The organism is Streptosporangium sp. NPDC002607, assembly GCF_053592655.1.
Genome location: NZ_JBSFWD010000020.1, coordinates 1 through 55,416, shown reverse-complemented (window position 1 = coordinate 55,416; position 55,416 = coordinate 1). Strand labels below are relative to the sequence as shown.

The following is a 55,416-nucleotide window of genomic DNA, read 5'->3' as shown; positions in this document are numbered from 1 at the left end:
GACAGTGGCCTCACCTCGTCATCCGTCGCGTCCGGGCCGCGCCGGTCGCCTGTCCCCCTGGAGCTCCGGCACGTGATCCGCCGTCTGTCCCAAGCCCGCGAACGCGGCATACCCGAGGCGACCGTCGCCCGGCTGCCGCTCTATCTGCGAGCGCTGAACGGCATGGCCGAGCGTGGCCTGGCGACCGTGAGCTCGGAGGACCTGGCCGTCGCGGCCGGCGTCAACTCCGCCAAGCTTCGCAAGGACCTCTCCCACCTCGGGTCGTACGGCACCCGAGGGGTCGGCTACGACGTCGAATATCTGATCTACCAGATCTCCCGTGAGCTGGGCCTCACCCAGGACTGGGCCGTTGCCATCGTCGGAGTGGGTAACCTCGGTCGTGCGCTCGCCAATTACGGCGGGTTCGTCTCCCGAGGATTCAGGGTCGCGGCGCTGCTCGACGCGGACCCCGAAGTGGTGGGCGACCACATCGCTGGATTGAATGTGGAGCACATCGACGAGCTGGAAGCCGTGATACGACGGCGGGGAGTGTCGATCGTGGTGCTTGCGACACCGGCCGTGGCGGCCCAGCAGGTGGCCGACCGGGTCGTTGCCGCGGGGGTCACCAGCATCCTGAACTTTGCCCCCGTTGTACTTTCTGTTCCAGAAGGTGTCGATATCCGTAAAGTCGACCTATCGATTGAACTACAGATCCTTGCGTTCCACGAGCAACGTAAGACGGATCGGACGAGTGGGGGGCCCGCGATGGCCGAGGAGTGGCCCGAGGCGGTGGACTTGTGAGGAAGCACCGCACACGAACTGACGGGCACACACTCTTCAGGCCTTCCCGGGCGACCACGATGAGCATGATCACTACGACGCGTACCACGAACATGGAGACGACGGGGGCGGACCGCGCCCTCTCGGGGAAGGCGGTGGAGGGTCGGTGAGCGTTCTCGTCGTCGGCCTGAGCCACCGCACGGCCCCGGTGGCCCTGCTGGAACGGGTCTCCGTCTCCGGTGACTCGCTGGTGAAGCTGCTCCAGGACGTCCACCGGGATGTCCACGTCGTCGAGGCCATGGTCGTCTCGACCTGCAACCGGGTCGAGGTCTACGTCGAGGTCGACCGGTTCCACGCCGCGGTGACGTCGATCTCCTGGCTGCTCAGCACCCATTCCGGCGTCCCCATGGACGAGCTGGCCGCCCACCTCTACGTGCACTACGAGGATCGCGCGATCGAGCACCTGTTCTCGGTCGGTTCGGGCCTCGACTCGATGGTCCTGGGCGAGGGGCAGATCCTCGGCCAGGTGCGTTCGGCGCTCAGGCTGGCCCAGGAGGAGGGCACGCTCGGCCCGACGCTCAACGAGCTCGTCCAGCAGGCACTGCGGGTGGGCAAGCGCTCGCACACCGAGACCGGCATCGACCGGGCCGGCGCCTCCCTCGTCGGGGTCGGGCTCACGCTCGCCGAGCGGGCCCTCGGTCCCCTTGAGGGGATGCGGGCCCTGGTGGTCGGCGCGGGCTCGATGAGCGCCCTGTCGGCCGCGACCCTGCAGCGGGCGGGCCTCACCGACATCGTGGTGGTCAACCGGACCCACGAGCGCGCGGTGCGGCTGGCGCAGACGGTCGGCGGCCGGGCCGCCGAGTTCGGCGACCTGGAGAGGGAGCTGGCCAGGGCCGACCTGGTCATCTCCTGCACCGGCGCCACCGACGTGGTCGTCACCGCCGACATGGTGACTCCGCACCGGATGTTCATACTGGACCTGGCCCTGCCGCACGACGTCGACCTCGCCGTACGGCGGTTGCCCGGCGTGACGCTGGTCGACCTGGAGTCCATGCAGGAGAGCGGGGCCGACGCCGGCACCGACGACGGTGGCCGGGCCGAGGCCGTGGCCTCCGTGCGCGGCATCGTCGCCGAGGAGGTCGCCGCCTACCTGTCGGCCGAGCGCGCCGCGCGCGTCACGCCGACCGTGGTGGCGCTGCGGAGCAAGGCGGCGCAGGTGGTCGAGACGGAGCTCGAACGGTTCGCCGCACGGCTTCCCGAACTCGACGGACGAGTCAGGGCCGAGGTCACCCAGACCGTCAGGCGGGTGGTCGACAAGCTACTCCACGAGCCCACAGTGCGTGTCAAGCAGCTGGCGGAGTCTCCGGCGGGCGATCATTATGCGGAAGCACTCCGCGAACTGTTCAATCTTGACCCGAAGGTGCCCGAAGCGGTGCGGCGTATCGAGACGATCGACGTCGAGCAGGGTAGGAACACCGAGCCGAGCAAGAAGGAGGCAGGCTTGTGAGCAGCATTTCTCCTCCGCTCCGGCTGGGAACGAGGCGGAGCGTCATGGCGACCACGCAGTCGGGCCTGGTCGCCGACCGCCTCACCGAGCTGACCGGAAGGGCCGTCGAGCTCGTCGGCGTCGTCACCTTCGGCGACGTGACCAAGGGCGACCTCACGCAGCTCGGCGGTACGGGCGTCTTCGTCAGCGCGCTCCGTGACGAGCTGATCGAGGGCTCGATCGACTTCGCGGTGCACTCGCTGAAGGACCTGCCCACCACGCCCGACCCGCGCGTGGTCATCGCGGCGATCCCGCCGCGCGACGACCCCAGGGACGCCCTGGTGAGCGCCGCCAAGCTGGCCGACCTGCCGTCCGGAGCGAAGATCGGCACGGGCTCCCCGCGCAGGATCGCCCAGCTTCGAATGATCCGTCCTGATCTCGACTATGTGCCCATCCGGGGCAACGCCGACACCCGGATCGGTAAGGTGACCTCGGGTGAGCTGCAGGGGGTCGTGCTCGCCGCCGCCGGGCTCGGCAGGCTGGGCCGCGAGGCCGAGATCTCCCAGATCTTCGAGGTCGAGGAGATACTCCCCGCCCCCGGTCAGGGAGCGCTGGCCGTGGAGTGCCGCTCCGACAGAGCCGACCTGATCGAGCTGCTGAGCGTGCTCGACGACGCGCGTACCCGCGCCGAGGTCACCGCCGAGCGCGCGGTGCTCAATGCCCTGGAGGCGGGGTGCGCCGCCCCGCTGGGCACGTACGCGGCCGAGCACGGGCACGATCTGTTTTTGACCGCCGCTGCCGTCGCCGTCGACGGCAGGCGGGCGGTGCGCAAGTCCGCCGCCGGGAGCTCTTCTGCGCCCATGGATCTCGGTCGCGACCTCGCGGCCGAGATGATCGCCGAAGGGGCCGGCACGTTGATAGGGGAGCAAGCACATTGAGCTCCGGAAGTACCACCTTCGAGCATCCGTCCGGGTTCGTCGCCTTTGTCGGCGCGGGGCCCGGCGATGAGGGGTTGCTCACGCTACGCGGTGCCGATCTGCTCTCCAGAGCGGACATCGTCATCCTCGACCAGGAGGCGTACGGCTCGTTGCTACGTCACTGCCGCGAGGGCGTCGAGATCGTCGGCACGGCAGAGGAGGGCGCCGTCTCGCTGAAGGCCGTCAAGGCAGCCAAGGGCGGCAGCTGCGTCGTGCGGCTGTGCGCGGGCGACCCGATGTTCTTCTCCTCGATCACCGAGGAGGTCGCGGCCTGCGCCAAGGCGGAGGTGGACTTCGAGATCGTGCCCGGTGTGCCCCCGGCCACGGCGGTGCTCACCTATGCCGGGATCCCGGCCGCGGTGTCGGTGCCCGAGTTCCGGGTGGTGGACGCGACCCAGATCAAAGACTGGTCCGCCTACGCCGCGGGAGCGGGCACTCTGGTGATCTACAACGGCGTCGCCGAGGCCGTTCCGATCGGCAAGGCGCTGATCGCGGCGGGCCGTCCCGACTCGACGCCGGTGGCGATCAGCAGCGCGGGTACCACGACCGAGCAGCACACCGTGGTGACCACGCTGGGCCGGATCGGGCCCGATCTCAAGCACGCCGGGATGGTCGAGCCCGCGCTGATCGTGGTCGGGGAGGCCGTCGGCATGCGCGACCGGCTGTCCTGGTTCGAGACCAAACCGCTGTTCGGCTGGCGGGTGCTGGTGCCCAGGACCAAGGAGCAGTCGGCCGGCCTGGTCGACCAGCTGCGTTCGTACGGCGCGGTGCCCGAGGAGGTCCCCACGATCTCCGTCGAGCCGCCGCGCACCCCGCAGCAGATGGATCGGGCGATCAAGGGCCTGGTCACCGGACGCTACGAGTGGGTGGCCTTCACCAGCGCGAACGCGGTCAAGGCGGTGCGCGAGAAGTTCGAGGAGTACGGCCTGGACGCCCGCGCGTTCGCCGGGCTCAAGGTCGCGGCCGTGGGCGAGAGCACCGCGCGGGCCCTGGTGGAGTTCGGCGTCAGGCCCGATCTGATGCCGTCCGGCGAGCAGTCGTCGGAGGGCCTGCTGGTCGAGTGGCCTCCGTACGACTCGATGCTCGACCCGATCAACCGGGTGCTGCTGCCGCGTGCCGACATCGCGACCGAGACGCTGGTGGCCGGGCTGATCGAGCTCGGCTGGGAATGCGACGACGTGACGGCCTACCGGACCGTCCGCGCCGCGCCGCCGCCCGCCCCCACCCGCGAGGCGATCAAGGGCGGTGGGTTCGACGCGGTGCTGTTCACCTCGTCGAGCACCGTCCGCAACCTGGTCGGCATCGCGGGCAAGCCGCACAACGTCACGGTCATCGCCGTGATCGGCCCGCAGACCGCCAAGACCGCGGAGGAATTCGGGCTCAGGGTCGACGTCATGGCCGACAAACCTTCGACTTCCGCCCTCGCGGCGGCGCTGGCGGAGTACGGTGCCAAGCAGCGGCAGGCCGCGGTCATGGCAGGGGACGTTCCCCGCAGGCCCTCACAGACCCGAAGAGGGGCCCGGCGCCGCGCCAAGTAACCTTGAACAAGGCGGCTGCCCGCGCGAAAAGGGCGGGCAGGCCGTGCTCGACGGTCCCGCGCGAGCGCGCCGGGCCGTGACCGGCGGCGCCCCGGCAGGCGGTGCGTCGCCACAGGTGGTGGGGCGTGGCGACCGGAGTGCCGCGGAACGCGGTGCGTGATGTGCGGTGCCGGGCGGCGCGCCATGAGACAGCGGCGCGTCGCGGCGAGCGGTGAGCCGGCACACACATCGAGCTTCTCCGGCCCGCAGTCCCCTACCGGCCGGGGGAAGGGGGAGACACCATGACGGCCCAGTTCCCTGTCGCACGCCCGCGAAGGCTCCGCCGCACGGCACCGATGCGCCGGATGGTGGCCGGCACCCGGCTGCACCCGGCGGAACTGGTGCTGCCGATGTTCGTGAAGGAGGACATCGACCAGCCGAACCCGATCGGCTCGATGCCCGGGGTGTTCCAGCACACCCGCGACTCGCTGCGCAAGGCCGCCCACGAGGCGGCCGAGGCAGGGGTGGGCGGGCTGATCCTGTTCGGCATCCCCGCGGTGAAGGACGGCAGGGGGTCGGCGGCCGACGACCCGGAGGGGATCGTCCAGCGAGCCGTCGCCGATCTGGTCTCCGACGTGGGTGACACGATGGTCGTGATGACCGACACCTGCCTGGACGAGTTCACCGACCACGGGCACTGCGGCATCCTGACCGCTGAGGGGGAGGTCGACAACGACGCCACCCTGGAGCGCTACGCGGCCGCGGCGGTGGCCCAGGCACGGGCCGGATCGCAGGTGATCGCACCGAGCGGCATGATGGACGGCCAGGTGGCGGCGATCAGGGCGGCCCTGGACGGTGACGGCTTCGAGCAGGTCCCGATCCTCGCGTACTCGGCCAAGTACGCCTCGGCGTTCTACGGCCCGTTCCGCGAGGCGGCCGAGTGCGCTCCGCAGTTCGGCGACCGCAACGCCTACCAGCAGGACGCGGCGGGACCGGTCGGGGAGGCGCTGCGCGAGGTGCGGCTGGACCTCGACGAGGGCGCCGACGCCGTCATGGTCAAGCCGGCCCTGGCCTACCTCGACATCCTGCGCCAGGTGCGCGACGCCGTGCACGTGCCGGTGGCGGCGTACCAGGTCAGCGGCGAGTACGCCATGGTCGAGGCCGCCGCCGCGAACGGCTGGATCGACCGGGATCGGGTGATCATGGAGTCGCTGGTCGCGATCCGCAGGGCGGGGGCCGACATGATCCTCACCTACTGGGCGACCGAGGTCGCCGCGAAGCTGAGATGAGATCGGCGGCACGTACCGAGAACTGGAGGTTCGTCGCTTGCTGGAGATACGTGTGCGTTAGAGTGCGATAACCGGTGCGGATGTGTCCCAGGTGGCGTAGACCCTGGGGGGTTTGACGTTCCCACTGACCAGAGTGTGGACAGGTCGTCGCATCCGGGTGGCACGCGGGATGCGCGGACGACGGAGGACACAATGGTCGGGGTACCGATGGTTCGTCGAAACAGACGACATGGCCATCCGAAGCAGATGATCAGTTCTGTGCTGGAGTACGCCGCGCTGGGCTGGGCGAGCTGTCTGGGCGCGCGGCCGCTGAGAGGCGGTTCGCGCTCCTGCTCCTGCGACCGCGTCGGCTGTCCCGACCCGGGATGCCACCCTCTCTCGGTGGCCTGGCAGATGCAGGCCACCACCGACCCCACCCTGCTGACCAACTGGTGGCGGTACGAACCCGAGGCGAATGTGATTCTCCCCACGGGGCGGGTGTTCGACGTGTTCGACGTACCGCTCGCCGCGGGGCGCACCGCCCTCGCGAACATGGACTCCGCCGGAGCAGCCCAGGGCCCGGTCGCCGTCAACGGCGACCGGGCCCTGTTCTATGTGGCCACCCGTAACGTCTCCGACGACGAGGACGAGTGGTGGTCCTGCGCCCTCGACTTCGGCCCGTCCACCATCGACGAGATGCCCGGCCTGCGCTGGCACTGCCGTGACAGCTACGTCCTCGCCCCGCCCTCGCTCCTGCCCGCTGGCCAGCACTGCTCGTGGCTGCGCCCGCCGGACGGCCGCCCGCTGCCCGATCCGCTCCGCGTCCTGGAGTTTCTCGCCGACGTCTGTGAGTGACTCTGGTACGGAGCAGCCGCCCGGTCAGGGAGAGCCACCCAGGCCAGCCTCGCGGGCGCGGACGATCGCCTGGGCGCGGTCGGCCACCTGGAGCTTCATGAAGATGTTGGAGACGTGGTTGCGCACGGTCTTGCCGGACAGGAAGAGGAGCCCGGCGATCTCGCTGTTGCCCTTGCCCTGGGCGACCAGCCCGAGCACCTCCCGCTCCCGCTCGGTGAGCTCGGGGAAGGCGGTACGTGACGGATCGGGCATGCCGGTGAAGTAGGTCAGGACGCGGCGGGCGATCTCGGGCCCGTAGATGGCCTCGCCGGCGGCGACGGCGTGTACAGCGCGGGCGATCTCCTCGGCGCCGGCCTCCTTGAGCAGGTAACCGCGCGCCCCGGCGCGCATCGCGGCGAACACCGAGTCGTCGTCGTGGAACATGGTCAGCACCAGCACCCCGATCCGCGGGCTGGTCCTGGTGATCGTCCTGGTCGCCTCGATGCCGTTGCCGCCGGGCATCTGCAGGTCCATCACGACCACGTCGGGCTGGAGCTCGGCGGCCAGTGCCACGGCCTCCTGGCCGCCGGAGGCCTCCCCGACGACCTCGATGTCCATGGCTCCGAGCAGGCCGCGGAGACCCTGCCGGAAGATCGGGTGGTCGTCCACGATCAGTACCGTGATCACTCGGCCTCCTCCACCGGCAACCTGGCGATCACCTCCGTGCCGCCGCCCGGCCCGCGGCCGATCACACATGAGCCTCCCACCTCTGCCGCCCGCTCGCGCATCGAGGTCAGCCCCACGCCCGCGACCGGGTTCTCGGGCAGGCCGATCCCGTCGTCGGCGACCTCCACGCGCAGCTCACCCGGCAGGCGGCGCAGCCGGATGAGGACGGTGGTCGCGCCGGCATGGCGGCGGGCGTTGGTGAGCGCCTCCTGAGCGATGCGGTAGGCGGCGACCTCGACGGCCGCGGGCAGGTCGTCCAGCGGGCCGGCCACGGTCACCGCGGTCTCTCCGGCCGCTGCCCGCAGCGCGCCCTCCAGACCCAGGTCGTCCAGCGCGGGCGGGCGCAGGCCGTACACCAGCTCGCGGACCGACGTGATCGTCGCGATCATCTCCTCGCGGACCCGGACCAGCAGCTTCTCGACGGCCCGAGGGTCGGTGTCGAGCCTTCTGCGCGCCTCGTCGAGGGCGAACGTGACGCTGGTCAGCGCCGGGCCGAGCCCGTCGTGCAGTTCCCTGCCCAGCCTGCGGCGCTCCTCGTCGCGGGTGGACCGGATGCGTTCCCGGGAGCGGTGCAGGTCGGCGGTGAGCCGTACGGCGTGCGCCAGCTCGGCGAGGTGCCTGGCGAGCACCTCCATCGGCTCGCGGCCCGGTCGGACCCCCGCCACCATCAGGGTTCCGACCCAGTCCGCGTGCCAGAACAGCGGCGTCTCCACTGCCCCCGGTCGAAGCTCCCCTTCGGTGAACACGCGCGTCGCGCCCCGCCCGGTGCGGACCTTGACGCCGACCCCGGTGGCTCCCAGCGCCCCGCGGACCAGGGCCACGGCCTCGCCGAGGGCCGCCGCCGGGTCCTGCGCCCCCTGCCCGGTACGGCCGAGCAGGCCGACGACCCGGTAGGGGTCGCGCTCGACGGCGAAGGCCCGGTCCACCAACCGCTGCAGGCGTAGCCGTGCCGGGTGGAAGAGACCGCCCACGGCCAGTGCGGAGATCAGCCCGGCGCCTTGGCCCAGGTCGCTGGCCAGGGCACCGGCCAGCCAGATCAGCCCGAAGTAGACGCCTCCGGTGACCGCGACGAGGGAGCCGTAGACCAGCGCCCGGTTGAGCACGACGTCGATGCCGTAGAGGCGGTAGCGCAGCACCGACGCGATGATCGACAGGGGCACTCCGGCCATGAAGAGGGTCTCCGTGGCCCTCAGCAACCAGGAGCCGGTCGCCACCCGGAGGATCCAGGAGACCAGGAGCACCACCAGCGCGCCGACGTACCAGGCGATCTGGCGCCGGAGCTCGGTGTCGCCCGCCCGGTAGCGGAAGACCAGCGAGAGCACGCCGAGCGCGGTGAGCGCCATCATCGGGGCGCCGATGTACGACTCCACGATCGGGGAGATCTCACGCAGCGCCTCGACGCCGAAGGGGTTCGCGATCGGGAGCTGGAGCTCGAACTCGGGATCCGGAGCCAGTCCCAGGAACAGCGAGTGCCCGGCCATGAGGAGCAGGTTGGCGTACAGGACCGGCCGCCAGCGCCGGGAGGGCAGCCGGCCGTCGGGGAAGAGCAGCGGCAGCAGCGAGATGAACACCGGAACGTGCCACAGCCACAGCCACATTGCCAGCCACCCGAGGTAGGGGGTGATTCCTCCGGGGTCGGTGAGGTAGAGCCAGTGGGCGGCGCTGTAGATCAGGTAGTAGAGGGCGCCGACCACCCCGCTGGCCCAGAGCAGCCAGGGGACGAGCAGCCGGGGCCGGCGGGTGATGAGGAACGCGCCGGCGACCGGGAACAGGAAGACCGTCGGATCCAGGGTGATGAAGTCCTCGCGCCAGGTCGAGGCGCTCAGCTCGACCAGCCAGATCGCCAGGAGGTTGCAGACCGGCGCCAGCACCGCGCCGGTCCAGACGAGAACGGCCAACGCCGTCCGCCGCCGGTTCCCCGTGGCGCCTCCGTCTGCCGGTGAGGTCATGGGGTTCTCGTCCCTGGGGACGGTCGCGGTGGCGGTGGTCGCGGGAGAGGGCGTTCTGTCTTCGTTCCTGGGGACGGTCACGGGGTCTGCGGGCGTGGGGGAGGTCATGCCGACTCCGTTGTCCGTGAATGAGGTCGTGAGGTCTTCGCCGGTGAAGGAGATCACGGTGCTTCCGTTTCGAGGGGTAGCCGGGCGACGACCTCGGTGCCGCCACCCGGACGCGGCCCGATCGTGCACGAGCCGCCCGTCTCCGCCGCCCGCTCGCGCATGGAGAGCAGGCCCACGCCACCGCGGACCTTTTCCGGCAGACCGATCCCGTCGTCGGCGATCGAGAGCCGTAACTCGCCACCCGCCGTCGCAGCGTCCGCCATGCCGCCGGATCCGCCTCCGGTGACCATGGGCCCGACACCCTCGACCTTGGCCCGTACCACCTCGGCCCGTACCAGGGCGGTGGTGGCCTGGGCATGCCGGCGGACGTTGGTGAGCGCCTCCTGGGCGATCCGGTAGGCCGCCACCTCCACCGCCGGGGGTACGTCCTCCATCCGACCGGCCAGCGCGACGTCCACCCGCGGCCCCGGCGCGTCGGCCAGCGAGCTCAGCGAGCCGGCCAGGCCGAGGTCCTTCAGAGTGGGCGGGCGCAGACCGTACACCAGGTCCCTGACGTCGACGATCGCGGCGCTCATCTGGTCGCGCACGCGGATCAGCAGTCCCTCCACGGCCTCGGGATCCCGCTCCAGCCGGAGCCTGGCCTCGTCCACGGTCATCGCCAGGCTGGCCAGCGTCGGCCCCAGCCCGTCGTGCAGGTCGCGGCGGAGTCTGCGCCGTTCCTCCTCCCGGGTGGTGAGGATGCGCTCCCTGGACCGCCGGAGGTCCGCGGTGAGCCGTACGGCGTGCGCCAGCTCGGCCAGGTGCCGGGCCAGCAGGTTCAGCAGGTCCGGTGAGGGGGCGGGACCGCTGCTGAGCAGCCGTCCGACCGGCTCCCCGTGCCAGACCAGCGGAGTCTCGACCGACCGTTCCCCCAACTCGCCGTCGGCGACGGTTCCACCGTGGACCTCGACGGCCACGCCGTCGGCGCGCAGCGCCTGGCGGACCAGTACCACGGCGGTGGCCAGCCCCTCGGCGGGGTCGACGGCCTCCTGCAGGGTGCGGCTCAGCCGGTCGGCCACCCGGTAGGGGTCGTGCTCGACGTGGAGCAGCCGGTTCACGGCACGCTGCAGGCGCAGCCGTACCGGGCGGAAGACCGCGCCCACGGTCAGCGCCGCGACGAGCCCGGCCACCGGATCCTCGCCGCCGGACAGCGTGCCGGTCAGCCAGGTCAGGCCGGAGTAGATCCCCCCGGCGATCAGCGCCAGCGTGCCGTAGACCAGGACGCCGTTGAGCACGGCGTGGACGCCGGATGGCCGGGCAGCGGGGGGCTGTGCGGGGGGCGTCGTGACTGCCATGAGGGCAGGATCTCTCAGGTGATGTCCCGCTGTCTCGGGGCAGATGTCCCGTTTTGGAATGAATTTTCTGGGTCGCAGTGATTCGGGGGCGTGGCTGCTCGGGCAGCCCGTCTCTCAGTGGGGGCGAACACGCGGTACGGAACCCGGGGCGGCCTTCCCTGGGGGGAACGCCGCAGGCGGAGGCTCGTCCCGCGGTGACTACCCTGGTGGGCGTGAGCCGTACTGAGAACTCCGAGGACCTGTTCGCCCGCGCACGTGAGATCGTCCCGGGAGGTGTCAACTCCCCGGTCCGCGCCTTCGGAGCCGTCGGCGGCACGCCGCGCTTCATGGCTTCGGGGCAGGGGCCCTACATCACCGACGTGGACGGCAACCGTTACGTCGACCTGGTCTGCTCGTGGGGGCCGATGATCCTCGGCCACCGGCATCCCGCCGTGATCGAGGCCCTTCAGGAGGCGCTGCGCGACGGCACCTCGTTCGGTACGGCGACGGCCGGCGAGGTCGAGCTCGCCGAGGAGATCGTCGCCCGGGTCGACCCGGTGGAGAAGATCCGCCTGGTCAGCTCCGGCACCGAGGCCACCATGTCCGCGGTGCGGCTGGCGCGTGGCTTCACCGGCCGATCCAAGATCATTAAGTTCGCCGGCTGCTACCACGGCCATGTCGACGCCCTGCTCGCCTCGGCCGGTTCCGGCCTGGTGACCTTCGGCCTGCCCGACACCCCCGGCGTGACCGGCGCCTCGGCCGCCGACACCGTGGTGCTGCCGTACAACTCGATCGAGGCGGTCACCGAGGCGTTCCAGGCGTTCGGCGCCGAGATCGCGTGCGTGATCACCGAGGCGTGCCCGGCCAACATGGGCGTCGTCCCGCCGCTGGACGGGTTCAACGCCAGGCTGCGGGAGCTGTGCACCGCGCACGGCGCCCTGCTGATCATCGACGAGGTGCTCACCGGCTTCCGGGTCTCGGAGGCGGGTTGGTACGGGCTCGATCCGGTCGACGCCGACCTGATGACCTTCGGCAAGGTCATGGGCGGTGGCCTGCCCGCCGCCGCGTTCGGCGGTCGCGCCGACGTGATGGCCCACCTCGCTCCCGAGGGGCCGGTCTACCAGGCGGGCACCCTGTCCGGAAACCCGCTGGCCTGTGCCGCCGGCCTGGCCACCCTGCGCGCCTGCGACGAGGGCGTCTACGACCGGGTGGACGCCGCGGCCCTGGTCATCGGCCGCGCCGCCGCCGACGCGCTGGCCGCCGCCGGGGTGCCGCACCGCCTGCAGCGTGCCGGGAGCCTGTTCTCCATCTTCTTCACCGACGAGCGGGTGGTCGACTTCGACGCCGCCCAGAAGCAGAACACCGCCGCCTATCGGGCGTTCTTCCACTCGATGCTCGACCAGGGCGTCTACCTGCCGCCGTCGGCGTACGAGGCCTGGTTCCTGTCCGCCGCCCACGACGACGAGGCGCTCTCCCGCATCGCCGACGCCCTTCCCGCCGCTGCCAAGGCCGCCGCTTCCGTTTCCGCTTAGCGGGCGGTCTGTTCGGGTTCTTCCTGCCGGGTGTGTTAGCGCTTTGGTGGGTGCTTTCGTGGGTGTGTGTTCGCGCTCCGGTGGGCGGGTGCTCCGGGCGGCCGTTGTTGGTGGCGGGTTTGGGGATTCAGGCCTTCGGCCTGGCGGGCGCGGTGGTCGCGGATTCTTATAAGCCGCCCGGAGCACCCAACGGACGATCGCTACCTCGTTCGCGACTCCAAAAACCCTGATGGCGCCACACTTGTCTTCTCGTCAGGTGGCTGGACTGCCTTCCTCGGTCGTATCAAGGCTGGAGAGTTCGACACGCGTCCCTGATCATGTGATGGGTCGGAGAAGGTTCCCTGGAGGTGAGGGGTGCAGGTTCCCCATGACTGATCTGGCGAGCGCCGTCTGGCACAAGAGCAGCCTGAGCGGCAGCGGCGACAACTGCGTCGAGGTGGCCCACGTAGACAACCAGTACCTTGTCTGCGACTCCAAGGATCCTCGCGGCGCCGCGCTTGTCTTCTCGGCGGGGGACTGGACGGCCTTCCTGGGCCGTGTTAAGGCTGGGGACTTCGATGCGCGTCCCTGATCACGTATGGGGCGGAGAAGGCTGCCTGGAGGGGGTTCCGGTAGCAATCGCGGAAAATCCCGCGGATACAGGTCTGACCTGCATGGATAGAGCTTGGTCCGCCATTTCGTGATCGTGTTTCCCAAGGAATCTTCGCAGGTCGGCAGCAACATCGTTGGATTCATGGCCATTACCCGGACGTCCCGCAGCCGATTTCCCAGTTGGTAACCCATTCGCCATGATGGCGGTAAATTGCAGCCTTTGCGCCGTTCCGCAGGCACGCTAAGGTCAAGCAGGAACGGGAGTCGGAAAGCAGGGGCGGGATGGCGTGGGCAGCCCGAGGGGTCGCCGTCGTTCTGGCCGTGGTGTCTCCGGTGCTCGTGGTCGCGGCCATGCTGATCTTCGCGGGACTTCCGGAGGAGTGGCTGCCGCCGGTGACGGTCACGCCGCTGACGGTGGCGGGGGTGACCTTTCCCGCGGTCAGCGCGTTCCTCATCGCGCATCGGCCTCGGCTCAAGCTGGCATGGCTGATGTGTGCGGGCGGGCTCGGCGGTGCCGTCTACGACTTCTGCCAGGCGATGATGCTGGCGTCCGCGGCACGCGGGGATCTCGCGCTGGCGGGGCTCCTGAGGTTCCCGGCGCAGGTGGGCTGGGCAGTGTGCGGGCTCGTGCTGGAGATGCTGCTGCCGCTGTACTCCCCGGACGGCAGGTTGCCCTCGCCGCGCTGGCGAGCGGTGGTGCTGCTGGGTGTGGTGTCCATCGGTGCCGAGACCGCGCGCCAGTTCGTGCGGCCGGATCCGCCGCTTGAGGGCTACCTGTTTCCCATCGTCATCCACAACCCACTGCAGATCCCCGCTCTGGCGCCGTACCACTCGGCGATAGGGGTGCTGACCTGGACGGGGATCGTGGTGACGCTGCCGCTGGCGGCGCTGTCCCTGCTGCTGCGTTTTCGCCGGGCAGACCCGGCGGGCAGGCGGCAGATCGGCTGGCCGCTGTTGGCGTTCGCCGGGTACATCGTGTTCATGCTCGTGGGCATCGTCGTGCCGGAGTTGTACTGGCTGTCGACCCTGTGGGCGATGCTCGTCCCCGTCGCGATGGTGTTCTCGGTGATGCGCTACCGGCTGTACGGCATCGACACCATCATCAGCCGGACCTTCGTCGCCGCGGGGCTGCTGGCCGTGGTCGGCGGGGTCTACTTCGGTGTGGCCGCGCTGTCGAGCCTGATGGTGTCCGGGTACGACCAGATTGCCGGGCTCGCCGCCGCCCTGTTCACGGGCGCGTTCTTCCAGCCGTTGCGCCGGATGCTGCAACGTGCCGTCGACCGCCTGCTCTACGGTCCGGTCGGCGACCCACGCGTGCTCGCCGAGCGGCTGGTCCAGGAGATGCGCCGGGGAGATCCGGCGCAAGCGCTGGCGTCGGTGATCGGCGTGCTGCGCGAGGGCCTGGCGGTACAGGGGGTCATGGTGGAGGTGGCCGGCGGCGAGCCGGGGGACCAGGTCAGCGTGGCAAGCATGGTCAGCGGGCAGGTCGGCGACTCCCCGCGCGAGGTACCGCTGGTCTGGCACGGCGAGCAGGTGGGGCGGCTGCTGGTCGGCCCGCCTGCCCCGCGCCGCTTCCCCGCCGCGCACGACGAGCGGGTGTTGGAAACGTTGGTCCCGTACGCGGCCGACGTGGCGCACGCGCTGCGGATGGCGGCCGACCTGCAGGGCTCCCGGGAGCGCATCCTGACCGCCCGGGAGGAGGAGCGTCGGCGGCTGCGCCGCGACCTGCACGACGGCCTGGGCCAGACGCTCAGCAGGATGGCCATGACCATCAACATGGCCCGCCTCAGCCTGAAGACCTCCCCGGAGGCGGCAGACGGGCTGCTGCGCGAGTTGCGTTCCGGCATGGACGCGGTCACGGGCGACATCCGGCAGCTCGTCTACGGCCTGCGCCCGCCCGCCTTGGACGATCTGGGCCTGGCCGCCGCCGTACAGGCGCTGGCCGGGCCGGCCGACTCCGAAGGCCCCGCCACGGAGGTGAGCGCCGAGGGCGACCTGGCCGACCTGCCCGCCGCCGTCGAGGTGGCCGTCTACCGGATCGCGCAGGAGGCGCTGACCAACGTCCGGCGGCACGCGCGTGCCACTCGCGTCCGTGTCGAGCTGTGTCGTGAGCCCGAGGCGCTGCGCCTGCTGATCGCCGACGACGGCGTGGGCCTGTCGCCGGAGCGCCGCTCGGGCGTCGGCCTGGCCTCCATGCGCGAGCGCACCGCAGAGCTGGGCGGACTCTGCCTCATCAACGGCGAGCCTGGGGAGGGCACCACGGTGGAGGTGATGTTCCCCGTTCCCGCGACCGACGCGCCGCCGGTACGGCAACACCGGACGGCTCCTGTTGGCGGGCAATCGGCCCCCTGAATCCGGAGATCACGAAGATCGCGGAAGTTCCCCACGTGGCGAACCCGAGAACCACCGTTCTTAAGGACCTGCCCATCTCCTCGTCCAGGCGCGGCGCCCCAATGATCTACAAGTCGTTCTCCACGGTCGGCCTCTAGCCTCATCCGCGGTCCTCCTGAGCCGGAGCGGCTCGGCGCGGTGCAGGCCCTCGAACGGGACTGCGACAGCGGCCCTTGAAGGAGATGAGAAGGAGGCAGTGGTGGACATGAGCATCGTGCCATTGTTTGGAATCGTGGTCGGAGCGGTGTTCGTCGGGGCCGGCATCCGGGTGATGACTGTCGGGCAGCGGCTGCGGCGGCACGGGGTGCGGGTGCCGGGCGTCGTCGTGGGACTGCGCAGGTCCAGCGGCGGCAACCGCCTGTACTATCCCACGCTGCAGTTCCAGACGGTGCAGGGCTCCGTGGTGGAGGCCGCGTCGGATCTGGGCTCCAACCCGCCGCAGGTCCGTCCGGGCCAGCAGGTCATGGTGGTCTACGATCCCGAGCGCCCCCAGCGCGCCCGCCTGGACGGGGTGGGCGGCAGAGGCGTGCTCCTCGGCGTGCTGTTCCTGACCGTCGGGGCGATCATCCTGGTGGTCCCCCTGGTCGTCGCGGTCAGCTTCTGGTTGTGAGGGCGGGGGGGCGGACTCGCGCGGCGGTCGTACGGGCTCGGGTGCTCGCGTAGAGGACGCCGGAGATGATCAGGGTGGCGGCGGTGAGTTTGAGCGGGGAGACGGGCTCGCCGGTGAACAGGGCCGCGGAGGACATGCCGAAGACCGGGACGAGCAGGGCGGAGGGCGCGACCACCGAGGCGTCGTAGCGCTGGAGCAGGAAGCCCCAGATGCCGAAACCGCCGAGGGTGGAGATCAGCGCCACGTAGAGCACGGACAGGCTCCCCTCCACCGAGAACTCCAGCCGGGGAACACCCTCCACCAGCAGGGACAGGGCCAGCATGGGCAGGGCCGCGACCGCGCTGATCCAGACCATGAAGCGGAACGAGTTGGGCGGGGCGGCGCTCCTGACCGCGATGTTGCCCGCGCTCCAGAAGAACGCTGAGCCGACGACCAGCAGGAACGCGCCGACGGGGCCGCCGGCGCCAAGGTCGGCGGCGATCAGCACCAGTCCGGCGAGCGCGACGGCCATGCCGGTGATCCGCCGCGCGGTGAGCCGCTCCCCCAGCAGGACGACGGCCAGGACGGCGGTGAAGACCGCCTGAACCTGGACGACGAGCGAGGTCAGCCCGGCGGGCATGCCCGCCCGCATGCCCATCAGCAGCAGGGTGTACTGGCCGATGCCGAGTGTGGCCCCGGCGACGAGCACCTTCCGCCAGGGCACCCCGGGGCCGCCGACGAACAGCAGCGCGGGGAAGGCGGCCAGGGCGAAGCGCAGCGCCACGTAGAACAGCGGTGGAAAGTGCCGGAGCCCGACCTCCATGACGACGAAGTTGAAGCCCCAGAGGGCGGTGAGGCCGATGGCGAGGAGGAGGTGCCGGGTACGCATACATCCATCGTCGTTTTCAGCGATATTTCAGCACAAGTGAGAATTTCTGGCTTATGTCGTTTAGAGTTGCTTATGTGTTGGATCTCAATCGGCTCAAGGCGCTGCACGCGGTCTCCGTCTACGGATCGGTGGGCGCGGCGGCCGAGGCGCTCATGGTCACCCCCTCCGCGGTCTCCCAGCAGCTCGCCAAGCTGGAACGGGAGACCGGCGCGACCCTGCTGGAGCGCAACGGGCGCGGGGTACGGCTGACCGACGCGGCGGGGCTGCTCGCCGACCACGCCGGGCGCATCCTCGCGCTGGTCGAGACGGCGGAGGCCGACTTCGAGGCACTGCGCGGGCAGGTCGTGGGGCGGCTCTGCATCGGCGCCTTCCCCACGGCGGCCAGGGGGCTGATGCCCGCCGCGCTGGCCCTGCTGCGCACCCGCCACCCCGACCTGAGGCTCCAGCTCATGGAACGCGAGCCCTCGCGGCAGATCCGCGAGGTGGCCAGGGGAGAGCTCGACCTCGCGGTGATCCAGGACTGGATGAACCGCCCACTGGCGATCTCCGAGGGGCTGTCCCGGGCGACGCTCTTCGACGACATCGCCGACGCGATCCTGCCCGCGACCCACCCGCTGGCGGACCGCTCCGAGATCGAGCTGGCCGAGCTGTCCGGGGAGCAGTGGATCAGCTCCTCACCGGGCACGGTCTGCCACGACTGGCTGGTCTACACGCTGCGCTCGGCCGAGGTGGAGCCGGACATCGCCTGCATGGCGGATGAGTACCCCACCCAGATGGCCCTCGTCTCGGCCGGGCAGGGGTGCGCGATCATTCCCCGGCTGGGTCGTGACTTCGTCCCCTCCGGGGTGCGGGTCGTCCCGATCAGGTCGCGCCCGACCCGCAGGCTTTATGCGCTCTGGCGCAGTGACGCGGCCCGCCGCCCGGCGATCCGCGCCGCGGTCGAGGCGCTGAAGGCCGTCTCCGCCGATTTCCACATCCCCATCTCCGAGTCCGTCGGGGCGCCGTCCACCGTCCTGGCCGGGAACGTTCACCCGGTCGAGTGAGGATTCGCGGTCACCGCGCCAGGTGCGCCGTCCCGTGAGGCCGAAGACGTGCCCGGGGACCGTGGCAGGCAGCGGATCCAAGGACCTGCAAAGGGCGTCCAAGGGACAAGGCCTAGCTGATGGCGATCGTCACCACGCCGCCGACGATGACGCAGGCGGCCAGCAGCCGCCTGGTCAGGTCGCCCTCGGCCAGCAGCCTGCCGCCGAGCAGCACCGCGACGAGCACGCTGACCTCCCGTACCGGGGCCACCGCGCTGATCGGCGAGAAGGTGAACGCGGTCAGCGCCAGCAGGTAGGAGAGCGGCATCAGTACCGCCGCACCCAGCACCCGCGTCCAGTGCTCGCGCCAGACGGGCAGGACCAGAGCCCGGCGGTGGCCGCCGAGCACCGGTGCGGTCAGCACGAGGGTGCGGCCGAAGTCGCCGAAGTAGTTGAGCAGGATCGGCGCGACCGCGAAGGCGCTCACCACCTGCTTGTCCCAGACGGTGTACGCCGCGATGAACACTCCGGTGGCCAGCCCGAACCCGATGCCGCTCAGATCCCGGCGGCTGGGCCTGCGCGCCATGCTGAGCAGGAAGACACCCACCCCGATCAGACCGATCCCCGCGATGCCCGCCAGGCCGGGTCGCTCACCCAGGAACAGGACGGCGACCAGGCTGGCCAGCAGCGGTCCGGTGCCTCGGGCGATCGGGTAGACCATCGACAGGTCACCGTGCCGGTAGCCACGCTGGAGGAACATGAAGTAGCCCAGGTGCAGCGTGGTGCTCGCGGCGATCACCCCGAGGTCGGCCCACGAGAGACCGGTGCCGCCGAGGAGGAGATAGCCGAGCGCGACCGGGGTCCAGACCACCGTGGACGCGGCGGCCACCATCCAGACGAAGACGACGCCGTCGGCGTCGGCCGCCTGCTTGCTCAGCAGGTTCCAGCAGGCGTGGGCGACGGCCGAGGTGAGGATGAGGGCGAGGGCGAACAGGCTCACGGGGGACCTTTCCGGACCGCCGGACCGCGGAACCTTAGCCACAAACGCCCCAGACCCTACTCGCCTTCGCCACGCGCTCCCAGTGGTCCACCTGACCGGCTGTGGGCCGGTAGCTGTGGGTAGGCTGGCGGAACCATGGCTGAGACCACCGTCGTTCACCTCCTGCGCCACGGTGAGGTGCACAATCCCGCTAACGTCCTGTACGGCAGGCTTCCCGACTACCACCTCTCCGACAACGGCGTGCAGATGGCCGAGACGGTGGCCAAGGCGGTCGCCGGCCGCGACGTCGTCGCGCTGTTCTCCTCCCCGCTGGAGCGTGCCCAGGAGACCGCCGCCCCGCTCGCCGCGACCTTCCACCTGGACGTCACGCTCGACGAGCGGCTGATCGAGGCCGAGAACATCTTCGAGGGTCTCTCCGTCGGCGGAGGAGACGGTGTCTTCCGTAACCCGCGCTTCTACCGCTACCTGTGGAACCCGCTCCGCCCCTCCTGGGGAGAGCGCTACAGCCACCTGGTCAACCGGATGAGCGGCGCGATCAACGCCGCGCGCAGGGCGGCGCGCGGCCATGAGGCGATCATGGTGAGCCACCAGCTCCCGATCTGGATCATCCGGCTCGCCGCCGAGGGCAGGCGCCTGCCGCACGACCCGCGCCGCAGGCAGTGCGCTCTGGCCAGCCTCACCAGCTTCGCCTTCGAGGGGGACCGTCTGATCAGCGTGGGGTACAGCGAGCCCGCGGCGGCACTCGTCAAACGCCCCACTGTGCCGGGCGCCTGACCCCGCCGGTACAGTGATTGCTCTACCGGTTGTAGTACAGGGAGCCTCCGTCATCCATGCGCGCACAATCCTTTGCCGCCGTCGCGCTGCTCATCGCCGTGGCCGGATGCGCCGGAAACCAGGGGGCGCAGCCGCAGACCGGCGACACCCGGTTCATCGCGGGCGACGGCAAGATCACCCTTTTCCAGGCCGCCGACCGCAAGGTCGCGCCGCCTGTTGAGGGGGAGACCCTCGACGGGGGCACCGCGACGCTCGCCGCACACAAGGGCAAGGTCGTGGTGCTCAACTTCTGGGCCTCCTGGTGCGCGCCCTGCCGGGCTGAGGCGCCGGTGCTCAAGGACATCTCCGCCAAGACGAAGGCGGACGGTGTGGAGTTCCTCGGCATCGACTTCAAGGACCGCAAGGCCGACGCGCTCGCCTTCGAACGGAGCCACAAGTCCGGCTACCCGAGCATCTTCGACCAGCCGGGCAAGGTCGCGCTCTCCTTCCAGGGCACGGTCCCGCCCGCGGCCATCCCCTCCACGCTGATCATCGACCGCCAGGGCAGGATCGCCGCCAGGGCACTCGGCGCGGTCAAGTACAACGACCTCCTCGACGCCGTGACCAAGGTCGGTAATGAGAGATAACGGCCCCGGGCGATGGCTGGGCCCGCGATGAGCGCTGACCTCGTGAGCACCGTCGCGAGCGGTTCGCTGGCGCTGGCGCTGCCGATAGCGGTCGCGGCCGGGCTGGTGTCGTTCCTGTCGCCGTGCGTGCTGCCGCTCGTGCCCGGCTACCTGTCGTACGTGACCGGCATGAGCGCCGACCCCAGGCGGGGGCGCATGGTCGCGGGCATCGTGCTGTTCGTCCTCGGGTTCGCCGCCGTGTTCGTGGCCGGAGGGGCGCTCTTCGGCGGGCTCGGCGCGATGCTGTTCGGCAACGCCGGGATCATCACGCGGGTGCTGGGCGCCCTCACGATCGTGCTCGGCCTGGCCTTCATGGGAGTCATCCCCGGCCTGCAGCGCGACTTCCGCATTCATCGGCTCCCGGCCGCGGGCCTGGCGGGGGCGCCCCTGCTCGGCCTGGTGTTCGGCCTGGGCTGGACCCCCTGCATCGGACCCACCCTCGGGGTCGTGCTCACCCTCGGCCTGAACGAGGGCAGCGCCGGCCGCGGCGCGATACTCGCCTTCGCGTACGCGCTCGGCCTCGGCCTGCCGTTCGTGGCGGCCGGGCTGGCGTACAGCAGGGCTCTGAGGACCTTCAAGGCGGTACGCCGGCACTCACAGCTGATCACGCGGGTGGGCGGCGTCATGCTGGTCGTCGTCGGCGTCCTGCTCGTCACCGGGCTCTGGGAGCAGCTCGTCGCGATGATCCAGGGCTGGGTCGGCGGATTCGAGCCGGTGATCTGATGGGGCACATCGACCCTGGGACGGGAGAGCGAGCGGTGGCCGAGCCGCAGACGGAGACGGTGGCCGCGAGCAGTCCCGAGGCCAACGGGAAGAACGGGAAGAACGGGAAGAACGAGGAACGGCGGCCCGGGGGAATCGGGGTCGTGGGCTGGGCGCGCTGGTTCTGGCGGACGCTCACCTCGATGCGGATCGCGCTGATCCTGCTGTTCCTGTTCGCCCTGGCGTCCATTCCCGGCTCGATCTGGCCGCAGCGCGGTGTCTCCGACGCCAAGGTCTTCCAGTACTTCGAGGACAGCCCCCGGCTCGCCGAGTGGCTGGACAGGTTCTGGCTGTTCGACGTGTTCAGGGCGCCCTGGTTCGCCGCGATCTACCTTCTGCTCTTCCTGTCCCTGATCGGCTGCGTGCTCCCCCGTACCATGACCCACCTGCGGGAGCTGCGCAGGAAGCCGCCCGCGGCGCCGCGCAACCTGGGCAGGCTGCCGCAGCACGCCTCCTTCGAGGCCCCGCTGACCGTCGAGGAGGCCGCCGCCACGCTGCGCGCCAAGCGGTTCCGGGTGATCACGGGGCCCGGCTGGGTCGCCGGGGAGAAGGGCTACCTGCGCGAGACCGGCAACCTGCTGTTCCACGTGTCCCTGCTCGGCCTGCTGCTCGCGGTCGGGATCGGCACGCTCTACGGCTACCGGGGCAACGTGCTGGTCGTGGAGGGCGAGGGGTTCGCCAACACGGTCGCGGCCTACGACCGCTACATGCCGGGGCAGCAGGTGAACGCCGAGTCGCTGGAGCCGTTCTCCTTCACGGTCGAGGACTTCCAGGCGAGCTACATCGCGAAGGGTGAGAAGACCGGGCAGCCCCTCGACTTCGAGGCCAGGCTCAAGGTCGAGGACGCCCCCGGCGCCCCCGTGCGCGACTACGTCCTCAAGGTCAACGAGCCGCTGAACGTCAACGGCACGCAGAGCTACCTGATCGACCACGGGTACGCGCCGACCTTCAGGATCACCGACGGCAAGGGCCAGGTCGCCTTCGACGGGCCGGTGCCCTGCCTGGTCGTCCAGCCCGCCAACTTCACCTCCGAGTGCGTGATCAAGGTCCCGGACGCGCAGCCGGAGCAGCTCGGTCTCCTGATCGGCTTCCTGCCGACGACGGTCCCGGTGGGCTCGGAGTGGGTGTCGGTCTTCCCCGGCGCCGCCAACCCCACGGCCCAGGTCTACGGTGCCTTCGCCGGTGATCTGGGCCTGAAGGACGGCCGGCCGCAGTCGGTCTACGAGCTCGACCCGGAGAGCCTGAAGAAGATGAAGCCGCTGGTCATGAAGGCGGACCCGCTGGCGGTCAACGAGAAGCTCACGCTCCCGGACGGTATGGGCTCCATCGAGTTCACCGGCGTCAGGGAGTGGATCGCTCTGCAGATCACCTACGATCCCGGTCGGATACCGGCGTTCGTCGCCTCGGTCCTCGCCGTGGCCGGCCTCGTGCTGGCCCTGACCGTCCGCCGCCGCAGGGTGTGGGTACGGGTCCGCGACGAGGCGGGTCGGCCCGAGGGCGAGAGCCGGCAGGTCGAGGTGGGCGGCCTCACGCGTACCGAGGGGGGCGATTTCGACGAGGAGTTCAGCGAGATCGTCTCCGCTTTGAACCCAGGAATTCCCAACCCAGGAGTTAAGGATGCCCGTTGAGGTCGATGCCGGCCTCGCCACCCTGAGCGATCAGCTCATCTTGGCGACGGTGCTGCTCTACGTCTTCGCAATGATCGCCTACGCCCTCGACCTGGCCTTCAGCCGGTCCGCGGGGGTGTCGGCCCGCGCGGTGGCACAGCCCGCGCTCGCCACCGTCGGTGGTGGTGCGGCCCCGGCCGCCCCGGAGTCCGCCCCGGTGGAGGGCGAAGGTCCCACTGACAAGGCGCCCGGTGCCTGGGCGACACGGGTTGGGCCGGTGGCCGTCGGGCTGAGTTGGCTCGGCTGGGCCGCGAACCTCGGGTCCCTCCTCACCCGGGGCCTGGCCGTGGACCGGTGGCCGTGGGGCAACATGTACGAGTTCGTGGTCGCGATGTGCTTCGCGGCGGTGAGCGCGTTCCTGTTCACGAACCTCCGCTACCGGGTCCGCTTCCTCGGCGCGTTCGTCATGGTCACGGCTGCTCTCGGGCTCGGCTTCGCGGTCCGGTACCTGGAGGTGCAGGCCGGTCCGGTGGTGCCCGCGCTCAACAGCTACTGGGTCCTGATCCACGTGTCGGCGGCGATCGTCGCCAGCGGCCTGTTCCTGATGGCCGGGATCGCCGGCATCCTCTATCTGGTCAGGAAGGACACCGCGGTCCTGCTGCCGTCCCGGCCGCAGTTGGAGCGGGTCGCGCACCGGGCCATCGTGATCGGCTTCCCGATCTGGACCTTCGCCGTCATCGCCGGGGCGCTCTGGGCGGACAAGGCCTGGGGCCGCTACTGGGGCTGGGACCCCAAGGAGGTCTGGGCGTTCATCACCTGGGTCGTCTACGCCGCCTACCTGCACGCCAGGGCCACCGCGGGCTGGAAGGGCAAGGCCGCCACGATCGTGCAGCTCGTCGCCTGCGCCTGCCTGCTGTTCAACCTGGTCGGGGTGAACATCTTCTTCGGGGGCCTGCACTCCTACGCCGAGGTTCCCTGAGTCCGGCGCCGAGCCCCGGCTGACCGGCCACATCGGCCGGTCAGTCGTCGTCAGTCCTCGTCGCGCAGGCGGCGGTCGAGGTCCTTGAGGAAGTCGGGGTCGTCGTCGGGGCCCTTCGGGGCCTCGGGGCGCTGTGGCATGTCCTCCGCCAGGAGCGAGCGGGGCGCCCTGGGGCCGTACGGTCGGCCGAGCAGCAGCCAGAAGAGCCCTCCGACGGCCAGCAGCAGCACCACGATGAGCACCCAGAGGAGCTTGGGCAGGTTTCTGGACTCCTCGTCCGGCGTGGTGATGACGTCGAACAGGCAGTAGAGCCAGAAGGCGAATATCGCCAGACCGACAAGCAGGGGCATGCCCGAACTGTAAGCCATTGTGAGCCCAGTTGCGGTCAGCCCTCCGTTACGGATGACTGGCGAGGGCTCACCCGGTTAACGTAGAACCCGTTGACACTTCCCCAGGGGGTGTGATGGCACAATCGGGCGACAAGGGCCGCCATCGACGGCGGTGGTGGCAGCGAGGTCCGGCCGCGCGTGCGGAGAGTGCTGTGCGGGAAGCTCCGCGTGAGGTTTCCCGCGAGGTTCCCCGTGAGGTTCCCCGCGAAGCGGAGCGCCGGGTCGGGGCGGTCACGGCCCCGGTGGTCGACCGCCCGCAGTACACCTGGAAGGACTTCGAGCTCGACGACGAGCGTCCCCGGGCACAGCCCAACTCTCCGGACACCCCGGATCTGGGTGACGGCCTGCGCCACTGCGGGCGCCTGGAGCGCATTCTGCACCGTCAGTGGGACTCGCGGTGGGAGATCCCGCCTCCGGAGGTCGTGCGGGCGGTGGAGAGCCTGGCCAGGTTGCCCGACCTGCTGAAGGACAAGCTGGCCGACGGTCTCGACGGCATCTACGTCGGCGCGGGCGGGGTGCCCGACCTGGACGACATGGGATACCTGCGCGGTGCGCCGCTGCCCTCGGGCCGGGCGACCTGGGACGTCTGCGCGGGAGCGTACGGCGACCGCAAGATCGTGGTGGGAGATCGGCCCTCGCCCACCCCCGACGTGATGATGCACGAGGTCGGACATGCCCTGGACGATGTGGACGCCCCCCACGGCGACTGGGTCTCCGACTGCCCGGAGTTCGCCGCCCTCTACGCCCAGTGCGTTCCCGTGCTGGCCTCGGGGTTTCATCTCCAGCCGGGCGACCTGGGCCGCAAGGAGTTCTTCGCCGATGCCTTCGCCGCGATCGTCTCCCGGCAGCGCCCCGCGCTGGTCGACATGCTGGGCGGCGACACGCGAATGGCGCTCAACGTCATGTTGTTCTTCAACCGGCGCTACGGAATCTAGGTGATCTGGGATGTACGTCGTCAGGCTCGCTGACGGTACTCTGCGCGTTCCGCAGACCCTGGCCGGCGATGACGGGCGTCTGATCGGCAACGCCTATGTCGAGGTGTCTCCGGGGGATCCCGACTATGACCGCTGGCTGGCCGAGTCGCTCACCGAGGAGGAGTGGGCAGAGCGGCGGCGGCGCTGGTTGGCGGAGAACGACGACCTGGAGCGGGAGTTCCTGGCTTTCAAGGCCGAGCAGGAGACCTAGGCCGGTTCAGGTACGGGTGTGGTCACCGTCCGTGTCGTGTGGCATTTCACACGACTCCACGGTGACCCTGCGGCTTCCGGGTAAGGCGCGCAGGATCACCGATGGTGTGACGTCCTAAGTCGTCAGACGCGCGGGGACTCGCCTGCAGGCCGTTCGGCCGTCAAGACGTCCTCTCCACGCAGAAGGGCGTGCACTTCCGACTCGCGGAAACGCCGGTGCCCTCCGGGGGTACGGATGCTGCTGATGCGGCCTGCCGCGGCCCAGCGTGTAACCGTCTTTGGGTCGACCCGGAAGAGGGCGGCAACCTCTCCGGGCGTCAGCAGACGCTCGCTGCTACTCTCCACAATCTCTCCCCCTCGCATCCCGCTTCCTGCCAGCGGGCGGACAGGTAACCAGTGTGCCGAGCGAAGCCTGATTTATCCGTGGTTTTCAACAAAGATCACGGGTTGTTATCTACTGCCTGCCCGATTGTTATATGATAGAGCCTCTTTGGGACTCTCGTGGGTGTTTCTTTACGAAACTGGTCTGTTGTGAACACTAGCAGCGCTCGCAGTCAATGCGAAGGGCGCTCCCGCAGTCAGCACGGGGTCATGCCTGGGCGATGAGCGGAGTGACGTAGCCTCGACGTTGTGCATCCCGTCATCGTTTACACCGCGTCCCGGGTCGGTCTACTCGCCGTGAGCCTGGGAGTGCTCTATATCCTCGGCCTGCGCCAGCCCCTGGTCCTGCTTGTCGCCGCATTCCTGGTCAGCGGCGTGGCCAGCTACGTCCTGCTCTCAAAGCAGCGGGACGCGGTAAGCGAGCGAATCACTAAGAATCGGGAGTGAGCGGCGACGGGAACATGCCGACTCGGGCATGGTACTCGTGACCGAGCCGGGTTGTGTCACTACCAACGAGTAATCCGCCAGGATGTGCCAGGAATGCCTTGACTCCGATTCCGCGTTCCCGGGTGGGGTTCCATGTCAGGGCCTTGCCGGTGCGGGGGTGGATCGCTCCGATTCCCGGGCGCGCCACCGCTCCGGGTCCCGCCGAGTCGTGGCCGAGCGGGTTGTCCAGCCAGCGCTGGTGCCCGCCGACGTAGACCGCCGCCCCCGTCGCCGCCACCGCGTACAACGAGTCGCCCCCGGTGTGGTTCACCCAGGTGGGTCGTACCTCGCCGCGGGCGCGGGTCTCGAAGCGCGCGGCCGTGTCGCACATCCTGTCCCGCCCCCCGGGGCCGCCGGTCGTGACGACGGCGAGATAGCTCCCGTCGGGGGCGAAGTCCAGGCCCCGCACGTAGCTGGGAAAGTCGGCCATGCACCTGCCCCGGTAGGCGCCGGTCCGCCAGGGCGCGACCTTGGCCGGTGACGCGGCGACGTCGATCAGGCCGAGCTGCGGGCGCGACAGGCCGTCGAGGGTGGCGAAGTCACCGCCGACCGCCAGCCTGCCGTGGCTCAGGGAGAGCGCGTGGACCCTGGTCCTGCCACCCCTGGGCTCGTCCGGCCTGATCGCGAAGGTCGGGTCGACCGAGCCGGTGACGGCGTCCAGCCTGGCCAGTGCGGTAAGGGCGACGGGGCCGACACGGGTGAAGTCGCCGCCGACGTAGAGGTGGCGGCCCAGCCTGGCCAGGCTGGTGACCGTTCCGCCGCGGACCTGGGCGTCGAAGCGGGCCACCGGGGATCCGTCGGACAGCCGGAGCAGGGCCAGACCCCGCGTCTGCGTCTCGTCGGTCGTCGTGAACCGGCCGCCCGCGTAGACGGTGTCGTGCACCCCCGCCGCCAGGGCCTGGACCGGGCGGTCGAGGCGTGGTGCGAAACCGGGCAGCACCCGCCCCGTGGCCAGGTCGTAGGCGAAGAGGTTGTCGCGCGACAGCACCCTCGTGCTCCGGGCCTCGCGTACCTCGCTGAACGAGCCTCCGACCACCACCGTGCCGCCCACCAGCGCGATGGCGTTGACGATCCCGTCGAGCACGTGGGGAGTGCTGTTCACCGGATCGGTCAGGACGACCCTGCTGTGCTCCGTGGTGCCGGCGGCGGCGGTCCCGGGGAGCATCAGGATCAGGGCCGCGGTCGGCAGGTAAGCGGTTCTGGCAAACATTTGACAATTTTTAGCATGCTCCGGGTAATCGAATGACTACTTTCCGTGGATTGTCGGGGCGGGCCTAGGCTTGGTGTCATGACGCGCGCTTCTCTGGACAAGCAGCCGCATGAGGTCGCCGCGATGTTCGATCGCACGGCCCGGCGGTACGACCTTGTCAACGACGTTATCTCCCTGGGCCAGGTCCGGCTGTGGCGTAAGGCGACCGCCGCGGCCGTCGACGCGGGCCCCGGTGAGCTGGTCCTCGACCTCGGTGCGGGCACCGGCACGTCCACCGACTCGTTCACCTCGCTGGGTGCCCGCGCGATCGCCTCGGACTTCTCACTCGGCATGCTGAGCACCGGGGTCAGGCGCAGGGGCGGCTCGGGCGTTTCCGGCGGGGGAGTGCGGGGTGTCAGCTTCATCGCGGGCGACGCGCTGCGGCTGCCCTTCGCCGACGACGTGTTCGACGCGGTGACGATCTCCACGGCGCTGCGCAACGTGCAGGACACCGGCCAGGCGCTGCGCGAGATGTATCGGGTGGCCAAGCCGGGGGCGCGCCTGGTGATCCTGGAGTTCTCACACCCGACGCCGAGGTCCTTCGACCTCGTATACTCGCAGTACCTGATGAAGCTGATGCCGCAGGCAGCCAAGCTCTTCGGTTCCAACGACGACTCCTACGAGTATCTGGCGGAGTCGATCAGGGCCTGGCCGGACCAGGCGGGGCTGGCGAGGATCATCCAGGAAGCGGGCTGGGAACGGGTCGCCTGGCGCAATCTCACGCTGGGCATCGTGGCCCTCCACCGCGGATATAAGCCCGCATAGAAGATTGGCAGGCGATAGCAGTACCCACCTGACACTTTGCCCCGCAAAGGCGTTAGACTTCGGGCCGACAAGTTTGTGAAGACCTTCACAAAGGATCGAAAGGCCCCTTACCCCGAGGCCCCCAAAGATTTTGTAGGACAGGACAGGTCCCGTGACCGTGCCAGCCGCCAGACAGCGGAATGTCGCTGAGGCTGACGCCGACGTCATCGTCGTCGGCGCCGGGCCCGCCGGTTCGACAACCGCTTTTCATCTCGCGCAGGCCGGACTTGACGTCCTGCTGCTCGAGAAGACCACCTTCCCCCGCGAGAAAGTCTGCGGCGACGGGCTGACGCCCCGAGCGGTCAAGCAGCTCATCGCCATGGGGATCGACATCGACGCCCCCGGCTGGGTCCGCAACAAGGGCCTGCGCGTGGTCGGCGGCGGGATGCGCTTCGAGCTCGACTGGCCTGAGCTGGCGAGCTACCCCGACTTCGGCCTGGTCCGCACCCGCCAGGACTTCGACGAGATCCTGGCCGGCAACGCGGTCAGGGCGGGCGTCCGCCTGCTGCAGGGGGTCAACGTCACGGCCCCGGTCCTGGACGACCGCAGCGGGCACATCGTCGGCGTCCTCGCCAGGCAGAACGGCGAGGAGGTCACCTACCGTTCCCGGCTGGTGGTCGCCGCCGACGGGAACTCCACCCGGATCTCCCTGGCCATGGGGCTGCACAAGCGCGAGGACCGCCCGATGGGCGTCGCGGTGCGGACGTACTTCGAGAGCCCTCGCCATGACGACGACTACCTGGAGACCTGGCTGGAGCTGTGGGACGGTGACACCCTGCTGCCCGGCTACGGCTGGATCTTCGGTGTCGGCGACGGCACGTCCAACGTGGGCCTCGGGCTGCTGAACACCAGCGAGTCCTTCAAGGGCATGGACTACCGCGACCTGCTCAAGCGCTGGGTGAAGGGCATGCCCGCCGAGTGGGGCTACGTCGAGGAGAACATGACGGCCCCGATCAGGGGCGCCGCGCTGCCGATGGCCTTCAACCGCCAGCCGCACTACACCCGGGGTCTGGTGCTGGTGGGCGACGCCGGCGGGATGATCAACCCGTTCAACGGCGAGGGCATCGCGTACGCGATGGAGAGCGGCCACGTCGCGGCCGAGATGATCGTCCAGGCACTGGGCAGGGTCACCCCCGCCCAGCGGGAACGTGTGCTGCGAGCCTACCCGCAGACGCTGAAGGACGCCTACGGCGGCTACTTCACGCTCGGCCGGGGCTTCGTCGAGCTCATCGGGCACCGTGGTGTGATGAACTTCGCCACGCGTCACGCGCTGCCGCACCCCCGCCTGATGAGGTTCGCTCTCAAACTCCTTGCTAATCTCACCGACCGGCGGGGTGATGCGTCGGATCGCATCATCAACGCCCTGTCGAAGGTGGCGCCACCGGCATGAGCTCAACGAACGCCGAACACCTGGGACCCGGGGCGATGATCGTCCTGCCTAGACTTTCGAAATACACCAACATGCAGAGCTACGCGCGGGCGCGCGTGGAGATGGGAGAGGAGGCGTAGCGATGGAGCTGTACGCACCCATCCTGGTGCTCGCCGTTCTCGCGGCGGGATTTGCGGTCTTCTCAGTGACGATCGCCCCCTTCACCGGTCCCAAGCGCTGGAACCGCGCGAAACTCGACGCCTACGAATGCGGTATCGAGCCGACGCCCCAGCCCGTGGGCGGAGGTCGCTTTCCGCTGAAGTACATGGTCACCGCGATGCTGTTCATCGTGTTCGACATCGAGATCATCTTCCTCTATCCGTGGGCTGTCGCGTTCGACCAGCTCGGGATGTTCGGGCTGGTCGAGATGGTGCTGTTCATCGTCACCGTGCTCGTGGCCTACGCGTACGTGTGGCGCCGCAAGGGTCTGGACTGGGACTAGATATGGGACTTGAAGAGAAACTTCCGAGCGGGTTCATGCTCAGCACGGTCGAGCAGGTCGCCGGCTGGGCACGCAAGAACTCCGTCTGGCCGGCCACCTTCGGTCTTGCCTGCTGCGCCATCGAGCTGATGTCCACCGGTGGTCCCAAGCACGACCTGGCGCGCTTCGGCATGGAGCGCGCTTCGGCGTCTCCGCGCCAGGCCGACCTGATGATCGTGGCGGGCCGGCTGTCGCAGAAGATGGCCCCGGTGCTGCGCCAGATCTACGACCAGATGGCCGAGCCCAAGTGGGTCATCGCCATGGGCGTCTGCGCCTCCAGCGGCGGCATGTTCAACAACTACGCGATCGTGCAGGGCGTCGACCACGTCGTCCCCGTCGACATCTACCTGCCCGGTTGCCCGCCGAGGCCCGAGATGCTCGTCGACGCGATCGTCAAGCTACACGACAAGATCCAGAACACGAAGTTCGGCGCGCATCGCGCCAAGCAGATCGACGAGCTCGAACTGCAGGCACTGCGGACGTTGCCGCTGATCGACCAGGGAACCGCCAAATGAGAAGCGGTGAGCGACCGATGGCGCGAAGCGGATTCACCGCGGCCCGCGCGGCGAACGAGGAGCGGTAGGCGACCGACATGAGCACTGAAAACCTCCCGGAGGTCCCGGAGGAGCCCATCGCCCGCCTGGGCATGTTCGGCACCTCGGGTACCGGAGACACCTCGGGCTACGGCCGCCTCGTCGTGCGGCGCAAGCCCGAGCTCTCCACCCCCCGCCCGTACGGCGGGTACTTCGACACCGTCGCCGACGAGCTGGAGCGCGCCCTCGGTGGCGACTTCGCCGACGCCGTCGAGCGCGTGGTCGTCGACCGCGGTGAGCTGACCTTCCACGTCAGGCGCGAGCGCCTGCTCGACGTGGTCAGGGCACTGCGCGACGACGCCGCCCTGCGCTTCGAGCTCTCGCTCGGCGTCTCCGGCGTGCACTACCCCCATCTGACGGGTCAGGAACTGCACGCGGTGATCCACCTGTGCTCGATCACGCACAACCGCCGCCTGCGCGTCGAGGTCTCCTGCCCCGACGACGACCGGCACATTCCCTCCACGGTCTCTGTCTACCCGACGCACGACTGGCACGAGCGCGAGACCTGGGACTTCTTCGGCATCGTCTTCGACGGACACCCGGCGCTGACCCGCATCATGATGCCCGACGACTGGGACGGCCACCCCCAGCGCAAGGACTACCCGCTCGGCGGCATCCCGGTCGAGTACCGCGGCGCCGAGATTCCCGCGCCGGACCAGAGGAGGTCTTACACGTGAGCACCTTTGACGACGAGGCCACCGAGGGCACGGTCTACACCGTCTCCGGCAACGACTGGTCGGAACTGCTCGAGACCCTCACCGGCCAGCAGGACGAGCAGCTCGTCATCAACATGGGTCCCCAGCACCCGTCCACGCACGGCGTGCTCCGCCTGATCCTGAACCTGGACGGCGAGACGGTCACCGAGGCCCGCACGGTCATCGGCTACCTGCACACCGGCATCGAGAAGAACCTCGAGTTCCGGACGTGGACCCAGGGGACGACGTTCGTCACCCGGATGGACTACCTGGCGCCGATCTTCAACGAGACCGCCTACTGCATGGGCGTCGAGAAGCTGCTCGGCATCACCGACCGGGTCCCCGAGCGGGCCCAGGCCATCCGCGTGATGATGATGGAGCTCACCCGGATCTCCTCGCACATGGTGGCCATCGGCACCTTCGGCATGGAGCTGGGCGCGACCACGCCGTTCCTCTTCGGGTCCCGCGAGCGCGAGATGGTGCTCGACGTGATGGAGTACATCACCGGCCTGCGGATGAACATGGCCTACGTCCGGCCCGGCGGTGTCTCCGTCGACCTGCCGGCCGGCGCCGTCGACAAGGTCGGCGAGCTGCTCAAGGTCATGCCGGGGCGCATCAAGGACATGCGCAAGATGCTCGACGCGAACCCGGTCTACCTGGCCCGCACCAAGGACGTCGCCTACCTCGACCTCACCGGCTGCATGGCGCTGGGCGTCACCGGTCCGATGCTGCGGGCCGCGGGCCTGCCGTGGGACCTGCGCAAGTCACAGCCCTACTGCGGCTACGAGACCTACGAGTTCGACGTCCCGACGGAGAAGAGCGCCGACGTCTACGGCCGCTACCTGGTACGGATGGCCGAGATGGAGGAGTCGCTCAAGATCATTGAGCAGGCTCTGGACCGCCTCTCGGGGCCGCTCAAGGGCGGCCGGGTGATGGTCGACGACAAGAAGATCGGCTGGCCCGCGCAGCTCGCGCTCGGCCCCGACGGCCTGGGCAACTCGCCCGACCACATCGCGCACATCATGAGCGGCTCCATGGAGGCGCTGATCCACCACTTCAAGCTGGTGACCGAGGGCTTCAGGGTCCCGGCGGGGCAGGCGTACGCCTCGGTCGAGTCGCCCCGCGGAGAGCTCGGCGCCCACGTGGTCAGCGACGGTGGCACCCGCCCCTACCGCGTACACTTCCGCGATCCGTCCTTCACGAACCTGCAGGCCATGCCCGCGACGTGCGAGGGCGGCATGGTCGCCGACGTCATCTCGGCGGTGGCCTCGATCGACCCGGTGATGGGGGGTGTCGACCGATGAGCGCGCCCGACGAGAGAGCGGTTGCCGGCGGTGAGCCGGTGGGTGGGCAGAGCACCCCGTCGAGCAACGAGGAGGTGAGCGCGACCATGACCAAGGGGTACGCGCCGGAAGTGCGCGAGCGCCTGGAGCGCGACGCCAAGGAGATCATCGGCCGCTACCCCAGGCCGCGGTCGGCGCTGCTTCCCCTGCTGCACCTGGTGCAGTCCGAGGACGGCTACGTCTCCGACGACGGCCACGAGTTCTGCGCCGAGATGCTCGGGCTGAGCAAGGCCGAGGTCGTGGGCGTCTCCACCTTCTACACGATGTACAAGCGCAGGCCGATGGGCCAGTACCACGTGGGCGTGTGCATCAACACGCTCTGCGCGGTCATGGGCGGCGACCAGATCTGGGACGAACTCTCCGAGTACGTCGGTGTCGGTCACGACGAGGCGACCCCGGACGGGAAGATCTCGCTGGAGCGGCTGGAGTGCAACGCCGCCTGCGACTTCGCCCCGGTGATGATGGTCAACTGGGAGTTCTTCGACAACCAGACCCCGGACTCGGCCAAGCAGCTCGTCGACGACCTCAGGGACGGCAAGGAGCCCTCGCCGACCCGCGGCCCGAAGAAGCTCTGCACGTTCAAGGAGGCCTCGCGGGTGCTCTCCGGCCTGCCCGACGGCCTGGCCGGTGACGGCCCCTCGGCGGTGGGTCCCTCCCTGGAGGGCCTGAAGATCGCTAAGGCCAACGGATGGAAGGCTCCCGAGGCGTGAACGGGCGCGAGGTCAACATGATCGGGCGAGCCGGCGCGTGCGGGCGCGGCGGGCGAGCAGGCAGGCACGGCGCGGTCTCGTCACGGAGCGACGGGCTGCCAGGCGAGGAGACGAAGTGACCACTCTCACCCCGGTTCTCACCGCGAACTGGGACCAGCCGAACTCCTTCACGCTGGAGGGCTACGGCGACTACTCGGCGGCCAAGAAGGCGCTGGGCATGGACCCCGACGCGGTCATCCAGGTCGTCAAGGACTCCGGGCTGCGCGGCCGAGGCGGCGCGGGCTTCCCCACCGGCATGAAGTGGGGCTTCATCCCCCAGGGGGACGGCAAGCCGCACTACCTGGTGGTCAACGCCGACGAGTCCGAGCCCGGCACGTGCAAGGACATCCCGACGATGATGGCCAACCCGCACGCGCTGGTCGAGGGCATCATCATCACCGCGTACGCGATCCGGGCCAACCACGCCTTCATCTATGTGCGCGGCGAGGTGCTGCACGTCATCCGCCGCCTGCAGGCGGCGGTGGCCGAGGCGTACGCCAAGGGCTACCTCGGCACCGACCTCTTCGGCACCGGCTTCAACCTGGAGCTCGTCGTGCACAGCGGGGCGGGCGCCTACATCTGTGGCGAGGAGACGGCGCTGCTCGACTCGCTGGAGGGTCATCGCGGCCAACCTCGGCTCAAGCCCCCCTTCCCCGCCGTGGCGGGTCTCTACGCCTCGCCCACCGTGGTCAACAACGTCGAGTCGGTCGCGAGTGTTCCCTCGATCATCGCCAACGGCGCCGAGTGGTTCGCCGGGATGGGCACCGAGAAGTCCAAGGGCTTCGGCATCTTCTCGCTGAGCGGCCACGTGACCCGGCCCGGCCAGTACGAGGCTCCGCTCGGCATCACGCTGCGCGAGCTGCTGGAGATGTCCGGCGGCATCAGGGAGGGCCACCGGCTCAAGTTCTGGACCCCGGGCGGGTCGAGCACCCCGATCTTCACGGACGAGCACCTGGACGTCCCGCTGGACTTCGAGTCCGTGGGCGCCAAGGGCTCGATGCTCGGCACCCGGGCCCTGCAGATCTTCGACGAGACCACCTGCGTGGTGCGCGCCGTGCTCCGCTGGACCGAGTTCTACGCGCACGAGTCCTGCGGCAAGTGCACCCCCTGCCGGGAGGGCACCTACTGGCTCAAGCAGGTGCTCAAGCGGCTGGAGAAGGGGCAGGGCACCGAAGAGGACCTGACCACGATCACCGATATCGCCGACAACATCCTGGGCCGCTCCTTCTGCGCCCTGGGTGACGGTGCCACCAGCCCCATCCACTCGTCGGTGAAGTACTTCCGCGACGAATACCTCAAGCACTTCGAGATCGGCGGCTGCCCGTTCGATCACGCCCCGTCCACGGTGTGGGGGGCGAAGTGAGCGCGCGCAGGAAGGCCACCGGCAAGCACAGCACCGTCTCGGTCGCCAGGCCGACGGAGGAGACGCCATGACCGTCGAAGCCACCACCCCGGCGCAGGCGCCGGTGAACCTGGTCACCGTCACCATCGACGGCTTCCAGGTGAGCGTCCCGAAGGGCACGCTGATCATCCGGGCGGCCGAGCTGCTCGGCATCCAGATCCCCCGGTTCTGCGACCACCCGCTGCTGGACCCGGCCGCCAACTGCCGCCAGTGCCTGGTGGACATCCCCGACGCGGGCAACGGCCGGGGGTTCCCCAAGCCGCAGCCCTCCTGCGCGATCGAGGTCGCCGAGGGCATGGTCGTCCAGACCCAGCTCACCTCGCCGGTCGCGGAGAAGGCGCAGCGCGGCGTCATGGAGCTGCTGCTCCTGAACCACCCGCTGGACTGCCCGGTCTGTGACAAGGGCGGCGAGTGCCCGCTGCAGAACCAGGCCATGTCCAACGGCCAGGGTGAGAGCCGCTTCGTGGAGAAGAAGCGGACCTTCGAAAAGCCGGTCGCGCTCTCCTCGGAGGTGCTGCTCGACCGCGAGCGCTGCGTCCAGTGCGCGCGCTGCATCCGCTTCTCCGACGAGATCGCCGGCGACCCGCTCATCGACTTCTTCGAGCGCGGGGCCAAGGAGCAGGTCGGAGCCGCGGACGGCCGCCCGTTCGAGTCCTACTTCTCCGGCAACACGGTGCAGATCTGCCCGGTGGGCGCGCTGACCGGTGCCGCCTACCGCTTCCAGGCCCGCCCGTTCGACCTGGTCTCCACGCCCAGCGCCTGTGAGCACTGCGCCAGCGGCTGCTCCCTGCGCGCCGACCACCGGCGCGGCAAGATCACCCGCCGCCTGGCCGGGGACGACCCCGAGGTCAACGAGGAGTGGAACTGCGACAAGGGGCGCTGGGCCTTCACCTACGCGACCCAGCCCGACCGGCTGAAGACCCCCCTCGTCCGTGACGAGGAGGGTCGCCTGGTGCCGGCCTCCTGGCCGGAGGCGTTCGCCGCCGCCGCCAAGGGCCTGTCCGCGGCGCGCGGGCGCGCGGGCGTGCTCGTCGGCGGTCGCGTCACCGTCGAGGAGGCGTACGCGTACTCGAAGTTCGCCCGGATCGCGCTCGGGACGAACGACATCGACTTCCGCGCCAGGCCGCACTCCGAGGAGGAGGCGCGCTTCCTGGCGCACGCCGTCGCCGGCAAGGGCATCGAGGTCCGCTACGCCGACCTGGAGAAGGCGCCGGCGGTGCTCCTGGCGGGCTTCGAGCCCGACGAGGAGTCGCCGATCGTCTTCCTGCGCCTGCGCAAGGCATGGCGCAAGAAGGGCCTGAAGGTCTTCTCCGTCGCGCCGTTCGCCGGCCCCGGACTGGCCAAGATGGGCGGCACGCTGATCCCGGCGGTGCCGGGCACCGAGACCGCCGTCCTGGACGACCTGGCCGCCGTCGACGTGACGGCCGCCGAGGCGATCAGGCAGCCGGGAGCGATCATCCTGGCCGGTGAGCGACTCGCCACCGTGCCGGGCGCGCTGTCGGCGCTGCTGCGGCTCGCCGACTCCAGCGGTGCCCGCCTGGCCTGGATCCCGCGCCGCGCCGGTGAGCGCGGGGCCGTCGAGGCCGGGGCGCTGCCGAACCTGCTGCCCATCGGCCGCCCGGTCGCGGACGAGACCGCCCGCGCCGAGGTGGCCAGGGCCTGGGACGTCACCTCGCTGCCCGAGGGCGAGGGCCGCGACACCACCGCCATGCTGGCGGCGGCGCTCGACGGAGAACTCGACGCCCTGGTCGTCGCGGGTGTCGACCCCTACGACCTGGCCGCGCCGCAGGCGGCCCTGCTGGCCCTGGAGAACACCCCGTTCATCGTGAGCCTGGAGCAGCGCGCCAGCGCGGTCACCGACCGCGCCGACGTGGTGTTCCCCGTCGCCGTGGTGGCCGAGAAGTCGGGCACCTTCGTCGACTGGGAGGGGCGCGGGCGCTCCTTCGAGGAGGCGCTCGGGGTTCCGGGGATCATGAGCGACCTGCGGGTCGTCTCCGCGATCGCCGACGCCATGGACGTGCACCTCGGCCTGCCCGACCCCGCCGCCGCCCGCCGCGAGATCGGCTCGATCGGCGCGTGGCGTGGCCCCAGGGCCGCGGCCCCCCAGGCGAGCGGCTCTCTCGCCGCCGGGCCGCGGGCGGGGGAGGCCGTCCTGGCCAGCTGGCACCTGCTGCTCGACGACGGCCGCCTGCAGGCGGGCGAGCCGTACCTGGCGGGCACCGCCCGCCCCGGCGTGGCGCTGGTGTCCGAGGCCACCGCCGCCGAGTGCGGCCTGGTAGAGGGTGGAGAGGTGGTCGTCGGCACCGAGCACGGCTCATTGAGCCTGCCCGTGCGGATCGCGGACCTGCCCGACCGGGTGGTGTGGCTGCCGGCCAACTCCGAAGGTCGCTCGGTCACCCGTGACCTGCACGCCGTCGCCGGTGATGTGGTCAGGGTCGGCGCGGTGAACACCGCCGAGAGCACCACGGCCGGCGAGGTAAGCGCCGCCGGCGAAGCTAACGAGGAGCGGTAATGAATGCCCGGACTCTTCTAGCGGCCGATCCGACCCTTGCCGACTTCGGCAAGGACCCGCTCTGGATCAGCATCATCAAGGCCGTCGTCATCTTCATAGTCCTGATGCTGGGCGTGCTGTACGGCGTGTGGTTCGAGCGCAAGCTCATCGCCCGCATGCAGAACCGGTACGGTCCCAACCGGGCGGGCAAGTTCGGGCTGCTCCAGTCGGTGGCCGACGGCCTGAAGATGGGGCTCAAGGAAGACCTGATGCCCCGGACCGTCGACAAGGCGATCTACTTCATCGCCCCGGTCGTCCTGGCGGTACCGGCCTTCCTGGCCTTCTCCGTCATCCCGATGGGCCCGATGGTGTCGATGTTCGGTGTCCAGACGCCGCTGCAGCTCACCGACCTCCCGGTCGCGGTGCTGCTGGTGCTGGCGATGGCCTCGATCGGCGTGTACGGCATCGTGCTGGCGGGCTGGGGCTCACGCTCCCCGTACTCGATCCTCGGCGGCCTGCGGGCCAGCGCCCAGGTGGTCTCGTACGAGATCGCGATGGGCCTGTCGTTCGTGGGCGTGTTCCTGTTCGCCGGGACGCTCTCCACCTCGGAGATCGTCGCGGCACAGGCCAAGGGCGGGGTGTTCACGCTGGGCGGCCTGGAGATCCCGATGCCCTCCTGGTACATGATCCTGCTGATCCCGTCCTTCCTGATCTACATCGTCACGATGCTGGGCGAGACCAACCGGGTCCCCTTCGACCTGCCCGAGGGTGAGGGCGAGCTGGTCGGCGGCTTCCAGACCGAGTACTCCAACTCGCTGAAGTTCGCGATCATCATGCTCGCAGAGTACGTCAACGTCTTCGTGGTCTCCGCGGTGTCCATCACCCTGTTCATGGGCGGCTGGCGTGCCCCGTGGCCGATCTCCATGTGGGACGGCGCGAACACCGGCTGGTGGCCGCTGCTCTGGTTCTTCGCCAAGATGGTGCTGGTCTTCGGCTTCTTCGTCTGGTGCCGCGCCTCGCTGCCGCGCGTCAGGTACGACCAGCTCATGGCCCTCGGCTGGAAGGTCCTCATCCCGATCAACCTGGCCTGGATCCTGCTCGTGGCCACGGTCAGGGCCCTGCAGCTCGAAAACGTCAACCGGTCGCTCGTGCTCATCCTGGCCGCGATCGTGATGATCGGCTGCCTCGGGATCTGGTGGCGCTTCGACAGCGTGCTGCAGAAGCGCAAGGAGGCCAAGGCCGCACTGGTCGAAGCCGAGTTCGAGCAACTCCAAGCCGAGCCGACCGCGGGTGGCTTCCCTGTGCCGCCGCTCGACCTGCCGCACTACCACGGGGTAGAGCGCAAGGAGGTTCCCAGTGGGAGCAACTGATTGGCTGAATCCCATCAAGGGATTCGGCGTGACCTTCCACACGATGTTCAAGAAGGTCGAGACGGTCAACTACCCCGAGGAGAAGCGGCCCACGGCGCCGCGCTTCCACGGCCGGCACCAGCTCAACCGCTGGCCCGACGGCCTGGAGAAGTGCGTCGGCTGCGAGCTGTGCGCCTGGGCCTGCCCGGCCGACGCGATCTTCGTCGAGGGGGCCGACAACACCGATGAGGCACGGTTCTCACCCGGTGAGCGCTACGGGCGCACCTACCAGATCAACTATCTGCGGTGCATCCTGTGCGGCCTGTGCATCGAAGCCTGCCCGACACGGGCGCTGACGATGACCAACGAGTACGAGCTCGCCGACACCAGCCGTGAGAGCCTGATCTACACCAAGGAAATGCTGCTCGCACCGCTCGGTCCCGGCATGGAGGTCCCGCCGCACCCCATGCGTCTCGGCGAGACCGAAGAGGACTACTACCGGCTGGGACGCAACAATGGGTGAGACCATCACGTTCTGGATCCTGGCGGTCGTCTCGGTGTCGGCCGCCCTCGGGCTCGTCTTCAGCCGCAAGGCCGTCTACTCGGCCCTGATGCTGGGCGTCGTCATGCTCTCCCTGGCCGTGCTCTACGCGGTACAGGACGCCCCCTTCCTCGCCGCGGTGCAGATCATCGTCTACACCGGCGCGGTCATGATGCTCTTCCTGTTCGTCCTGATGCTCGTCGGCGTCGACTCCGCCGACTCGCTGGTCGAGACGATCAAGGGGCAGCGCGTCTGGGCGGCGATCGCGGGCCTGGGCTTCGCCTTCCTGCTCGCCCTGGGGGTCGGCAACGCCACCTTCGCCGCGCCCACCGGCCTGGCCGAGGCCACGAAGGTCGCGGGCGGCAACGTGCCCTCCCTGGCACAGCTGATCTTCACGCGGTACGTCTTCGCCTTCGAGGTCACCTCGGCGCTGCTGATCACCGCCGCGCTCGGCGCGATGGTGCTGGCGCACCGCGAGCGCATCCGGCCCAAGGCCACCCAGCGTGACCTGGCCCGCGCCCGGTTCAACGGCCCGCAGCCTTCGCCGCTGCCGGGACCCGGCACCTACGCGCTGCACAACGCGATCGACATGCCGGCCCTGCTGCCCGACGGCACGGTCGCCGACAAGTCCATCAACCGGGTGCTCGCCAGGCACGAGATGGAGGGCGGCTTCGCGCCGACCGACCCGGTGAAGGCGGCGCTCATCAAGCAGGTCCTGGAGAGGGACGCGGCGCAGGATCGCGATTCCGACTCAGGCGACAAGCCCGTCCAGGCGGAGGACGCGGCGCCCCAGCAGGAGGACGGCAAGTGACCACTCACTACCTGGTGCTCTCCGCGCTGCTGTTCGCGATCGGCGCCATCGGCGTGCTGGTACGGCGCAACGCGATCGTGGTGTTCATGTGCGTGGAGCTCATGCTCAACGCCTGCAACCTCGCGTTCGTCGCCTTCGCCAGGCAGCAGGGCAACCTGGACGGCCAGATCATCGCGTTCTTCGTGATGGTGGTGGCCGCGGCCGAGGTCGTCGTCGGCCTCGCCATCATCGTGATGATCTTCCGAACCCGCAGGTCCGCGTCGGTGGACGACGCGAACCTGCTGAAGTACTAAGAGGTGGCCGTGGAACCCGCTGAGATCATCCAGCATTCCGGGGGTGTGATCGGAGTCTCCTGGCTCATGGTCGCGCTCCCGCTGCTCGGTGCCGCGATCCTGCTGCTGTTCGGGCGCCGCACCGACCGCTGGGGTCACCTCCTCGGTGTCGCGATGTCCCTGGGCGCGTTCGCGGTGGCGGTCGCCGCCTTCGTCCAGCTGCTCGGGCTGCCCGATGCCCAGCGTCGCCAGGGGGTCAGGCTCTACGAGTTCATCCCCGGCCTCGCCGACATGGGGCTGCTGATCGACCCGCTGTCGATCAGCTTCGCCCTGCTGATCACCGGTGTGGGATCGCTGATCCACATCTACTCGATCGGCTACATGTCGCACGACCCGGGCCGGCGCCGGTTCTTCGCGTACCTGAACCTGTTCGTCGCCGCGATGCTCCTGCTGGTGCTGGCCGACAACTACGTCGTCCTGTTCGTCGGCTGGGAGGGTGTGGGCCTCGCCTCGTACCTGCTGATCGGTTTCTGGCAGTTCAAGCCCACGGCGGCGGCCGCGGCCAAGAAGGCGTTCATCGTCAACCGCGTCGGCGACTTCGGCCTGCTGATCGCGATCTTCACGATCTGGACGACGTTCGGCTCGGTCGCCTTCAACGAGCTCACCGGAGGGGCGGTCGGCGGAGCGATCTCCTCCGGCGCGGCCTCCCAGGGCACGATCACCGCGGTCGGCCTGCTGCTGCTCCTCGGTGCCTGCGGCAAGTCGGCCCAGCTGCCGCTGCAGTCGTGGCTGCTGGACGCGATGGAGGGCCCGACCCCGGTCTCGGCACTCATCCACGCCGCGACCATGGTCACCGCGGGCGTCTACCTGGTCGTCCGCTCCGGCGCGTTCTTCGAGGCCGCCCCGACCGCGCAGCTCGTCGTGACGATCGTCGGTGTGGCCACCCTGCTCGCCGGTGCGATCATCGGTTGCGCCAAGGACGACATCAAGAAGGGCCTCGCCGGTTCGACGATGTCGCAGATCGGCTACATGATGCTCGGCGCGGGCCTCGGCCCGGTGGGCTACGCCTTCGCCATCGCGCACCTGATCGCGCACGGCTTCTTCAAGGCCAACATGTTCCTCGGGGCGGGCTCGGTCATGCACGCCATGAACGACGAGGTCGACATGCGCAAGTACGGTGGCCTGTTCTCGGTGATGAAGGTCACCGCGGCCACCTTCATGATCGGCTATCTCGCGATCATCGGGTTCCCGCTGCTGTCCGGTTACTTCACCAAGGACGGCATCATCGAGACGGCCATGGAGCACAACCAGATCCTCGGCTGGCTCGCGGTCGTCGGTGCCGGCATCACCGGCTTCTACATGTCGCGGATGGTCTTCATGACCTTCTTCGGCAAGCGGCGCTGGGCCGACGACGCGCACCCGCACGAGTCGCCCTCCGTGATGACCGTGCCGCTGATCCTGCTGTCGATCGGTTCGGTCTTCCTGGGCGCCCTCCTGATCCTGGACAACCGGCTCATGAGATTCCTCGCCCCGGCGGTCGGCCTGCCCGAGCACCTGCCCGGATTCCACCCCTTCAGCGTCCCCGGTCTGACCACGCTCGCGCTGGTCGCCGTCGGCGTCGTCTACGCCTGGTTCCGCTACGGTGCCGCCGAGGTGCCCCGGCTCGCCCCGCGCGGCTCGTTCCTCACCACCTTCGCCCGCCGTGACCTGTACGGCGACGCCCTGAACGAGGCGCTGTTCATGCGCCCCGGCCAGTGGCTGGCCCGGTTCGCGGTGTTCTTCGACAACCGCGGCATCGACGGCCTGGTCAACGGCCTGGCGGCGGGGATCGGCGGGACCTCCGGGCGGCTGCGCCGCATCCAGACCGGCTACGTACGGTCCTACGCGTTGTCCATCCTCTTCGGTGCCGCCGTGGTCGTTGGCGCGCTGCTCTACGTAGGGAACATGTGATGCCCTGGCTCTCGACCCTGATTGCCGTGCCCGTTCTGGGCGCGGTGGGTGTCTCCCTTGTCAAGAGTGACAAGCTCGCGAAGCAGCTGGCGCTGGCGGTCTCACTGGTCGTGCTGGCGCTCACCGGCGCCCTCGCGTACCTGTTCGAACCGGCCTCCGAGACGCGCTTCCAGTTCGCCGAGGTCTACGACTGGATCCCGCGGTTCGGCGTCCACTACGGCGTCGGCGTGGACGGCATCGCCCTGGTGCTGATCGCGCTGTCGGCGGTGCTCGTGCCGATCGTGATCCTCGCCTCCTGGCACGACGCCGACGGAACCGGGGCCGCGGCTCCGCCCAAGCGCTCGGTGAAGACCTACTTCGCGCTGCTGCTGGTGCTGGAAGCGATGATGATCGGCGTCTTCGCGGCGACCGACGTCTTCCTCTTCTACGTCTTCTTCGAAGCCATGCTCATCCCGATGTACTTCATGATCGGGTCGTACGGCGGAGCCCAGCGGTCCTACGCGGCCGTGAAGTTCCTGCTGTACTCGCTCTTCGGCGGCCTGCTCATGCTGGTCGCGGTGATCGCGCTCTACGTGATCGCCGGCAAGGGCACCTTCATGTTCCCCCAGCTGATCGGCGTCATCCAGGACCCGACCACGCAGAAGTGGCTCTTCGCGGGCTTCTTCATCGCGTTCGCGGTCAAGGCGCCGCTCTGGCCGTTCCACACCTGGCTGCCCGACGCCGCCGCGCAGGCTCCGGCCGGCGCCGCGGTGCTGCTGGTGGGCGTGCTGGACAAGGTCGGCACGTACGGCATGCTCCGCTTCTGCCTGGAGCTCTTCCCGGACGCGTCGAAGTTCTTCACCCCGCTGGTGATCGTGCTGGCGGTGGTGGGCATCGTCTACGGCGCGATCGTGGCCATCGGCCAGACCGACATGAAGCGCCTGATCGCCTACACCTCGATCTCGCACTTCGGCTTCATCGCGCTGGGCGTCTTCGCGATGACCAGGGACGCGGGCGCGGGCGCCACCCTCTACATGGTCAACCACGGCTTCTCGACCGGCGCGCTCTTCCTGGTCGCCGGTTTCCTGATCTACCGCCGGGGTTCCAGCCAGATCGCCGACTACGGAGGCGTGCAGAAGGTCGCCCCGCTGCTGGCCGGCACCTTCCTGATCGCCGGCCTGTCCGGGCTCTCCCTGCCGGGACTGTCCACGTTCGTCAGCGAGTTCATGGTCCTGATCGGCACCTTCGAGCGCTACCCGGTCGCGGCGATCATCGCGACGAGCGGCGTCGTCCTGGCGGCCGTCTACATCCTGTGGATGTACCAGCGCACGATGACCGGCCCCTCGAAGGAGTCGGCCCACGTCATGCCCGACCTCAACTGGCGCGAGATCTGGGTGATGGGCCCGCTGATCGCGGTGATCATCGCCATGGGCTTCTTCCCCAAGCCGGTGCTTGACGTGATCAATCCCGCGGTCGACAAGACGATCTCCAGCGTCCACATCGAACCGTTCACGCCCGCCGTGGCAGAGAAGAAGGGGGCCGGCCAGTGAACGGCACCATCCAAGCCCCGACAATCGAGTACGCGCTGCTCTCGCCGATGCTGCTGGTGTTCGGTGCGGCGATCATCGGGGTGCTGGTCGAGGCGTTCGCGCCCCGCTACCTGCGCAAGTCGATCCAGATGCCGCTCACGCTGCTCGCCCTGCTCGGCGGGTTCGTCATGACCGTCCTGTCCGCCCTCAACGGCCTGCCGGACGCGCCGACGGCCATGGGTTCGATCGCGGTGGACGGCCCCTCCCTGTTCATCTGGGGCATCATCCTCATCCTGGCGCTGGTCAGCACGCTCCTGATCAACGACGAGGACCAGTTCGTCGCGCAGGCGGCGGCGGTACCGGGAAGCCCGGACGAGGAGGAGGCGATCCTCAGCGGACACGCCCAGACCGAGGTCTACCCGCTGCTGCTGTTCTCGGTCGGCGGCATGCTGCTCTTCGCCTCCGCCAACGACCTGCTGGCCATGTTCGTCGGCCTTGAGGTCATGTCCCTGCCGCTGTATCTGCTCTGCGGTCTGGCCCGCCACCGCCGCCTGCTCTCGCAGGAGGCCTCGGTCAAGTACTTCCTGCTCGGCGCGTTCTCCTCGGCCTTCTTCCTGTACGGCATGGCCCTGGTCTACGGCTACGCCGGGTCGGTGGACCTGAAGGTCATCAGCGCCGCGCTCACCAAGGTCAGCGGTCAGGAGACGCTGCTGCTGCTCGGCCTCGCGCTGCTCGGTGTCGGCCTGCTCTTCAAGGTCGGAGCCGCGCCGTTCCAGGCGTGGAAGCCCGACGTCTACCAGGGCGCGCCCACCGCGGTCACCGCTCTGATGGCCTCCACGGTGCTCGTGGCGGCCTTCGGCGCGGTGCTGAGGGTCTTCTGGGTCGCCCTGGGCGGCCTTGAGTGGGACTGGAAGCCGGTCATGTGGGGCATCGCGATCCTGACGATGATCGTCGGTGCGATCCTGGCCATCACCCAGACCGAGATCAAGCGGATGCTCGCCTACTCCTCGATCGCGCACGCGGGCTTCCTGCTCACCGGCGTCGTCGCGATCGGCGCCGCCGAGCAGAACAAGCACGCCCTGTCGGCCATTCTGTTCTACCTGGCCGCGTACGGCTTCACCACGGTCGGCGCCTTCGCGGTCGTCACCATGGTCCGTGACGCGGGAGGCGAGGCCGGGCATCTGTCCCGCTGGGCCGGTCTGGGCAAGCGTTCCCCCGTTCTCGCGGGTATTTTCGCCTTCTTCCTGCTGGCCTTCGCCGGCATTCCGCTCACGAGCGGCTTCTTCGGCAAGTACGCCGTTTTCTCGGCGGCGGTCGCCGGAGACGCGCTGCCGCTGGTCATCGTGGGTGTGGTCAGCTCGGCGATCGCCGCGTTCTTCTACGTCCGGGTGATCGTGCTGATGTTCTTCAACGAGCCCGCCGTCGACGGACCGTCCATCGCGACGCCCACGGTGGGCACCTCGGCTGTGGTCGCCCTCGCGGCAGCGGCTACGGTAGTGCTAGGGGTTTTCCCGCAGCCGGTGCTCGATCTCGCGGATCAGGCTGCGTCCGCGCTGTTCATTCGCTAGAGGAGTAACGGTTCATGGCTGCGCCACCGGTTGTTGATCTTCCGTTCGTCGACGAACGGTTGGCGCAGGACCTCGCTACCGGACTGGCCGAGGTCGAGAAACTGCTGCGATCCTCGGTGGAGAGCGAGGACGCCTTCGTCACGGAGGCGTCCAAGCACCTCATCGAGGCGGGCGGCAAGAGGTTCCGGGCCATGCTGGTCCTGCTCGCCGCCCAGTTCGGCTCACCCGCGGCGGCGGGAGTGGTGCCCGGGGCCGTGGTGATCGAGCTGACCCACCTGGCGACGCTCTACCACGACGACGTGATGGACGAGGCCCCGGTCCGCCGGGGCTCTCCGTCGGCCAACGCCCGCTGGGACAACACCGTGGCCATCCTGACCGGCGACTACCTGTTCGCCCAGGCCTCGGAGATCCTCGCCGATCTTGGCTCCGACGTCATCAGGATCCAGGCGCAGACGTTCTCCCGGCTGGTCCGCGGCCAGATCCGCGAGACCATCGGCCCCCGTTCCGGCGAGGACCCGGTGGCCCACTACATCGGGGTGCTGGCCGACAAGACCGGCTCGCTGATCGCCACCTCCGGCCGGTTCGGCGCCATGCTCAGCGGTGCCACGCCCGAGGTGGTCGAGCGACTGACCCGGGCCTGCGAGGCCATCGGGGTCGCCTGGCAGCTCGGCGACGACCTGCTGGACGTCGCCTCGGAGACGGCCGAGTCGGGCAAGACGCCGGGCACCGACCTGCGCGAGGGCATCCGGACCCTGCCCGTGCTCTACGTCCTGGCGTCGGACAACCCCGAGAGCGTCCGGCTGCGCGAGTTGCTGGCCGGTCCGGTGGCCGAGGAGGACATCGAGGAGGCCCTGCGTCTGCTCCGCGCCGACCCCGCCATGGGACATGCCCGCGCCGAGCTGCTCGACTGGGTCGACCGTGCCCGCGAGGACCTCGCGGGCCTTCCCGACATCCCGGCCCGCGCCGCCTACCTGGCCCTCTGCGACTACGTCGTCGAGCGCTCCGGCTGAGCGCCGGTCCAGGACAGGACCCAGCCCGGCCCGGCGACAGCGCCGAGCCGGGTTTTTCGTGTTTCTTCCACGATATTATTTGCAGGGCAAAGCAAATAATGTATGTGCATGTAGACTCCTGCCGGATAGCACACTCCAGGAGGAATCACCATGTCGTGGGACCGTTTCGCCCTCTTGCACGCACGCGTGGAGGCGGAGTTGGCCAAGGCACTCCAGCGCGGTCACGGCCTGGGGTTGTCGGAGTACCGCGCACTGATCCAGCTCGCCGCCGTCCCCGACGGCTCCATGCGCATGCAGGAACTCGCCGAGGCGGTGGGGCTCAACCAGAGCTCGGTGACCCGCCTTGTCGCCCGTCTCGAAGGGGCCGGGATGACCCGGCGCAACCTCTGCTCGGACGACCGGCGCGGCGTCTACTCGGTGATCACCGACGAGGGGCGCATCCGCCTGGCCGGTGCCACGCCCACCTACGAGCGCTCCCTGAGCGCCGCGCTGGAGCAGGCGGGCGTCGACCCGGTCTTCACCCCCCTGGTCCTCGCCGTACGCGGCTCCTGAGGCTTATGAGGCGTTCTGTACGGCTACCTGCTTGGGCATCGCGCGGCGGGCCTGAGCGGCCGTCCTGAGGCTGTCCCAGGTGAAGACCGACAGCGCCAGCCAGATGATGGCGAACCCCACCCAGCGGCTGGGCGGCATGACCTCGCGCATGACGACCACCCCGCACAGGAACTGCAGGATCGGGGCGATGTACTGCAGCAGGCCGATCGTGGTGAGAGGTACCCGAAGCGTGGCGGCGGTGAAGCAGAGCATCGGAACGGCGGTGACCACACCCGCTCCGGCCAGCAGGAGCGCGTGGCCCGCCCCCCAGTTGCCGAACGTGCTCGTCCCCTGCTGTCCCAGGTAGGCCAGGTAGCCCAGCGCGGGCAGCAGCAGCACCAGCGTCTCGATCGTCATGCTCTCCGCCGCACCCACCCCGGCGATCTTCTTGACCAGGCCGTAGGTGCCGAAACTGGCGGCCAGCGCCAGTGCGATCCACGGCGGCCGCCCGTAGTCCACGGTCAGCACGACCACCGCCACCGTGCCCAGCCCCACTGCGGCCCACTGCCACGGCCGCAGCCGCTCCTTCAGTATCAGGACGCCGAAGAGCACGCTGACCAGGGGGTTGATGAAGTAGCCGAGCGCGCTCTCGACCACGTGCCCGGTGTTGACGGCGTAGATGTAGACGCCCCAGTTGATCGTGACGAGCACCGCGGCCAGGACGAGAAGGCCGATCTTTCTCGGGGTGCGCAGCAGCTCGCGGAACCAGGACCAGTGGCGTCGCACCGCCAGGATGGCGACGACGGCGACCAGGGACCAGGCGATGCGGTGGGCCAGGATCTCCAGGGCGCCGGAGGGCTTCAAGAGCGGCCAGTAGAGCGGGAACAGGCCCCACATTGCGTAGGCGGCGATCCCATAGAGAACTCCACGGCGTGTTTCAGGCATGACCCCTATCTTTACTCCTTACTCGATTTAACACAATTTAGCTGTGCTTTTCGATCAGTTAAGAAACACTTGTGGGAACACGGGGGAGCCGCCCTCGGTTGCTTCCTGGTGAGAACGTGTCAGGAGGAGGTTCGCAATGGGCTGGCTGTTCGGCAAGGACAAGACTTCCATGGTGTCCCCGGAGAACGCGCTGCCGGGCCGTGCCACCAGGATGGCGGTGCCCGGGCGTCATGAGGTTCTCGACGCCCCGCTGGCTCCGCCGTACCCCGAGGGGAGTGAGATCGCGGACTTCGGCCTCGGCTGTTTCTGGGGCGCCGAGCGCATTTTCTGGCAGACCCCGGGTGTGGTCTCCACCTCCGTCGGCTACGGGGGCGGCTACACCCCGAACCCGACCTACGAGGAGGTCTGCACCGGCCAGACCGGTCACACCGAACTCGTCCGCGTCGTCTTCGACCCGGCCCGGGTGTCCTACGAGGAACTGCTGCGCGTCTTCTGGGAGTCGCACAACCCCACCCAGGGCATGCGCCAGGGCAACGACGTCGGCACGCAGTACCGCTCGGCGATCTACTTCCACTCACCCGAGCAGGAGAAGGCCGCCCTGACCTCGCGTGACGCCTACCAGAAGGTCCTCACCGACTCCGGCTACGGCGCCATCACCACCGAGATCGCCCCCGCCGGCGACTACCACTTCGCCGAGCAATATCACCAGCAGTACCTCTACAAGAACCCCGGCGGCTACTGCGGCATCGGCGGCACCAACGTCAAGCTAGGTGACCCGTCTCAGTGGGGCGCCTGCCAGACCGGTCTGGTCCCGACCGAGGAGTAGCTCCACAGCGCTCCGCTGTACGGCTCACGCTCAACTTCTGGGCGTGAGCCGTCCTGCTGTCCGGCCCCGGTTCGGTGGGTGGGAGACGTGTGAGGAGCGGTCAGGCCGAGGGGGTGTGTCGTTGGGGGTGTACGGATACTTCAAGGACGACGGCGTGGGCTCCGTCGGCGTCGACGAGGTGTTCTTCCACGGTGGGGCCGGTGATGGCCAGGTGGTGGCGGTGCAACCAGCCGAACAGGTCCTGCCCGGCGCGGACCACGTCTGCGGAGGGCGGAACGACGGCTCGCACGACGGATCGAGCGGGCAGGGTGAGCTGCTCGCTGTCGCGATCGGTGGTCACCGCCGCCGTGAACCCGCCGGTCGGCTGCCCGCGCAGCCAGGTCAGCAGGGTCGCCGGCGGTGCCGGGCATAGGGCGGCGAGCTCGGATGGATGATCGAGGTGCAGTCGGCGTACGCGTAGGCGGCGTGATCTCATCGCGGTCTGCTGGGGCAGGATCGACATCGGCGTGGCGAGGTGGTCCTCGGCATGAGCCGCAGTGGCGGCCAAAGCGGCGATGTCACGCTTGATGCCCGTCACGATCTCGGCCAGGGCTTGTCGCAGCTGCGCCTCGGGAGCGTCCAGCAGATCGGCGATCCGGCGTAACGGCAGGCCCAGGCGCTGTAAGCCGCGGATGCGTTCCAGCCGTGACAGCTCGGCCACGCCGTACCAGCGATAGCCGGTGGATCGGTCCACCGCGGCGGGAGCCAGTAGCCCGATCTTGTCGTAATGGCGCAGGGTCCGTTCGGACACGCCGACCATGTGCGCCAGTTGGCCGATCCGCCACACCCTGGCTCCTCTCCCCGGCATGTTGACTCTGTCCCTGCGGCAAGGTCCTACCGTCACCGTCCATGACCGATTCGAACCCTCGGACCCGGCTTACCGGTGTCCTGCTGTTGACCTCGTTGGTGGCCATGATTGCCGGTGCGGCCATCGTGGTGCCATCGGGGTTGACCCTGAATTCGGCCGACCCTGCCGCCGCGCTGGCCGCGGTGGCTGAGCGGTTCGGACTGCATCTGACTGAGCTGGCATTTGACGTGCTGGGCTGGCTGGCACTGACCGCGGCCGGGCTCGTGATGTCCGCTTGCTCTGCCCAGGCACCCGGACCGCACCTGGAGACGCCGGCCGGCGGGCTGCTGGCTGCCGCCGGGCTTGCGGGCCTGCTTCATGACGCCGGGAACCTGGCACTGACTCAGCTGGCCGCTGACCCCGCCGCCCCGGCGGCCGCCACCGTGGCCTGGGCGGTGCTGCTCACCGCCAAGTGGGCGGTCAACCTGGCCGGGCTGCTGTGGGTCGCCGCCACCGCCGCGGCAGCGGTCGGCGTCCCGATGTCCACCGGGCTCCGCATCGCCGGTGCGGTCGCCGCGATCTCAGGTTTGGCCGCGGTCGCGCTTCCGTGGACGACCGGGACCGATGGGCCGACGGTGGCGCTGGAACAGCTCGGGTACGTCCTCCACCTGCCGATCATGATCTGGTACGGGGTACTGGGCTGGCGGTACCTGCGTAACCGGTGACCGGCGCCCGTGAACTTGTACGCCCTTTTGCCTGGGCGGCTCTGAGCGAGGCGCCGAAGGTGCCGCTGCGCTATCGGCGGCACCAACGTCAAGCCAGGTGACCCATCCGGGTGGGGTGCCTGCCAAACAGGCCTGGTCCCGACCGAGGAGTAGATTTTCGGATCCTGCTGACCTTGTGAGTGTGAGCCGTTTTGCTGCCGAGCGCCGGTTGCTCGCACCCCTTCCTTGCGAGGGAAGGGCAGATGCCTTGCCAGCACGCCCGCTCTGCTCAGCCGATGGTTGCAGGTCGATCCGGTGTGATCATGTAAGGCGGTGTTGCTGTACGCGACTGCTGTATACCATTCCACGGGACATGACTCGATACGAGCTCAATTCATAGTGCGGCGATGTCTCCCGGGGTTGCGAGAGTCTGTCCTGCGTCAATCGTGTCTCGCAAGTTTTTGGCTGTGCAACTGACATTGATCGTTTACGCCTGGGTCTGAGTCTTCTGCTTAAGGCGTTCGTAGGGGGTCTGGCCGCCGAGGCCGCCATGGGGTCGATCGTAGTTGTAGTAGTCCTCCCATTCGCGAAGCTTGTCGTTGAAGACCTCGGCGTCGTCGATGACGACACCGTCCAGCATCCGGTAGAACTCTTCGGCGTCGATGCGGTGTGAGCGTTCGACCTTGCCGTTCAGCCGCGGTGTGCGGGGCTTGATGTAGACGTGGTTGATGCCCTTGTCCAGCACGTGCCAGTGGAAGGCCGATTGGAACTCCGCTCCGTTGTCGGTCTGGACAACCTGCACCTGGAAGGGCAGGCGCTGCGGCACGTAGTCGAGGAACTGGATGGCGGTCTTCTGGTTGAGCTGGGGGTAGATGCGCAGCACTCGCAGGCGGGTGCAGTCGTCGATCGCGGTGAACTGGTAGTACTTGTTGCGGCCGCCCTTGCGGCCGGTGACGCCGGCGATGGGTTCGATGAACTTGACGTCGATCTGGACGCGGTGGCCGGGCAGCTGCTTCTCGTAGCGTTTCCACCGCTTGTCGTGGCGTTTGTAGCGCTGGGAGGCCGGCAACCGGCCCATGTCCAGGCGCTTGAGGATCCGCCAGACGCCTGAGCGGCTGATGGTGACGTCGTGGTACCGCTTAAGGTACATCGAGATCTTCTCCGGGCCGAAGTGGTAGTTCTGCCGCAGATAGATGATCTTTTGTACGACCTCGGCGTGCGTGGCGTTCGGGCTGGTCTTGGGCCGCTTGGAGCGAGTACGCAGGCCCTCGATGCCCTCGGCCAGGTAACGGCGGTACCAGACGTAGTACGCCTGCCGGCTGATCCCGTAGTAGCGGCACGTCAGCGCGACGTTGCCCGAGACCTCTTCGACGTGACGGATGACCGCCAGGCGCCGCTTGGCTTCACGGTCGAGTGGGGGGTTCGGGGAAGTCGACATAGACGGTCTCCGTAGTGGTCGGAGACCCAGGTGTCAACGATGTTCGTCAGTTTTAGAGGACTGGTGTCGTTTTCGGCGAGGAGTTTCATTACAGGGTTAAAGGCGGTCCGCTGCGGGGCCCGCCGGGTGCGCTGATCGGTCTGCGCGCCCGGCTGCGGCTCTCCGGCCGGTCCGAGCACGCACGGCCCACGCGCCCGGTGGGGCCGACAGAAGCCACCAGGAAGACGCCGCGCGGACACAACTGTGAGGAGTCACACCGGCAGCGCTGGAGGTGGCCCGCACCCGCCACGCATCGCTCCTACTGCCGGGGGTCCGCTGCCAGGTTGAAAAGAATGCGCCGGTCAGCGGCGCGCCTGGCCGGACGGTGCGCTCCGCCGGGCGCTCCACGCCACCACCGCCGCGGCGGGCGGGTTAAGGGCCCCGCACAGCACCCGCCAGGTGCCGCAGCGGCAGGTCTGGTAGCGCACCAGCCCTTCGCTGGTGTGGTGGTGGGAGCGGGTGTGCCAGTCATGTCCGTCGTGGTCGTTCATGGGTCCAGCGTGCTGTAATGGCATTGTGCATCTCAACCCTTACGGAGCGGACGCGGTCCTTCTGATGGCGGACCTGACCAACTTCCCGCCCGCATCCCTCGACGACCTGGTGAAACGGTGCGCGGACGCCGGCCTCGTCATCGACCGCCCCCCGGGGGAGGCGGATCTAGCTGCCGCGCTCAACCTGGCCGAGCAGTGGTGCGAGATCGTCGACATCCGCGACGAGCGCGCACGGGTCGCGCTGCTCAACGACCTGCTGGCCACCTCGGCGGCGTATCCCCGCGTCACTGACCACGCCGGAACCGGCTGGCACCTGCACTATCGCGACGCGGGCCTGTCGCTCGGCGGCGTGCTGCGCGCGCTGGTCGCGGTGGGCACCGCCCTGCATCTGACGGGGCGCGGCATGTCGCGGCTGGCGCGCTGCGCGCGCGACGGCTGCGGGCTGGTTTACGCGGACGTCTCGCGGAGCGGCCGGCAACGCTACTGCTCGCCGCGCTGTGCCAACCGGGACGCGGTGCGGCGGCACCGGGCCCGGCACGCTCCTCCTTCTCCGGTGAATCGACAGTGAACCTCTGCGGGCGGCCACCGACTACTGCGGCCTCAGTGGCACCAACGTCAAGCCAGGTGACCCGTCGGGGTGGGGCGCCTGCCAGACGGGCCCGGTTCCGACGAACTGGTGGAGGCACTGTCTGATGCCGCGGAACTGGATGTCGATGTCACCACACAGGAAGTCATCGCAGGCTGGCGGGCGACCGCTCGGATCAAGGCCGACCCCGCCCACTGCGCCCAGGCTCGCAGGGCCACAAGCGGCGCCTTCGGGCCGGTGGAGGTTTCAGCATGAGTCCGACCGGAAGTACAACGCATGCCCGGAAAGGTGGTTTATAGCGAGGGCCTGGCCTACGGCTACGTCGATCAGCTCGCCACGGTCAAAAGCTCAGGCAGATCATCGAGGACCCCGCGTCCGCACGGTGCGGTCGGCCGATGTGACCTTCGACCTCGATCGCCCCTAGCTTGATCTCTGACCTTTGCCTCGTTGCCGGGCGGCGATGTACTCGTCCATCGTCGTGAATCTTTCCGCGGTCGCCGTCCCTATGGTTGCCCGCCGGGCGGGGGCGGAGTCGTCTCGGCGATATCCGGGTCCGCGGCGGCCTGTCCATGGCGCTGCCTGCGCAGTCTCAGTACTCCGGCGACGGTCACGGGCACGAGCATGACATGGCACAACGCCAACGTGATCTTGCTGGTGTCGTCGAAATCAGCGGGAATCGTCATGACAAGGATGGTCCCGAGCGCGATCGCCGGGGCGACGACCAACGCCGCGGGCACCACCCATGGCCAGATTCGGGTGAGTACCGCCACTGCGGTCATCCCCACAAGCAACGGCAGGACGGTGAAGCCGGCGACGGTGAGCGCGTCGACCTCAGCGGGCTGACCCGAGGCGGTGAACCGGAAGTCGCCGCCGGCGGCACGCCCAAGCCCGTAGATGACGAGATTGAGGAACGGCGCGGCTGCCACAGTTGCGACGACGGTGGTGATGGGGTTGCCGTAACCGTATCCGTTCGAGCCGTCCGGTGCCCGATCGGGTGCGTTCTTCGACGTGTTCATCTGGCTCTCCGCGCTTTCCGTCAAGGCCGCCGCTCCCCGCTGCGCAGGTACGCTTCGATCCGATCGAGCGCTCCGGCCCAGACCTCCTGCACGAAGAAGTCACGCATCTCAGGCGCCGGGAATCCGGTCTGCACCACCGTGAGGAGCGTTCCGTCGTCGTGCTCTTCAAACGTGATCTCGATCGTGGTCGTCATGGTCATGCCGTCCGGGCTGATGCCGGTGGATTCGGTGACCAGGCGATGTGGACGGTCGATGACCAAGAAGGTCTGTGTCTCTCGGAACAGAGTGTCGGAGTCCGGTCCCCACACCGCGGTCTGCCTGCCTCCGACGCGCAGGTCGACATCGATCTCCACGATGCCGGGCTTCTCGTTGAGGATGTTGAACCAGATTTTCTGCTTCTCGGCGTCGGTGTAGGCGTCGAAGACCTCTTCCGGACTCGCGGGCAGGAAACGGCTCGTGCGCAGCTGAGTGGTCTCGATGTTCTGGGTCATTGGTCGTTTTCCTTCTTGAGGGTGAAGTAGGCGTCGAGGCCGTCGAGCCGACGTTCCCAGAGCCGTTGGTAGAACCTGATCCAGGACATGGCGTCCTCCAGTCGTTCGGTGCCCAGGCGACACTGCCGTGATCGCCCGACCTTCTCCGTGGTGACCAGCCCGGCGTTCTCCAGGACGTGCACGTGCTTCTTCATGCCGGTGAGCGACATGCCGAACGGTTCGGCCAACTCGCCGATCGAGGCGGGACCCTGGCCGAGCCGGATGAGGATCTGTCGTCGCGTCGCATCTGCGAGGGCCGCGAACGTACGGTCAAGGACCTCTTGCTGAACCATATGGTTTACTATAGGTCACTGAACTAGGTGGTTCAATAAGCGGCCGGACGGCATACATGGACAGATCAAAGGTTCCAGTGGTCGCCGTCCGGCACCCTCGGCGTCGCTCGATCAGGATCCCGCCACATGATCACAGGACATCGCCGGAAACGGCCTTGATTCGGTTCGCCGGGACGTAGACGTGAGAGTGCCGACGGGCGGGCTCCCGGCCCGTTCTCGGAGGTGGTGGATCAAGTGACACACGGATGCCCATCCTGTTCGCATCGGGCGAAGGCAGGGTGGGCCTCGGTACAGCGGATGTGGGGCCGAACCATTGCGCCGGTCGTACGACCACCACCGGCGGTACCGCTGCGAGAACCCGGACGTGCGGTATCGGAGGCACCAGTGTCAAGCTGGGTGACCCGTCCGAGTGGGCCGCCTGTCGGAGGGGTCTGGTTCCCACAGAGGAGTAATCCTCTAGATCGCGCTCGTACGGCTCACACCCACTCTCCGAGCGTGAGCGGTAACCCCGATCAAGCAAACGGGTCTCACTACGCCGAAGCCCTGGTTTCGAGACGTGTTCGCGATCAAGGTCCGGCGGGATTTCCTTGTGATCCACAAGCGCCTCGCAAGCAGGTTCCGCCATGGTCCCAAGAGAAGGCGGCGATGGGGGGCGGGATTGAAGGTTCCGGGACGTGCTTCCGTGTGCCTGCTGGCGGCTTGCCTGTGCGAGCTGGTGGTCGTGGGAGTCAGCCTCGCTCTTCTGCCCGGCCTTGCGGCGGAGCTGGA

Annotated in this window: 58 protein-coding genes; 43 read left to right on the top strand and 15 right to left on the bottom strand. The window is 69.1% G+C overall.

The features are described 5' to 3' along the window. The first annotated feature begins 72 nt into the window (after positions 1-72). From ACWD3H_RS22885 to ACWD3H_RS22860, 6 genes are all read left to right on the top strand, one after another. Positions 73-780: a redox-sensing transcriptional repressor Rex gene (locus ACWD3H_RS22885; RefSeq protein ID WP_355550527.1), complete on the top strand. Its 708-nt coding sequence runs from the start codon at positions 73-75 to the stop codon at positions 778-780. 145 nt (positions 781-925) lie between these two features. After that, complete coding sequence (locus tag ACWD3H_RS22880; protein WP_355550525.1) at positions 926-2,266, top strand: glutamyl-tRNA reductase; 1,341 nt, start codon at positions 926-928, stop codon at positions 2,264-2,266. 5 nt (positions 2,267-2,271) lie between these two features. Continuing rightward, positions 2,272-3,183 carry a hydroxymethylbilane synthase gene (gene hemC, locus ACWD3H_RS22875; RefSeq protein ID WP_451956450.1) on the top strand — a complete coding sequence of 304 codons (912 nt, stop codon included), beginning with the start codon at positions 2,272-2,274 and terminating at the stop codon, positions 3,181-3,183. Beyond that, complete coding sequence (locus ACWD3H_RS22870; protein ID WP_350959166.1) at positions 3,180-4,760, top strand: bifunctional uroporphyrinogen-III C-methyltransferase/uroporphyrinogen-III synthase; 1,581 nt, start codon at positions 3,180-3,182, stop codon at positions 4,758-4,760. The genes hemC and ACWD3H_RS22870 overlap by 4 nt, the downstream gene beginning before the upstream one ends. Positions 4,761-5,041: 281 nt before the next feature. Beyond that, positions 5,042-6,028 carry a porphobilinogen synthase gene (gene hemB, locus ACWD3H_RS22865; protein ID WP_350918546.1) on the top strand — a complete coding sequence of 329 codons (987 nt, stop codon included), beginning with the start codon at positions 5,042-5,044 and terminating at the stop codon, positions 6,026-6,028. 192 nt (positions 6,029-6,220) lie between these two features. Continuing rightward, a complete protein-coding gene (locus ACWD3H_RS22860) occupies positions 6,221-6,862 on the top strand; it encodes a bifunctional DNA primase/polymerase (protein ID WP_451956401.1) in 642 nt (213 codons plus the stop codon). 24 nt (positions 6,863-6,886) lie between these two features. On the opposite strand, the gene ACWD3H_RS22855 is transcribed toward ACWD3H_RS22860, so the two are convergent. From ACWD3H_RS22855 to ACWD3H_RS22845, 3 genes are read right to left on the bottom strand one after another with little or no spacing between them, the layout of a single operon-like run. Then, positions 6,887-7,528, bottom strand: a complete 642-nt coding sequence (locus ACWD3H_RS22855) for a response regulator transcription factor (RefSeq protein ID WP_355568118.1) — start codon at positions 7,526-7,528, stop codon at positions 6,887-6,889. Continuing rightward, positions 7,525-9,624, bottom strand: coding sequence for a sensor histidine kinase (locus ACWD3H_RS22850; RefSeq protein WP_451956400.1), 2,100 nt, complete (start codon positions 9,622-9,624; stop codon positions 7,525-7,527). Before ACWD3H_RS22850 ends, ACWD3H_RS22855 begins: the two co-directional genes overlap by 4 nt. Before the next feature lie 53 nt (positions 9,625-9,677). Then, entirely contained in the window at positions 9,678-10,958 is a 1,281-nt protein-coding gene (locus ACWD3H_RS22845) for a sensor histidine kinase (RefSeq protein ID WP_451956399.1), read from the bottom strand. Positions 10,959-11,170: 212 nt separating this feature from the next. Between ACWD3H_RS22845 and hemL the strand changes: the two genes are divergently transcribed. The 5 genes from hemL to ACWD3H_RS22820 all read left to right on the top strand — a co-directional run bounded on the left by hemL (position 11,171) and on the right by ACWD3H_RS22820 (position 16,061). Then, positions 11,171-12,469, top strand: coding sequence for a glutamate-1-semialdehyde 2,1-aminomutase (gene hemL, locus ACWD3H_RS22840; protein WP_451956398.1), 1,299 nt, complete (start codon positions 11,171-11,173; stop codon positions 12,467-12,469). A 66-nt stretch (positions 12,470-12,535) separates the two neighbouring features. Further along, positions 12,536-12,784 carry a DUF397 domain-containing protein gene (locus tag ACWD3H_RS22835; protein WP_451956397.1) on the top strand — a complete coding sequence of 83 codons (249 nt, stop codon included), beginning with the start codon at positions 12,536-12,538 and terminating at the stop codon, positions 12,782-12,784. A 52-nt stretch (positions 12,785-12,836) separates the two neighbouring features. After that, positions 12,837-13,040: a DUF397 domain-containing protein gene (locus tag ACWD3H_RS22830; protein ID WP_451956396.1), complete on the top strand. Its 204-nt coding sequence runs from the start codon at positions 12,837-12,839 to the stop codon at positions 13,038-13,040. Between the two features lie 302 nt (positions 13,041-13,342). Continuing rightward, a complete protein-coding gene (locus tag ACWD3H_RS22825) occupies positions 13,343-15,412 on the top strand; it encodes a sensor histidine kinase (protein ID WP_451956395.1) in 2,070 nt (689 codons plus the stop codon). 244 nt (positions 15,413-15,656) lie between these two features. Further along, the gene (locus ACWD3H_RS22820) at positions 15,657-16,061 is read left to right on the top strand and encodes a DUF3592 domain-containing protein (protein ID WP_451956394.1); all 405 of its coding nucleotides are present in this window, start codon (positions 15,657-15,659) and stop codon (positions 16,059-16,061) included. Here the strand turns inward: ACWD3H_RS22820 and ACWD3H_RS22815 are convergent. After that, positions 16,045-16,929 (bottom strand): EamA family transporter, encoded by an 885-nt coding sequence (locus tag ACWD3H_RS22815; protein WP_451956393.1) that lies wholly within the window; start codon positions 16,927-16,929, stop codon positions 16,045-16,047. The genes ACWD3H_RS22820 and ACWD3H_RS22815 overlap by 17 nt on opposite strands. 74 nt (positions 16,930-17,003) lie before the next feature. Between ACWD3H_RS22815 and ACWD3H_RS22810 the strand changes: the two genes are divergently transcribed. Next, on the top strand, positions 17,004-17,972 hold the full coding sequence (locus tag ACWD3H_RS22810; RefSeq protein WP_355549971.1) for a LysR family transcriptional regulator: 969 nt from the start codon (positions 17,004-17,006) through the stop codon (positions 17,970-17,972). Positions 17,973-18,084: 112 nt separating this feature from the next. Here ACWD3H_RS22810 and ACWD3H_RS22805 read toward each other — a convergent pair whose 3' ends face one another. Further along, positions 18,085-18,951 (bottom strand): DMT family transporter, encoded by an 867-nt coding sequence (locus ACWD3H_RS22805; protein ID WP_355549973.1) that lies wholly within the window; start codon positions 18,949-18,951, stop codon positions 18,085-18,087. Between the two features lie 135 nt (positions 18,952-19,086). On the opposite strand from ACWD3H_RS22805, the gene ACWD3H_RS22800 reads away from it, so the two are divergent. The 5 genes from ACWD3H_RS22800 to ccsB are packed head-to-tail and all read left to right on the top strand — an operon-like array spanning position 19,087 to position 23,738. Next, positions 19,087-19,725 carry a histidine phosphatase family protein gene (locus tag ACWD3H_RS22800; RefSeq protein WP_355549975.1) on the top strand — a complete coding sequence of 213 codons (639 nt, stop codon included), beginning with the start codon at positions 19,087-19,089 and terminating at the stop codon, positions 19,723-19,725. A gap of 56 nt (positions 19,726-19,781) precedes the next feature. Continuing rightward, on the top strand, positions 19,782-20,351 hold the full coding sequence (locus ACWD3H_RS22795) for a TlpA family protein disulfide reductase (protein WP_355549977.1): 570 nt from the start codon (positions 19,782-19,784) through the stop codon (positions 20,349-20,351). 27 nt (positions 20,352-20,378) lie between these two features. Further along, a complete protein-coding gene (locus ACWD3H_RS22790; protein WP_451956392.1) occupies positions 20,379-21,113 on the top strand; it encodes a cytochrome c biogenesis CcdA family protein in 735 nt (244 codons plus the stop codon). Continuing rightward, the gene (resB, locus tag ACWD3H_RS22785) at positions 21,113-22,780 is read left to right on the top strand and encodes a cytochrome c biogenesis protein ResB (RefSeq protein WP_451956391.1); all 1,668 of its coding nucleotides are present in this window, start codon (positions 21,113-21,115) and stop codon (positions 22,778-22,780) included. Before ACWD3H_RS22790 ends, resB begins: the two co-directional genes overlap by 1 nt. Continuing rightward, a complete protein-coding gene (gene ccsB, locus ACWD3H_RS22780) occupies positions 22,770-23,738 on the top strand; it encodes a c-type cytochrome biogenesis protein CcsB (RefSeq protein WP_451956390.1) in 969 nt (322 codons plus the stop codon). Before resB ends, ccsB begins: the two co-directional genes overlap by 11 nt. A 50-nt stretch (positions 23,739-23,788) precedes the next feature. Here the strand turns inward: ccsB and ACWD3H_RS22775 are convergent, their stop codons facing one another. After that, positions 23,789-24,088, bottom strand: a complete 300-nt coding sequence (locus ACWD3H_RS22775; RefSeq protein WP_350955364.1) for a PLDc N-terminal domain-containing protein — start codon at positions 24,086-24,088, stop codon at positions 23,789-23,791. Positions 24,089-24,279: 191 nt separating this feature from the next. Between ACWD3H_RS22775 and ACWD3H_RS22770 the strand changes: the two genes are divergently transcribed. Together ACWD3H_RS22770 and ACWD3H_RS22765 are read left to right on the top strand one after the other, a co-directional pair. Beyond that, positions 24,280-25,062 (top strand): hypothetical protein, encoded by a 783-nt coding sequence (locus ACWD3H_RS22770; RefSeq protein ID WP_451956389.1) that lies wholly within the window; start codon positions 24,280-24,282, stop codon positions 25,060-25,062. Between the two features lie 10 nt (positions 25,063-25,072). Further along, positions 25,073-25,312, top strand: coding sequence for a hypothetical protein (locus ACWD3H_RS22765; RefSeq protein WP_355549988.1), 240 nt, complete (start codon positions 25,073-25,075; stop codon positions 25,310-25,312). A 122-nt stretch (positions 25,313-25,434) separates the two neighbouring features. On the opposite strand, the gene ACWD3H_RS22760 is transcribed toward ACWD3H_RS22765, so the two are convergent. Next, complete coding sequence (locus ACWD3H_RS22760) at positions 25,435-25,674, bottom strand: BldC family transcriptional regulator (RefSeq protein ID WP_012887349.1); 240 nt, start codon at positions 25,672-25,674, stop codon at positions 25,435-25,437. Positions 25,675-25,941: 267 nt separating this feature from the next. Between ACWD3H_RS22760 and ACWD3H_RS22755 the strand changes: the two genes are divergently transcribed. Next, entirely contained in the window at positions 25,942-26,139 is a 198-nt protein-coding gene (locus tag ACWD3H_RS22755) for a DUF4229 domain-containing protein (RefSeq protein WP_355549990.1), read from the top strand. Here the strand turns inward: ACWD3H_RS22755 and ACWD3H_RS22750 are convergent. Next, positions 26,123-27,388, bottom strand: coding sequence for a delta-60 repeat domain-containing protein (locus ACWD3H_RS22750; protein ID WP_451956388.1), 1,266 nt, complete (start codon positions 27,386-27,388; stop codon positions 26,123-26,125). The two genes, ACWD3H_RS22755 and ACWD3H_RS22750, sit on opposite strands and share 17 nt — an antisense overlap. Before the next feature lie 78 nt (positions 27,389-27,466). Here ACWD3H_RS22750 and ACWD3H_RS22745 point away from each other — a divergent pair, with 78 nt between their 5' ends. The 19 genes from ACWD3H_RS22745 to ACWD3H_RS22655 all read left to right on the top strand — a co-directional run bounded on the left by ACWD3H_RS22745 (position 27,467) and on the right by ACWD3H_RS22655 (position 46,975). Beyond that, complete coding sequence (locus ACWD3H_RS22745) at positions 27,467-28,192, top strand: demethylmenaquinone methyltransferase (protein WP_451956387.1); 726 nt, start codon at positions 27,467-27,469, stop codon at positions 28,190-28,192. A gap of 151 nt (positions 28,193-28,343) precedes the next feature. Then, positions 28,344-29,621, top strand: coding sequence for a geranylgeranyl reductase family protein (locus tag ACWD3H_RS22740; protein WP_350918481.1), 1,278 nt, complete (start codon positions 28,344-28,346; stop codon positions 29,619-29,621). Next, a complete protein-coding gene (locus tag ACWD3H_RS22735; protein ID WP_451956386.1) occupies positions 29,618-29,740 on the top strand; it encodes a hypothetical protein in 123 nt (40 codons plus the stop codon). Before ACWD3H_RS22740 ends, ACWD3H_RS22735 begins: the two co-directional genes overlap by 4 nt. Positions 29,741-29,742: 2 nt before the next feature. Further along, a complete protein-coding gene (locus tag ACWD3H_RS22730) occupies positions 29,743-30,102 on the top strand; it encodes an NADH-quinone oxidoreductase subunit A (RefSeq protein WP_350918475.1) in 360 nt (119 codons plus the stop codon). Between the two features lie 2 nt (positions 30,103-30,104). Beyond that, positions 30,105-30,656 carry a NuoB/complex I 20 kDa subunit family protein gene (locus ACWD3H_RS22725; protein WP_355549998.1) on the top strand — a complete coding sequence of 184 codons (552 nt, stop codon included), beginning with the start codon at positions 30,105-30,107 and terminating at the stop codon, positions 30,654-30,656. Positions 30,657-30,733: 77 nt separating this feature from the next. Continuing rightward, the gene (locus tag ACWD3H_RS22720; RefSeq protein ID WP_350918471.1) at positions 30,734-31,411 is read left to right on the top strand and encodes an NADH-quinone oxidoreductase subunit C; all 678 of its coding nucleotides are present in this window, start codon (positions 30,734-30,736) and stop codon (positions 31,409-31,411) included. Between the two features lie 65 nt (positions 31,412-31,476). Continuing rightward, complete coding sequence (locus ACWD3H_RS22715) at positions 31,477-32,733, top strand: NADH-quinone oxidoreductase subunit D (RefSeq protein ID WP_451956449.1); 1,257 nt, start codon at positions 31,477-31,479, stop codon at positions 32,731-32,733. Then, a complete protein-coding gene (gene nuoE, locus ACWD3H_RS22710) occupies positions 32,730-33,482 on the top strand; it encodes an NADH-quinone oxidoreductase subunit NuoE (protein ID WP_451956385.1) in 753 nt (250 codons plus the stop codon). The genes ACWD3H_RS22715 and nuoE overlap by 4 nt, the downstream gene beginning before the upstream one ends. A gap of 115 nt (positions 33,483-33,597) precedes the next feature. Continuing rightward, the gene (nuoF, locus tag ACWD3H_RS22705; RefSeq protein ID WP_350918465.1) at positions 33,598-34,884 is read left to right on the top strand and encodes an NADH-quinone oxidoreductase subunit NuoF; all 1,287 of its coding nucleotides are present in this window, start codon (positions 33,598-33,600) and stop codon (positions 34,882-34,884) included. A gap of 67 nt (positions 34,885-34,951) precedes the next feature. Further along, entirely contained in the window at positions 34,952-37,435 is a 2,484-nt protein-coding gene (locus ACWD3H_RS22700; protein WP_451956384.1) for an NADH-quinone oxidoreductase subunit G, read from the top strand. Continuing rightward, the gene (nuoH, locus tag ACWD3H_RS22695; protein ID WP_451956383.1) at positions 37,435-38,784 is read left to right on the top strand and encodes an NADH-quinone oxidoreductase subunit NuoH; all 1,350 of its coding nucleotides are present in this window, start codon (positions 37,435-37,437) and stop codon (positions 38,782-38,784) included. Before ACWD3H_RS22700 ends, nuoH begins: the two co-directional genes overlap by 1 nt. Beyond that, positions 38,771-39,286, top strand: coding sequence for an NADH-quinone oxidoreductase subunit NuoI (nuoI, locus tag ACWD3H_RS22690; protein ID WP_350955372.1), 516 nt, complete (start codon positions 38,771-38,773; stop codon positions 39,284-39,286). Before nuoH ends, nuoI begins: the two co-directional genes overlap by 14 nt. Next, a complete protein-coding gene (locus tag ACWD3H_RS22685) occupies positions 39,279-40,115 on the top strand; it encodes an NADH-quinone oxidoreductase subunit J (RefSeq protein ID WP_350918453.1) in 837 nt (278 codons plus the stop codon). Before nuoI ends, ACWD3H_RS22685 begins: the two co-directional genes overlap by 8 nt. Next, the gene (nuoK, locus tag ACWD3H_RS22680; protein WP_350918451.1) at positions 40,112-40,408 is read left to right on the top strand and encodes an NADH-quinone oxidoreductase subunit NuoK; all 297 of its coding nucleotides are present in this window, start codon (positions 40,112-40,114) and stop codon (positions 40,406-40,408) included. Before ACWD3H_RS22685 ends, nuoK begins: the two co-directional genes overlap by 4 nt. A 66-nt stretch (positions 40,409-40,474) precedes the next feature. Beyond that, a complete protein-coding gene (gene nuoL, locus ACWD3H_RS22675; protein ID WP_451956448.1) occupies positions 40,475-42,337 on the top strand; it encodes an NADH-quinone oxidoreductase subunit L in 1,863 nt (620 codons plus the stop codon). After that, the gene (locus ACWD3H_RS22670) at positions 42,337-43,866 is read left to right on the top strand and encodes an NADH-quinone oxidoreductase subunit M (protein ID WP_355550006.1); all 1,530 of its coding nucleotides are present in this window, start codon (positions 42,337-42,339) and stop codon (positions 43,864-43,866) included. The genes nuoL and ACWD3H_RS22670 overlap by 1 nt, the downstream gene beginning before the upstream one ends. Further along, positions 43,863-45,413, top strand: a complete 1,551-nt coding sequence (gene nuoN / locus ACWD3H_RS22665) for an NADH-quinone oxidoreductase subunit NuoN (protein WP_451956382.1) — start codon at positions 43,863-43,865, stop codon at positions 45,411-45,413. The genes ACWD3H_RS22670 and nuoN overlap by 4 nt, the downstream gene beginning before the upstream one ends. Positions 45,414-45,427: 14 nt before the next feature. Next, entirely contained in the window at positions 45,428-46,423 is a 996-nt protein-coding gene (locus tag ACWD3H_RS22660) for a polyprenyl synthetase family protein (RefSeq protein ID WP_355550008.1), read from the top strand. A 150-nt stretch (positions 46,424-46,573) separates the two neighbouring features. Further along, positions 46,574-46,975 (top strand): MarR family winged helix-turn-helix transcriptional regulator, encoded by a 402-nt coding sequence (locus tag ACWD3H_RS22655; protein WP_355550010.1) that lies wholly within the window; start codon positions 46,574-46,576, stop codon positions 46,973-46,975. Between the two features lie 3 nt (positions 46,976-46,978). Here ACWD3H_RS22655 and rarD read toward each other — a convergent pair whose 3' ends face one another. Then, positions 46,979-47,899 (bottom strand): EamA family transporter RarD, encoded by a 921-nt coding sequence (rarD, locus tag ACWD3H_RS22650; RefSeq protein WP_451956381.1) that lies wholly within the window; start codon positions 47,897-47,899, stop codon positions 46,979-46,981. A gap of 136 nt (positions 47,900-48,035) precedes the next feature. Between rarD and msrA the strand changes: the two genes are divergently transcribed. Continuing rightward, on the top strand, positions 48,036-48,725 hold the full coding sequence (gene msrA / locus ACWD3H_RS22645; protein WP_355550014.1) for a peptide-methionine (S)-S-oxide reductase MsrA: 690 nt from the start codon (positions 48,036-48,038) through the stop codon (positions 48,723-48,725). 100 nt (positions 48,726-48,825) lie between these two features. On the opposite strand, the gene ACWD3H_RS22640 is transcribed toward msrA, so the two are convergent. Further along, positions 48,826-49,551, bottom strand: coding sequence for a MerR family transcriptional regulator (locus tag ACWD3H_RS22640; RefSeq protein WP_355550016.1), 726 nt, complete (start codon positions 49,549-49,551; stop codon positions 48,826-48,828). 62 nt (positions 49,552-49,613) lie between these two features. Here ACWD3H_RS22640 and ACWD3H_RS22635 point away from each other — a divergent pair, with 62 nt between their 5' ends. Beyond that, entirely contained in the window at positions 49,614-50,276 is a 663-nt protein-coding gene (locus ACWD3H_RS22635) for a hypothetical protein (protein ID WP_451956380.1), read from the top strand. 466 nt (positions 50,277-50,742) lie between these two features. On the opposite strand, the gene ACWD3H_RS22630 is transcribed toward ACWD3H_RS22635, so the two are convergent. Then, entirely contained in the window at positions 50,743-51,693 is a 951-nt protein-coding gene (locus ACWD3H_RS22630) for an IS481 family transposase (protein WP_451956379.1), read from the bottom strand. Positions 51,694-52,034: 341 nt separating this feature from the next. After that, positions 52,035-52,223, bottom strand: a complete 189-nt coding sequence (locus ACWD3H_RS22625) for a hypothetical protein (protein WP_355550018.1) — start codon at positions 52,221-52,223, stop codon at positions 52,035-52,037. A gap of 25 nt (positions 52,224-52,248) precedes the next feature. Between ACWD3H_RS22625 and ACWD3H_RS22620 the strand changes: the two genes are divergently transcribed. Beyond that, complete coding sequence (locus tag ACWD3H_RS22620; RefSeq protein ID WP_355550020.1) at positions 52,249-52,791, top strand: CGNR zinc finger domain-containing protein; 543 nt, start codon at positions 52,249-52,251, stop codon at positions 52,789-52,791. Between the two features lie 521 nt (positions 52,792-53,312). Here the strand turns inward: ACWD3H_RS22620 and ACWD3H_RS22615 are convergent. From ACWD3H_RS22615 to ACWD3H_RS22605, 3 genes are read right to left on the bottom strand one after another with little or no spacing between them, the layout of a single operon-like run. Then, complete coding sequence (locus tag ACWD3H_RS22615) at positions 53,313-53,825, bottom strand: DUF6069 family protein (RefSeq protein WP_451956378.1); 513 nt, start codon at positions 53,823-53,825, stop codon at positions 53,313-53,315. Between the two features lie 20 nt (positions 53,826-53,845). Continuing rightward, complete coding sequence (locus tag ACWD3H_RS22610; RefSeq protein ID WP_451956377.1) at positions 53,846-54,316, bottom strand: SRPBCC family protein; 471 nt, start codon at positions 54,314-54,316, stop codon at positions 53,846-53,848. Further along, positions 54,313-54,648: an ArsR/SmtB family transcription factor gene (locus ACWD3H_RS22605; RefSeq protein WP_355616603.1), complete on the bottom strand. Its 336-nt coding sequence runs from the start codon at positions 54,646-54,648 to the stop codon at positions 54,313-54,315. Before ACWD3H_RS22605 ends, ACWD3H_RS22610 begins: the two co-directional genes overlap by 4 nt. A 556-nt stretch (positions 54,649-55,204) precedes the next feature. Here ACWD3H_RS22605 and ACWD3H_RS22600 point away from each other — a divergent pair. Further along, on the top strand, positions 55,205-55,416 hold a 212-nt coding region (locus ACWD3H_RS22600; protein ID WP_451956376.1), incomplete at its 3' end, for a hypothetical protein.

What these genes read in the sequence shown, in the direction of transcription:
- hemB (WP_350918546.1), top strand. Translation starts at nt 5,042, where the DNA reads ATGACGGCCCAGTTCCCTGTCGCACGCCCGCGAAGGCTCCGCCGCACG.
- ACWD3H_RS22860 (WP_451956401.1), top strand. Translation starts at nt 6,221, where the DNA reads ATGGTCGGGGTACCGATGGTTCGTCGAAACAGACGACATGGCCATCCG.
- ACWD3H_RS22850 (WP_451956400.1), bottom strand. Translation starts at nt 9,624, where the DNA reads ATGACCTCCCCCACGCCCGCAGACCCCGTGACCGTCCCCAGGAACGAA.
- ACWD3H_RS22845 (WP_451956399.1), bottom strand. Translation starts at nt 10,958, where the DNA reads ATGGCAGTCACGACGCCCCCCGCACAGCCCCCCGCTGCCCGGCCATCC.
- ACWD3H_RS22830 (WP_451956396.1), top strand. Translation starts at nt 12,837, where the DNA reads ATGACTGATCTGGCGAGCGCCGTCTGGCACAAGAGCAGCCTGAGCGGC.
- ACWD3H_RS22825 (WP_451956395.1), top strand. Translation starts at nt 13,343, where the DNA reads ATGGCGTGGGCAGCCCGAGGGGTCGCCGTCGTTCTGGCCGTGGTGTCT.
- ACWD3H_RS22820 (WP_451956394.1), top strand. Translation starts at nt 15,657, where the DNA reads ATGAGCATCGTGCCATTGTTTGGAATCGTGGTCGGAGCGGTGTTCGTC.
- ACWD3H_RS22815 (WP_451956393.1), bottom strand. Translation starts at nt 16,929, where the DNA reads ATGCGTACCCGGCACCTCCTCCTCGCCATCGGCCTCACCGCCCTCTGG.
- ACWD3H_RS22800 (WP_355549975.1), top strand. Translation starts at nt 19,087, where the DNA reads ATGGCTGAGACCACCGTCGTTCACCTCCTGCGCCACGGTGAGGTGCAC.
- ACWD3H_RS22795 (WP_355549977.1), top strand. Translation starts at nt 19,782, where the DNA reads ATGCGCGCACAATCCTTTGCCGCCGTCGCGCTGCTCATCGCCGTGGCC.
- ACWD3H_RS22790 (WP_451956392.1), top strand. Translation starts at nt 20,379, where the DNA reads ATGAGCGCTGACCTCGTGAGCACCGTCGCGAGCGGTTCGCTGGCGCTG.
- resB (WP_451956391.1), top strand. Translation starts at nt 21,113, where the DNA reads ATGGGGCACATCGACCCTGGGACGGGAGAGCGAGCGGTGGCCGAGCCG.
- ccsB (WP_451956390.1), top strand. Translation starts at nt 22,770, where the DNA reads ATGCCCGTTGAGGTCGATGCCGGCCTCGCCACCCTGAGCGATCAGCTC.
- ACWD3H_RS22775 (WP_350955364.1), bottom strand. Translation starts at nt 24,088, where the DNA reads ATGCCCCTGCTTGTCGGTCTGGCGATATTCGCCTTCTGGCTCTACTGC.
- ACWD3H_RS22765 (WP_355549988.1), top strand. Translation starts at nt 25,073, where the DNA reads ATGTACGTCGTCAGGCTCGCTGACGGTACTCTGCGCGTTCCGCAGACC.
- ACWD3H_RS22760 (WP_012887349.1), bottom strand. Translation starts at nt 25,674, where the DNA reads ATGCGAGGGGGAGAGATTGTGGAGAGTAGCAGCGAGCGTCTGCTGACG.
- ACWD3H_RS22750 (WP_451956388.1), bottom strand. Translation starts at nt 27,388, where the DNA reads ATGTTTGCCAGAACCGCTTACCTGCCGACCGCGGCCCTGATCCTGATG.
- ACWD3H_RS22745 (WP_451956387.1), top strand. Translation starts at nt 27,467, where the DNA reads ATGACGCGCGCTTCTCTGGACAAGCAGCCGCATGAGGTCGCCGCGATG.
- ACWD3H_RS22735 (WP_451956386.1), top strand. Translation starts at nt 29,618, where the DNA reads ATGAGCTCAACGAACGCCGAACACCTGGGACCCGGGGCGATGATCGTC.
- ACWD3H_RS22730 (WP_350918475.1), top strand. Translation starts at nt 29,743, where the DNA reads ATGGAGCTGTACGCACCCATCCTGGTGCTCGCCGTTCTCGCGGCGGGA.
- ACWD3H_RS22725 (WP_355549998.1), top strand. Translation starts at nt 30,105, where the DNA reads ATGGGACTTGAAGAGAAACTTCCGAGCGGGTTCATGCTCAGCACGGTC.
- ACWD3H_RS22720 (WP_350918471.1), top strand. Translation starts at nt 30,734, where the DNA reads ATGAGCACTGAAAACCTCCCGGAGGTCCCGGAGGAGCCCATCGCCCGC.
- nuoE (WP_451956385.1), top strand. Translation starts at nt 32,730, where the DNA reads ATGAGCGCGCCCGACGAGAGAGCGGTTGCCGGCGGTGAGCCGGTGGGT.
- ACWD3H_RS22700 (WP_451956384.1), top strand. Translation starts at nt 34,952, where the DNA reads ATGACCGTCGAAGCCACCACCCCGGCGCAGGCGCCGGTGAACCTGGTC.
- nuoH (WP_451956383.1), top strand. Translation starts at nt 37,435, where the DNA reads ATGAATGCCCGGACTCTTCTAGCGGCCGATCCGACCCTTGCCGACTTC.
- ACWD3H_RS22685 (WP_350918453.1), top strand. Translation starts at nt 39,279, where the DNA reads ATGGGTGAGACCATCACGTTCTGGATCCTGGCGGTCGTCTCGGTGTCG.
- nuoL (WP_451956448.1), top strand. Translation starts at nt 40,475, where the DNA reads ATGGTCGCGCTCCCGCTGCTCGGTGCCGCGATCCTGCTGCTGTTCGGG.
- ACWD3H_RS22670 (WP_355550006.1), top strand. Translation starts at nt 42,337, where the DNA reads ATGCCCTGGCTCTCGACCCTGATTGCCGTGCCCGTTCTGGGCGCGGTG.
- ACWD3H_RS22660 (WP_355550008.1), top strand. Translation starts at nt 45,428, where the DNA reads ATGGCTGCGCCACCGGTTGTTGATCTTCCGTTCGTCGACGAACGGTTG.
- ACWD3H_RS22655 (WP_355550010.1), top strand. Translation starts at nt 46,574, where the DNA reads ATGTCGTGGGACCGTTTCGCCCTCTTGCACGCACGCGTGGAGGCGGAG.
- rarD (WP_451956381.1), bottom strand. Translation starts at nt 47,899, where the DNA reads ATGCCTGAAACACGCCGTGGAGTTCTCTATGGGATCGCCGCCTACGCA.
- msrA (WP_355550014.1), top strand. Translation starts at nt 48,036, where the DNA reads ATGGGCTGGCTGTTCGGCAAGGACAAGACTTCCATGGTGTCCCCGGAG.
- ACWD3H_RS22635 (WP_451956380.1), top strand. Translation starts at nt 49,614, where the DNA reads ATGACCGATTCGAACCCTCGGACCCGGCTTACCGGTGTCCTGCTGTTG.
- ACWD3H_RS22630 (WP_451956379.1), bottom strand. Translation starts at nt 51,693, where the DNA reads ATGTCGACTTCCCCGAACCCCCCACTCGACCGTGAAGCCAAGCGGCGC.
- ACWD3H_RS22625 (WP_355550018.1), bottom strand. Translation starts at nt 52,223, where the DNA reads ATGAACGACCACGACGGACATGACTGGCACACCCGCTCCCACCACCAC.
- ACWD3H_RS22615 (WP_451956378.1), bottom strand. Translation starts at nt 53,825, where the DNA reads ATGAACACGTCGAAGAACGCACCCGATCGGGCACCGGACGGCTCGAAC.
- ACWD3H_RS22610 (WP_451956377.1), bottom strand. Translation starts at nt 54,316, where the DNA reads ATGACCCAGAACATCGAGACCACTCAGCTGCGCACGAGCCGTTTCCTG.
- ACWD3H_RS22605 (WP_355616603.1), bottom strand. Translation starts at nt 54,648, where the DNA reads ATGGTTCAGCAAGAGGTCCTTGACCGTACGTTCGCGGCCCTCGCAGAT.